39 protein-coding genes, 4 tRNA genes and 1 pseudogene (1 of these 44 running past the window's edge) are annotated in these 57,671 nt (G+C 49.8%); 16 read left to right on the forward strand and 28 right to left on the reverse strand.

The features are described 5' to 3' along the window. Positions 1–120: 120 nt before the first annotated feature. Both J3L11_RS08090 and J3L11_RS08095 read left to right on the forward strand, forming a co-directional pair. Positions 121–555 (forward strand): annotated as a pseudogene (locus J3L11_RS08090) (transglutaminase-like cysteine peptidase); the annotation flags it as partial. A gap of 8 nt (positions 556–563) precedes the next feature. Continuing rightward, on the forward strand, positions 564–2,480 hold the full coding sequence (locus J3L11_RS08095) for an EAL domain-containing protein (RefSeq protein ID WP_207570688.1): 1,917 nt from the start codon (positions 564–566) through the stop codon (positions 2,478–2,480). 53 nt (positions 2,481–2,533) lie between these two features. On the opposite strand, the gene J3L11_RS08100 is transcribed toward J3L11_RS08095, so the two are convergent. From J3L11_RS08100 to J3L11_RS08115, 4 genes are all read right to left on the reverse strand, one after another. Continuing rightward, positions 2,534–2,610: transfer RNA gene (locus tag J3L11_RS08100), tRNA-Pro, on the reverse strand. 50 nt (positions 2,611–2,660) lie between these two features. Beyond that, positions 2,661–2,737, reverse strand: a tRNA-Pro gene (locus J3L11_RS08105). A gap of 96 nt (positions 2,738–2,833) precedes the next feature. Further along, positions 2,834–2,909 (reverse strand) — tRNA-His (locus tag J3L11_RS08110). 36 nt (positions 2,910–2,945) lie between these two features. Beyond that, positions 2,946–3,022, reverse strand: a tRNA-Arg gene (locus tag J3L11_RS08115). Positions 3,023–3,250: 228 nt separating this feature from the next. On the opposite strand from J3L11_RS08115, the gene J3L11_RS08120 reads away from it, so the two are divergent. Next, the gene (locus tag J3L11_RS08120) at positions 3,251–5,848 is read left to right on the forward strand and encodes a diguanylate cyclase (protein WP_207570689.1); all 2,598 of its coding nucleotides are present in this window, start codon (positions 3,251–3,253) and stop codon (positions 5,846–5,848) included. Positions 5,849–5,852: 4 nt separating this feature from the next. On the opposite strand, the gene rep is transcribed toward J3L11_RS08120, so the two are convergent. Then, the gene (gene rep / locus J3L11_RS08125) at positions 5,853–7,865 is read right to left on the reverse strand and encodes a DNA helicase Rep (protein ID WP_207570690.1); all 2,013 of its coding nucleotides are present in this window, start codon (positions 7,863–7,865) and stop codon (positions 5,853–5,855) included. Between the two features lie 229 nt (positions 7,866–8,094). Between rep and J3L11_RS08130 the strand changes: the two genes are divergently transcribed. Then, positions 8,095–8,349, forward strand: coding sequence for an accessory factor UbiK family protein (locus tag J3L11_RS08130; RefSeq protein WP_189618441.1), 255 nt, complete (start codon positions 8,095–8,097; stop codon positions 8,347–8,349). Between the two features lie 66 nt (positions 8,350–8,415). Then, positions 8,416–9,135, forward strand: coding sequence for a phosphatase PAP2 family protein (locus tag J3L11_RS08135; RefSeq protein ID WP_207570691.1), 720 nt, complete (start codon positions 8,416–8,418; stop codon positions 9,133–9,135). A 47-nt stretch (positions 9,136–9,182) separates the two neighbouring features. Here the strand turns inward: J3L11_RS08135 and J3L11_RS08140 are convergent, their stop codons facing one another. The 6 genes from J3L11_RS08140 to ilvC all read right to left on the reverse strand — a co-directional run bounded on the left by J3L11_RS08140 (position 9,183) and on the right by ilvC (position 17,671). After that, on the reverse strand, positions 9,183–10,313 hold the full coding sequence (locus J3L11_RS08140; RefSeq protein ID WP_207570692.1) for an alanine--glyoxylate aminotransferase family protein: 1,131 nt from the start codon (positions 10,311–10,313) through the stop codon (positions 9,183–9,185). 85 nt (positions 10,314–10,398) lie between these two features. Next, positions 10,399–11,958: a threonine ammonia-lyase, biosynthetic gene (ilvA, locus tag J3L11_RS08145; RefSeq protein ID WP_207570693.1), complete on the reverse strand. Its 1,560-nt coding sequence runs from the start codon at positions 11,956–11,958 to the stop codon at positions 10,399–10,401. A gap of 1 nt (position 11,959) precedes the next feature. After that, positions 11,960–13,816 (reverse strand): dihydroxy-acid dehydratase, encoded by a 1,857-nt coding sequence (ilvD, locus tag J3L11_RS08150; protein WP_207570694.1) that lies wholly within the window; start codon positions 13,814–13,816, stop codon positions 11,960–11,962. 47 nt (positions 13,817–13,863) lie between these two features. Continuing rightward, a complete protein-coding gene (gene ilvM, locus J3L11_RS08155) occupies positions 13,864–14,121 on the reverse strand; it encodes an acetolactate synthase 2 small subunit (RefSeq protein ID WP_207570695.1) in 258 nt (85 codons plus the stop codon). Then, positions 14,118–15,791 carry an acetolactate synthase 2 catalytic subunit gene (ilvG, locus tag J3L11_RS08160; RefSeq protein ID WP_207570696.1) on the reverse strand — a complete coding sequence of 558 codons (1,674 nt, stop codon included), beginning with the start codon at positions 15,789–15,791 and terminating at the stop codon, positions 14,118–14,120. Before ilvG ends, ilvM begins: the two co-directional genes overlap by 4 nt. A 398-nt stretch (positions 15,792–16,189) precedes the next feature. Beyond that, entirely contained in the window at positions 16,190–17,671 is a 1,482-nt protein-coding gene (ilvC, locus tag J3L11_RS08165; protein WP_207570697.1) for a ketol-acid reductoisomerase, read from the reverse strand. A 165-nt stretch (positions 17,672–17,836) separates the two neighbouring features. Between ilvC and ilvY the strand changes: the two genes are divergently transcribed. Next, positions 17,837–18,709 carry an HTH-type transcriptional activator IlvY gene (gene ilvY / locus J3L11_RS08170; RefSeq protein ID WP_207570698.1) on the forward strand — a complete coding sequence of 291 codons (873 nt, stop codon included), beginning with the start codon at positions 17,837–17,839 and terminating at the stop codon, positions 18,707–18,709. Here the strand turns inward: ilvY and J3L11_RS08175 are convergent. Then, positions 18,706–20,040 (reverse strand): hemolysin family protein, encoded by a 1,335-nt coding sequence (locus J3L11_RS08175; RefSeq protein WP_189618424.1) that lies wholly within the window; start codon positions 20,038–20,040, stop codon positions 18,706–18,708. The two genes, ilvY and J3L11_RS08175, sit on opposite strands and share 4 nt — an antisense overlap. A 298-nt stretch (positions 20,041–20,338) precedes the next feature. Then, positions 20,339–20,578: a hypothetical protein gene (locus tag J3L11_RS08180; RefSeq protein WP_133037480.1), complete on the reverse strand. Its 240-nt coding sequence runs from the start codon at positions 20,576–20,578 to the stop codon at positions 20,339–20,341. Positions 20,579–20,806: 228 nt separating this feature from the next. Here J3L11_RS08180 and J3L11_RS08185 point away from each other — a divergent pair, with 228 nt between their 5' ends. Further along, positions 20,807–22,327: a YifB family Mg chelatase-like AAA ATPase gene (locus J3L11_RS08185; RefSeq protein WP_133037481.1), complete on the forward strand. Its 1,521-nt coding sequence runs from the start codon at positions 20,807–20,809 to the stop codon at positions 22,325–22,327. Positions 22,328–22,347: 20 nt separating this feature from the next. Here the strand turns inward: J3L11_RS08185 and udp are convergent, their stop codons facing one another. Beyond that, entirely contained in the window at positions 22,348–23,106 is a 759-nt protein-coding gene (udp, locus tag J3L11_RS08190) for a uridine phosphorylase (RefSeq protein WP_189618421.1), read from the reverse strand. A 251-nt stretch (positions 23,107–23,357) separates the two neighbouring features. On the opposite strand from udp, the gene J3L11_RS08195 reads away from it, so the two are divergent. Beyond that, a complete protein-coding gene (locus tag J3L11_RS08195; protein WP_133037483.1) occupies positions 23,358–23,582 on the forward strand; it encodes a DUF465 domain-containing protein in 225 nt (74 codons plus the stop codon). Between the two features lie 59 nt (positions 23,583–23,641). Here J3L11_RS08195 and J3L11_RS08200 read toward each other — a convergent pair whose 3' ends face one another. Then, the gene (locus J3L11_RS08200; RefSeq protein ID WP_133037484.1) at positions 23,642–24,817 is read right to left on the reverse strand and encodes a type III PLP-dependent enzyme; all 1,176 of its coding nucleotides are present in this window, start codon (positions 24,815–24,817) and stop codon (positions 23,642–23,644) included. 358 nt (positions 24,818–25,175) lie between these two features. Between J3L11_RS08200 and ygiD the strand changes: the two genes are divergently transcribed. Continuing rightward, positions 25,176–25,970 carry a 4,5-DOPA dioxygenase extradiol gene (gene ygiD / locus J3L11_RS08205; protein ID WP_207570699.1) on the forward strand — a complete coding sequence of 265 codons (795 nt, stop codon included), beginning with the start codon at positions 25,176–25,178 and terminating at the stop codon, positions 25,968–25,970. Here ygiD and J3L11_RS08210 read toward each other — a convergent pair whose 3' ends face one another. After that, the gene (locus J3L11_RS08210) at positions 25,971–26,474 is read right to left on the reverse strand and encodes a hypothetical protein (protein ID WP_242695154.1); all 504 of its coding nucleotides are present in this window, start codon (positions 26,472–26,474) and stop codon (positions 25,971–25,973) included. It lies immediately after the preceding gene. 135 nt (positions 26,475–26,609) lie between these two features. Between J3L11_RS08210 and J3L11_RS08215 the strand changes: the two genes are divergently transcribed. Both J3L11_RS08215 and J3L11_RS08220 read left to right on the forward strand, forming a co-directional pair. Beyond that, entirely contained in the window at positions 26,610–27,455 is an 846-nt protein-coding gene (locus J3L11_RS08215; RefSeq protein ID WP_207570700.1) for a mechanosensitive ion channel family protein, read from the forward strand. A gap of 165 nt (positions 27,456–27,620) precedes the next feature. After that, the gene (locus tag J3L11_RS08220; RefSeq protein ID WP_133037488.1) at positions 27,621–27,869 is read left to right on the forward strand and encodes a hypothetical protein; all 249 of its coding nucleotides are present in this window, start codon (positions 27,621–27,623) and stop codon (positions 27,867–27,869) included. 56 nt (positions 27,870–27,925) lie between these two features. Here J3L11_RS08220 and J3L11_RS08225 read toward each other — a convergent pair whose 3' ends face one another. Further along, a complete protein-coding gene (locus J3L11_RS08225) occupies positions 27,926–28,375 on the reverse strand; it encodes a GNAT family N-acetyltransferase (RefSeq protein WP_207570701.1) in 450 nt (149 codons plus the stop codon). Positions 28,376–29,031: 656 nt separating this feature from the next. Here J3L11_RS08225 and J3L11_RS19525 point away from each other — a divergent pair. Beyond that, on the forward strand, positions 29,032–29,154 hold the full coding sequence (locus J3L11_RS19525; protein WP_268244776.1) for a hypothetical protein: 123 nt from the start codon (positions 29,032–29,034) through the stop codon (positions 29,152–29,154). Between the two features lie 99 nt (positions 29,155–29,253). On the opposite strand, the gene J3L11_RS08230 is transcribed toward J3L11_RS19525, so the two are convergent. Both J3L11_RS08230 and zntR read right to left on the reverse strand, forming a co-directional pair. Beyond that, positions 29,254–30,501 (reverse strand): SO_0444 family Cu/Zn efflux transporter, encoded by a 1,248-nt coding sequence (locus tag J3L11_RS08230; RefSeq protein WP_207570702.1) that lies wholly within the window; start codon positions 30,499–30,501, stop codon positions 29,254–29,256. Then, on the reverse strand, positions 30,495–30,977 hold the full coding sequence (gene zntR, locus J3L11_RS08235; RefSeq protein WP_189618417.1) for a Zn(2+)-responsive transcriptional regulator: 483 nt from the start codon (positions 30,975–30,977) through the stop codon (positions 30,495–30,497). Before zntR ends, J3L11_RS08230 begins: the two co-directional genes overlap by 7 nt. A 303-nt stretch (positions 30,978–31,280) precedes the next feature. Here zntR and purH point away from each other — a divergent pair, with 303 nt between their 5' ends. Beyond that, the gene (gene purH, locus J3L11_RS08240) at positions 31,281–32,870 is read left to right on the forward strand and encodes a bifunctional phosphoribosylaminoimidazolecarboxamide formyltransferase/IMP cyclohydrolase (protein ID WP_207570703.1); all 1,590 of its coding nucleotides are present in this window, start codon (positions 31,281–31,283) and stop codon (positions 32,868–32,870) included. A gap of 51 nt (positions 32,871–32,921) precedes the next feature. After that, a complete protein-coding gene (purD, locus tag J3L11_RS08245; RefSeq protein ID WP_207570704.1) occupies positions 32,922–34,220 on the forward strand; it encodes a phosphoribosylamine--glycine ligase in 1,299 nt (432 codons plus the stop codon). A 63-nt stretch (positions 34,221–34,283) separates the two neighbouring features. Here purD and J3L11_RS08250 read toward each other — a convergent pair whose 3' ends face one another. Then, the gene (locus J3L11_RS08250) at positions 34,284–36,869 is read right to left on the reverse strand and encodes an EAL domain-containing protein (RefSeq protein WP_207570705.1); all 2,586 of its coding nucleotides are present in this window, start codon (positions 36,867–36,869) and stop codon (positions 34,284–34,286) included. 214 nt (positions 36,870–37,083) lie between these two features. Further along, complete coding sequence (hemE, locus tag J3L11_RS08255) at positions 37,084–38,148, reverse strand: uroporphyrinogen decarboxylase (protein ID WP_207570706.1); 1,065 nt, start codon at positions 38,146–38,148, stop codon at positions 37,084–37,086. A 467-nt stretch (positions 38,149–38,615) separates the two neighbouring features. Here hemE and rsd point away from each other — a divergent pair, with 467 nt between their 5' ends. Continuing rightward, positions 38,616–39,098, forward strand: coding sequence for a sigma D regulator (rsd, locus tag J3L11_RS08260; RefSeq protein ID WP_133037494.1), 483 nt, complete (start codon positions 38,616–38,618; stop codon positions 39,096–39,098). A 60-nt stretch (positions 39,099–39,158) separates the two neighbouring features. On the opposite strand, the gene acnB is transcribed toward rsd, so the two are convergent. Further along, entirely contained in the window at positions 39,159–41,756 is a 2,598-nt protein-coding gene (gene acnB / locus J3L11_RS08265) for a bifunctional aconitate hydratase 2/2-methylisocitrate dehydratase (protein ID WP_207570707.1), read from the reverse strand. A gap of 341 nt (positions 41,757–42,097) precedes the next feature. On the opposite strand from acnB, the gene hxpB reads away from it, so the two are divergent. Continuing rightward, positions 42,098–42,787, forward strand: a complete 690-nt coding sequence (gene hxpB, locus J3L11_RS08270; RefSeq protein ID WP_189618407.1) for a hexitol phosphatase HxpB — start codon at positions 42,098–42,100, stop codon at positions 42,785–42,787. Between the two features lie 84 nt (positions 42,788–42,871). On the opposite strand, the gene J3L11_RS08275 is transcribed toward hxpB, so the two are convergent. From J3L11_RS08275 to aceE, 6 genes are all read right to left on the reverse strand, one after another. After that, positions 42,872–44,935 (reverse strand): M13-type metalloendopeptidase, encoded by a 2,064-nt coding sequence (locus J3L11_RS08275; protein ID WP_207570708.1) that lies wholly within the window; start codon positions 44,933–44,935, stop codon positions 42,872–42,874. Between the two features lie 109 nt (positions 44,936–45,044). Beyond that, positions 45,045–47,264 (reverse strand): patatin-like phospholipase family protein, encoded by a 2,220-nt coding sequence (locus J3L11_RS08280; protein ID WP_189618462.1) that lies wholly within the window; start codon positions 47,262–47,264, stop codon positions 45,045–45,047. Positions 47,265–47,343: 79 nt separating this feature from the next. Beyond that, positions 47,344–51,780: an EAL domain-containing protein gene (locus J3L11_RS08285; RefSeq protein ID WP_207570709.1), complete on the reverse strand. Its 4,437-nt coding sequence runs from the start codon at positions 51,778–51,780 to the stop codon at positions 47,344–47,346. A gap of 170 nt (positions 51,781–51,950) precedes the next feature. Beyond that, on the reverse strand, positions 51,951–53,381 hold the full coding sequence (gene lpdA, locus J3L11_RS08290; RefSeq protein WP_189618402.1) for a dihydrolipoyl dehydrogenase: 1,431 nt from the start codon (positions 53,379–53,381) through the stop codon (positions 51,951–51,953). Positions 53,382–53,535: 154 nt separating this feature from the next. Further along, entirely contained in the window at positions 53,536–55,521 is a 1,986-nt protein-coding gene (gene aceF, locus J3L11_RS08295) for a dihydrolipoyllysine-residue acetyltransferase (protein ID WP_207570710.1), read from the reverse strand. Positions 55,522–55,533: 12 nt separating this feature from the next. After that, positions 55,534–57,671, reverse strand: the 3' portion of a protein-coding gene (aceE, locus tag J3L11_RS08300; protein WP_133037502.1) for a pyruvate dehydrogenase (acetyl-transferring), homodimeric type. 529 nt of this gene lie beyond the right edge of the window; 2,138 of the gene's 2,667 nt are visible here — the last part of the coding sequence; its start codon lies beyond the right edge, outside the window; it ends in the stop codon at positions 55,534–55,536.

The following is a 57,671-nucleotide window of genomic DNA, read 5'->3' on the forward strand; positions in this document are numbered from 1 at the left end:
ACGTTAGAGATTAACGGCCATCGGTTCATCACTGGACTTCAAGAGCACCAAACACAACTACTCAAATTACTCGGTAGACTCTATGAGGTAGTTTATTCCTAAATTAGCTGCGGAATGTCGGATATAAAGCTGTGGGGTGTCAGTAATTACTGGGCAACTCCGTTAGAGTTTATCGGTGCCAATGGTGGTGACTGCGAAGACTTTTCCATCGCTAAGTATTTTACTTTGCTACAACTAGGGATTCCGGACGACAAGATGCGCATCACAATGGTTAAAGCGACCAGCGTCAATCAATACCACATGGTACTGGCGTACTATGAAACGCCAGGGGCAATTCCGTTAATCCTTGACAACCTTGACCCTATTATCAAACCTGCCACCCAGCGAACAGACCTAATTCCAGTCTACAGCTTTAACGGTAAACAGTTATGGCTCAATAAGGAAAAAGGACGAGGGGTATTGGCCGGTTCGGCGACACGTCTGGAAAAGTGGAACGATTTAAGACATAGATTAGGGGCAGACCATATGCGTAAGCCTAAATTGGTGATGGAGTAACCGCGGCAATGACCTTGTTTAGACAGATTTATTCATTACTGTTTGGGCTGTTCCTTTTGGTAGTAGCCAGCCTCGGATACGTACAGTTTAATGAAACTCGAAATTTTCTTGCATCCCAAATGGAGTCTGATCTGAACAATGTCAGCCACTCACTTGGGTTGATGCTAGTGCCCGCGCTGGAAGCGGGTGATATGGCCACGGTAGAAACCATGGTAAACGTGATTTTTGAAGGCGGATATTACCGCAAAGTCACACTTACCTGGCTGATCGATGGCAAACAACAAAGCTGGAATAACGATATTCATATTGATGACGTACCTCAGTGGTTTATCAATTTGAACTTATTTCCCTCGATTGAGAAGGAAACCACAATTACCAGTGGTTGGATCCAGCTAGCCAAACTGAAAATCACAGCTCACCCTGGGTTCGGTTACCATGAACTTTGGCGCATCATGAGTAACACCATCATAGTGTTCTCAATTCTGTTTTTGGTCGCCATTTTCTCGGCTCGACTAGGGCTCACATGGATCCTCAAACCACTGCACGCTATTGCTGAACACGCCAAGAGCATCGCTAAACGTGAATTTGGGCCAGATATGCCCTTGCCCAAGACACAGGAACTACGCGATGTTGTCACTGCGTTCAACAGCATGTCGGCACAGCTAAAACAGATCTTCAGTTCACTTGACGAAGAAGTCACGGCGCTGCGTAAGAAGAATCTGGTGGATCAGGTGTCGGAGCTACCTAATCGACAGTACATGACCGCACGTCTCAATAGTTGGCTCAGCGAGCCCGGCAGTGGCGCCATTATGCTGGTAAGGCTTGATTGGCTGGAGCAGGTGCATAGCAAATATGGCTATCAAGTACGAGATGCCACAATAAAATTATTAGCCTCGAAATTGCAGGAATCACTGGCGGATTTTGATTCGGTGATAGCCAGAATTGCCGCCTATGAATTTGCGTTTTTGGTTACCCATGCTGAACGTGAACAACTGAGCAAATACTTACAAACGCTGGTACGTACCATTAACCAAGAGATGATCAAGGCGGATTGCAAGCCCAATGAGGATTATGCCATAGGTATCGCAGAGCGTCTGGGACAGTGTACAACATCCGACATACTGACCCAGGCAGACAACGCCCTGCAAAAAGCGCTGCAAACGGGTAAGGTCTATCACTGGTTTGAGTCCAGCGAGCAACAACTGTTTACCCGCGAGCAATGGCGCGAAAAACTGTCTCATGCCATTAGTCAGAAACAGTTTCTGTTCCGCTGGCAGCCGGTACAGAATTATGGTCGCGATGGCATCATTCATCATGAATTGTTCTGCCAGTTACAGGTAGGCGACCAATTAGTCCATGCCGGTCAGTTCATGCCATATGTGGAACTGTTATCGCTCGGAAGTTTGCTTGATCGTTGTCTCATCGAAAAAGTGATGGAGCAGAAGTTACTGGAAAAGAGCCCGCAAATCATTGCTGTTAATCTGACGCATCAAAGTGTCGGCGACCACAACTTCCATGAGTGGCTTAACCAGTACCTTAGAGAAACTGAACATCATGGACGTTTGGCATTCGAAATCCAAGAAGCCAGTATCTACAGTGACGCCAAGGCCAGCGAAGCACTGTGTAATGTGATTAGGGATAATGGTGCAACTTTTGGTATTGACCATTTTGGTCGGCAGTTTGGTTCAATGACTTACCTGCAGACGCTGCGACCCAGTTATGTCAAGCTCGATCAGTCATTTGCGCAATTTGAAGATAACCAGCACAACGCTGAACTATGCCGAGCACTGATCAATGTTGCCAGAGGCTTGGATATTGACGTTATTGCAACTGGGATCCAGCAAGAAACACAACTGCAGCGGTTCGAAATGCTCAAAATCCAAGGATATCAAGGGTATATCGCACCACCACAAAATATTGATTAGGATAGAAGATGTTATAAACGAAAAGCCCCTGCAGATGCAGGGGCTTTCTGTATTGGTCGGTGATAGAGGATTCGAACCTCTGACCCTCTGGTCCCAAACCAGATGCGCTACCGGACTGCGCTAATCACCGTAAAACAGCACCGCTTTCATTCATAAAGTACAAAAGCGATTTATATAAATTGGTCGGTGATAGAGGATTCGAACCTCTGACCCTCTGGTCCCAAACCAGATGCGCTACCGGACTGCGCTAATCACCGAAAATATCTACTTCAATTCCTACCCTAAGGGGAAATCTGCTTCAGACAACTGCTGAAACCCTGATTTCATCCGGGAAACTCAACACAGGAAGGAAATGGGGTGGCTGATGGGGCTCGAACCCACGACAACCGGAATCACAATCCGGGACTCTACCAACTGAGCTACAGCCACCACTGTTTTTACTCTATACCGATGTGCTCATTAAGCTGGTGCGCCCAGAAGGATTTGAACCCTCGGCCTCACCCTCCGGAGGGGTGCGCTCTATCCAGCTGAGCTATGGGCGCCCATCGTGTCAGCGCCGCATATAGTAGGGGTTATTAGGGAATGAGTCCACCATTGTTTTGCTTTTTTCTTCTGAGTGTTCAACTTTTAGCTTTATAAACCATCACTATATCCCCACGTCCTCTGACGCATGCCAAAAAATTGACTTGGCGACATAGTCAATTCGTGTTATTTATAGGCAGTTAACAATAAGATTAAACAATACGTTTACATTTCCTCCCGGTAAAATCATGTTGAAGGACACTCGACGTTTTATGACTCCTGATGTGTCATCTCTTGAAAAACGCGTATCCAGGCTAAGACGTCTGGCGACCAAATTTAAACGGGCGGAATCAGCGCAAAATGCCCTGTTGGAAATTTCCAACATTGCCAATGAAGCTGGCAGCATGGAAGATTTCTATCAAGGGATCCACCTGCACCTCAAAAAACTTATCCCGGCAGATAATTTCTATATTTCGCTAAAAAATCAGGATCAGTTAGAGCTCCCCTTTTTCCTTGATGAAAAAGATGCTCATCCCACCGAGTTATACCCGAATAGTAATCTGTCAGACATGCTAAAACGGGGCCTCACAGGTTATGTATTGCGTACTCAGAAACCACTGCTGTGCGACGAAGCAACTGCCGAGCGCCTAGCAGCAGAAGGTGAAATCGAAAATCTCGGTTCGCCCTGCCATCAATGGCTCGGCGTGCCAATTATACGCAACGGCTTGGCTATTGGTGCATTAGTGGTTCAGAGCTATAAATCTGAAGTGTCTTACGGTGAAACCGAAGTGGAGTTGATGGTATTTATCTGTCATCACATTGCCGGGGTATTGGAACGCCTGCGCCACCACGAACAGCTGGAGCAAGCCATTCAACAACGGACTCAGGAACTGAGCCAAGCTTACGATAAACTGAAACAGGAAGTCTATGAGAGGCGCCGTGCTGAACGGCTGCAACGCTCGCTATTTGAAATAGCTGATCTCGCGACCTCAAATCTGGATATGCATGATTTTTATGTGGAACTGCATCAGATCATTAGTCATCTATTACCTGCAAATAACTGCTACATCGCGTTACTGGATCACACATCGACCATATTGGAATTTCCGTTCTATGTGTCGCAACTCAGTTCAATGCCGCCAGCGCCACGGCCATTAAAAGATGGGCTGGTGGAGTATTTATTGCGTAACTGTAAGCCGGTGTTGCTGGCGCAAAAGGATATTCGTCATCTGATAAAGCAGGGTGAGATTTACAGCAAAGCACCGGACTTGAACCATACCCAGACCATGCAGCAATGGATTGGTGTACCACTCAGGATCCAAGGGGAAGTCGTCGGGGCACTGGCGATTTACAGTTTTAGTATGGATCAGAAGTATCAGTTCAAGGACTTGGAACTACTGACCTTTGTATCACAACATATTGCCACCGCCATTGAGCGCAAACTGGCCACAGAAACACTCAAACGCTCGAACGAAGAGCTTGAAGATATGGTGCAGGAACGCACTGCAGAGTTAGCACAAACCAATCACGAGTTACAAAAAGAGATTTCACAACGCCGCACTATTGAGCAAAAACTGATCCACGACGCCAAACATGACAGTCTGACAGGTTTACCCAACCGCCAGATGTTCATGGAACGACTAACAGAAACCTTTGAAAGCCGCCATTTCTACAAATTTGCGTTACTGTTTATCGATCTGGACCGCTTCAAAATGATCAACGATACCCTAGGTCATCTTGAAGGCGATCATTTCCTTATTGAAACCGCTAAACGACTGAATACCTGTATTCGAGATCAAGATCTGCTGGCGCGACTCGGTGGCGATGAATTTGTCATACTGCTGGACAACTTATATAACACTGGAGATGCCAAAGAAGTCGCCGAGCGGATACTTTATGAATTGTCGCGGCCATTCGAGCTATCAGGACAACTTTTCAACTCAGGCGCCAGTATTGGGATCTCACTCTGTGAGGATCCCAGACAGACCAGCAGCGAAACACTGTTGCGGGATGCCGATACCGCCATGTATATGGCAAAAACCCGTGGCAAGGGTTGTTATGTCGTTTTTGATGAAAAATCCCATCAGCAAATGATGCATGACCTGACATTGGAAAATGAGCTCCGTCAGGCGTTCGAGAGCCATCAGCTGCAATTGCAATATGTGCCGGTACAAGACCTCAATAGCAATAAGCTAGTGGCGCTTGACGCCAAACCCTACTGGCAACATCCGCAACATGGTGTGCTGAATTATCGACAGTTAACACAACTTGCAGAGCAAGCCAATCTACAACTTGAGCTTGATCGCTACGTAATTGAACTGCTCAATGACGAATTTGCCTCCTTGCCGTTGGAGCAAGATGCCTTTGTCCACATCTGTTTGTCCAGTCAGCATCTCACCTATAAACATGCGCTGCGTAACCTGCAGAATTGCTTAGGTAGCTGTCGTTTTGCTTTGGACAGATTGTGTATCTTCTTTAACGAAATATCGCTAGCGCGGGATCACGATAACCACGCAATTGGCTTTGAAACGCTAAAAGAACTTGGCGTTAGCCTAGGCATTGCCGATTATGGCAGCGGTTATAGTTCTATACTGACGCTGTCATTTTTACCCATTAGCTGTCTTAAGCTGGAAGCCGAGCTTGCCAATGGCATTCAAGGCGCAAGGCATCGACGATTATTGGCGGCGATCCGTCGCAGCGCCGAATCGCTACAACTACAACTGATTGCCGATGGTGTGAATTCGGCTGAACAGCAGCAAACGTTACAGCAATTAGGAATTTATAAGGTACAGTGCGCGGCTGAAACCCTATTGCCACACGCTCAGAGCAGCTCTATTTGTGCCTGATGACTCACTTGTTGAGCATTGCCCGTAATCCGGCGATGTTACTTTTTCCGGTCTGCATCCGTTGTTCTTCACTTTGTAGCGGTTTACGGTTTTCCCACTGCACGTCATCTTCCGGTAATTCTTTGAGAAACCGGCTGGGTTCACTACGAATCGTTTCGCCAAACTGACGTCGTTCACGACACATCACAAACCATAGTTCCCGTTGCGCACGGGTAATCCCCACGTACGCCAGCCGCCGCTCCTCTTCAATATTGTCTTCATCAATGCTGGTCTGATGCGGTAACAAGCCCTCTTCCATTCCCACCATAAACACATAGGGAAATTCCAACCCCTTAGAGGCATGGAGAGTCATCAGTTGCACTTGGTCGCCCTCTTCATCTTCATTGTTACGCTCCATCATATCGCGCAAGGTCAGCCGCGTGACAACTTCGGGCAGCGTCATCGGCGCATCCAGTTCATCCCCCGCAAGCATCTCGGTCACCCAGCGATATAGTTCTGAGATATTTTTCATACGCATCTCAGCCGCTTTGGCGCTGGGGCTGGTTTCGTACAGATAGTCTTCATAATGAATGCTATGGATCAACTGCTTAATGGCATCAACGCCCTCACCCCGCTGCGCAATTTCGCCAGTATCCACAATAAAGCGGCCGAATTGGATCAGACTCTCAATCGCCGCATGTCCGAGATGATGCTGCAGCTCTGCCTCAAAAATAGCCGTAAACAGCGAGATATGTTTGCTGTTGGCGAAATTGCCAAGTTTTTCCAGCGTTGCCGGGCCAATTCCCCGCTTGGGCAGATTGATAATGCGTAGCAAGGCATTGTCATCATCGGGATTCACCACCAGTCGCAGGTAGGCCATGATGTCTTTAATCTCGGCTCTGGCAAAAAATGATGTACCGCCACTGAGCCGATAAGGGATACGGTTAGTCATCAACGCCCGTTCCAACAACCTCGACTGGTGATTACCTCGGTAGAGTACCGCGTATTCGCCATAGTTAGTGCGGTTCATAAATTTATGACGAATGATCTCCGCCACCACTCGCTCGGCTTCTTGTTCTTCATTGGCCGCCAGCAGCACCCGCAGCGGTTCACCGTGGGGTAATTCGCTGAAAAGTGCTTTGTCATATACGTGAGAGTTGTTGGCAATCAAGATGTTGGCGGCATGCAGAATGCGCTGGCTGGAACGATAATTCTGCTCTAGTTTAATCAGTTTCAGCTCTGGAAAATCCTTGCCCAGTAGCACCAAATTCTGTGGTTTGGCACCCCGCCAAGAATAGATAGACTGATCGTCATCCCCAACGACGGTAAAACGGGCGCGCTCACCCACCAGTAATTTCACCAACTCATACTGGCTAGTATTGGTGTCTTGATATTCATCCACCAACAGGTATTGAATGCGCTTTTGCCAACGACGCCGTACATCTTCGTTATGTCGTAGTAACAGTGTTGGCAGCAGAATAAGGTCGTCAAAATCCAGTGCGTTATAGGCTTTCATATGTTGGGCGTAGCGTTGATATAACAACGCAAACAACTGTTCACGCTCATTTTTTGCCATTTTTCTGGCATGATCGGGGATCACCAATCCGCCTTTCCAATTAGAAATAGCAGATGCCAGTAACCGCAGCAGATCCTTATCTTCCTGTAGTTCGTGCTCTGTTAGTTCTTTCAATAGTGCCAACGTATCCTGATCATCAAACAGTGAAAATCCCGCTTTCAGTCCCAGCGCTTTATGCTCACGCTTGATGATTTCCAGCCCTAACGTATGAAATGTAGAAATCCATAAACCGCGGGTTTCTTTACGACCGATGGAATGAGCAATACGCTCCTTCATTTCACGCGCGGCCTTATTGGTAAACGTCACTGCGGCGATATGTCGTGGTTGATAACCACATTCCTGCACCAGATAAGCAATCTTATTGACGATTACGCGGGTTTTACCACTGCCAGCACCAGCCAAAACCAGGCAAGGGCCGGAAATATAGCGAACGGCGTCATTTTGGGCAGGATTGAGTTTCATTTTGCTCCAATCAACAAAACAGCAGATGCGTCAAATAATAGCAGATGCCGACAGCAAGGTGTGACTGCCGTCTAACGTTACAGTCCTGAGTCCAGTTATTAAATGAATTTCAATCAACCTGTCTTTCAAGACCAGCAAGCTTATAACACGGTGAATAGACGTTACCTTGGGGAATAACGCTGACTGGGTTACAATTCGCTCATCAGCGTTTTTTAAGTGAGAAACCAACATGATCAATGCTAAAAAAATCGAAGATCTGGCGCGGCAGTTGAGTGACAATCTACCTGCTGGCGTCAAACAATTTGCTGGGGAATTTGAAGAACGGAGTAAGCACATTCTGCAACAACAGTTGCTGAAACTGGATATGGTTTCCCGCGAAGAGTTTGAAGTTCAGCAGCATGTGTTACTGAAAACCAGAGAAAAACTGGAAGCCTTGCAGGCACAGGTGGAAGCACTGGAAGCTAAATTGCGCGACCAAGCTTAAGCGAATCAATCGCCAAACAAGACCGCTGCAGCGGTGTTATTCTTAAACCGCTAAGGAAATCTGCAGATGCTGTCTCCCTCCGCCAGAGTGTTTCTCGGTTATTGGTTAGCGTTACTGCTGCCACCATTGATTATCTGGTTAAGTTCAGCATCGCTCTTCCCTTTGATTGAGCTTAACGGCGTGGTGGCCCAGCTTGCCTTTGCGATCACCATGACCGGTACTCGCCCTTGGGGATTACTCACTACTGTGGTGGTACTGACACTTGCTTGGTGTCTGTTACCTGCCACCAAACGCGGTAAGTTGCTATCTTGTGTGCTTATCGCCGTCGCCCTTAATGTTGTGCTTAGCCATCTGCTGAAAGCCCTCTTTGCAGAGCCACGCCCTTATGTCGAATACCTAGCACAAGCGGGGTTGCTGGACTTAACACAATTCTATGCGTTTGATCGTCAAGGCCGTTTAGCCATACTGCAGCAGTTACAACCCGCAGTGCTACCGTTACAGTTGGCACCAGACATTCTGCGTCACTGGCAAGCAGAAACGGGTTACGCATTTCCCTCTGGGCACACACTATTTTCCTGTACATTAAGCTTGAGCTGTAGCCTCTGTTTGCTGCCTCATAATAGGTGGCTACCGCTGTTGCTATTACTCTGGGCCTGGCTGGTAGGGTTAAGCCGATTATTATTGGGGATGCACTGGTCACAGGATGTATTGGCATCGGCAGTGCTTGCCGGCGTGTTAGTCATGGTGAGTTATATCGTGACGGATCGATGGCTCGGTAAAGAATGACAAAGGCCGCTCAAGCGCGGCCTTTGTCATATGTCAGAACAGATACACTATCTCAAAACTTCCTCTAACGCCCGCAAGCATAACGCGACATTTTCGCGACGGGCGCCATAACCCATCAAGCCGATGCGCCAGGCTTTGCCTGCCAAGGCGCCGAGTCCGGCACCGATTTCCAGATTATAGTTTTGCAGCAACTGGCTGCGCACCGCGGCATCGTCCACACCTGCAGGAATATACACGGCGTTCAACTGTGGCAAACGTGACGCTTCTGCCACCACAAAGTTGATGTCGAGCTTTTCTAATCCGGCTTTGAGTAACAAGTGCATTTCATGATGGCGCTGCCAAGCGTGCTCCAATCCTTCGTTTGCCAGCTTGCGCAAGGATTCGTGCAGTGCATACAGAGCGTTGACCGGCGCAGTGTGGTGATAACTGCGCTTGTTGCCGCCGCTCCAGTAACCCATTACGAGCGATTGATCGAGGAACCAGCTCTGTACCGCAGTTTTACGTGCTTTCAGCTTTTCAACTGCGGCGGCAGAGAACGACACTGGCGACAAGCCGGGCACACAAGAGAGGCATTTCTGACTGCCAGAATAGATGGCATCAATACCCCATTCATCCACTTTTAGCTCAACGCCACCCAGTGACGTCACCGCATCAACGATAGAAAGACAACCATATTCTTTGGCTAACGCACACAGGGTTTTGGCGTCTGACAGCGCACCAGTCGAGGTTTCGGCATGCACAAACGCTAAGAATTTCGCATCTGGGTTGGCATGCAAAGCCGCTCTTACTGCATCAGTGTCTACCGGTTCGCCCCACGGACTGTCAACCATGACCGTTACACCACCAATGCGTTCCACATTTTGCCGCATCCGGTCACCAAACACACCATTACGACAAACGATGACTTTCTCGCCCGGCTCTAACAGGTTCACAAAGCAGGTTTCCATGCCAGCACTGCCTGGTGCCGAGACGGCAATAGTCATCTGGTTTTCAGTCTGGAAAGCATATTGGATCAGGCTTTTCAGCTCATCCATCATCGCAATAAATAACGGGTCCAGATGGCCTACGGTCGGGCGCGACTGCGCTGCCAGCACTTCAGGATATACGTCCGAAGGGCCTGGTCCCATCAGAATGCGGCGAGGCGGATTAAAGGCGCTGACAACAGGTGCACTTAACATAGATGTCTCCTTACAACGGAATTGAGGTGGAACTCAGTGGCATGACCTTACCACAAATTTCAAGCCTTCTCCGTCCTGCTTTCGGCTAATCATGGGACTTACGGGCCAAAAATAAACGATACGCCGGACTCGCCGTTTCTTCCTGCCAGACAAAACCCAACTCATCCAGAAAATGTGCAAAAGCGTCATTATCTTCAGGCGGCACTTCAAAGCCTGCGAGAACCTGTCCGAACGCGGCCCCATGGTTGCGGTAGTGGAACAGACTGATATTCCATTTACTTTTGAGTGTTGTCAGAAATTGCAATAGTGCCCCCGGATATTCTGGAAACTCAAAGCTGAAAAGCCTTTCCTGCAAGGGTTGTGGTGGCATGCCGCCGACCATATAACGCACATGTAACTTGGCGGTTTCATCTGCGGACAGATCCTGCACCACAAATCCGACGGCTTGTAGCGCCGAGGTAATTTCCGCTAACTCTTCCTGTCCCCGATTGATGCGAATACCCGCAAATACCACTGCTTGCTCGCGGCCACTGAAACGGTAATTGAACTCCGTCATCACGCGACCGGCTAATACTTCACAGAAATGCAGGAATGCACCAGGCTTTTCAGGAATGGTAACCGCTAGCACCGCTTCTTTATGCTCGCCCAGCTCACAACGCTCTGATACATAACGTAAGCTGTGAAAATTCACGTTAGCACCGCTGAGAATTGCCGCCACCTTGCTATCTTCCCCAGGATGTTTAGCCACGTACTTTTTCAGCCCGGCCAACGATAATGCGCCAGCGGGTTCGGCAATCGCCCGAGTATCTTCAAAAATATCTTTTACTGCGGCACAGATTTCGTCAGACGTCACCGTCACCACTTCATCAACAAAATCTTTTGCCAGACGGAACGGTTCATTACCGATACGCCGCACCGCGACCCCATCGGCAAATAAACCGACCTGTGCCAGCGTGACGGGTTCGCCAGCCTCCATGGCGGCTTTCAGACAGGCGGCATCTTCTGGCTCAACCCCGATAATCCTCACTTCTGGGAAAACGGCCTTGTAATACGCCGCAATACCCGCAATCAAACCACCGCCACCGACCGGCACGAATATCACTTCCAGATCGCGCTGCTGTTGCAGCATCTCCTGGGCAATAGTGCCTTGCCCGGCGATGACAGCTTCATCATCAAACGGGGGAATAAATACCCGCCCCTGATTGCGTGCCAACGACATGGCATACTCATTGGCTTGATCAAACGACTGCCCATACAACACCACATTACCACCAAGGCGGCGCACAGCGTCAACCTTGATATCTGGGGTGGTACCGGGCATGACGATAATGGCATCAATACCCCGAGTTGATGCTGAGAGCGCTACCCCTTGGGCATGATTACCTGCTGAGGCACACACCACACCACATTGGGCTTCTTCAGCATTCAGTTCAGCGATACGGTTATAGGCACCGCGTAACTTAAATGAATGAACAGGTTGCAGATCCTCCCGTTTGAGATACACCTGACAACCTAATCTAGCTGAGAGTTTTTTTAGCAGCGGCAGCGGTGTCACTTTGGCGACGTCATAAACACTGGAAAGTAATATCCGTTGTAGATAGTAGTTCGCCAGCGACAGCTGGGATTGGGACGCGAGCGCTAACATCTCAATCCTCCAACATCGCGCGGTTACGCACCGCACCTTGGTCGGCACTGGTGGCCATCAACGCGTAGGCTTTCAGTGCCATAGACACTGGCCGAACCCGTGCTAATGGTTTCCAAGCTAAAGGCCCTTTGGCCTCCATCGTCGCTCGGCGAGCTGCCAGTACCTCATCGCTTACCTGCAATGAAATAGCACGCGAAGGAATATCAATGGCGATAGTGTCACCATCTTCGATTAATGCGATATTGCCACCTGCGGCAGCTTCTGGAGAAACATGACCGATTGACAGACCAGAGGTACCACCGGAGAAACGGCCATCGGTGATCAACGCGCACTTGGTGCCTAGTCCCATCGATTTCAGATAGCTAGTGGGATACAGCATCTCCTGCATACCCGGACCACCTTTGGGGCCTTCGTAACGGATCACTACCACATCCCCGGCAACCACCGCGCCGCCAAGAATACCATCCACAGCGGCTTCCTGACTTTCAAATACGCGCGCTTTGCCGCTAAACGTCAGATTAGATGCATCTACCCCCGCGGTTTTTACAATACAGCCATTTTTCGCAAGATTACCAAACAGTACCGCTAGTCCGCCTTCCTGACTAAACGCATGCTCACGATCACGAATACAACCGGATTGCCGGTTAGTATCCAGTTCTGACCAGCGACAGTCCTGACTAAAAGCGATGGTAGTTGGGATACCGGCAGGACCGGCACGGTAGAATTCCTTAACCTGTTCGCTGGCAGTGACCATGACGTCATACTGTGCCAACACTGATGCCAATTTACCGTCATCTGCCGCTACATGGTGTACGTCAGTATGTAACAGCCCAGCCCGAGCCAGCTCGCCAAGTATCCCCATTACCCCACCTGCACGGTGCACATCTTCCATATGATACAGGGGTGTGGAAGGGGCAACTTTGCATAAGTGCGGCACTTTGCGACTCAGGCGATCAATATCTGCCACGGTAAAGTCCACCCCAGCTTCCTGCGCCGCTGCCAACAAGTGCAGCACAGTATTAGAAGAGCCGCCCATGGCGATATCTAGAGTCATGGCGTTTTCAAAAGCGTTAAAGGACGCGATGTTGCGCGGCAGCACACTGTCGTCGTTGTCGTAGTAATAACGTTTTGCCAACGCCATCACCCGCCGCCCCGCTTCCAGAAACAGTTCGCGGCGATCAGCATGGGTTGCCACCAGTGAGCCATTGCCAGGCAGTGACAGTCCTAAGGCTTCGGTCAGACAGTTCATCGAGTTAGCCGTAAACATGCCGGAGCAGGAGCCACAAGTCGGGCAAGCACTGCGTTCTATCTGTTCACTGTCGGCGTCCGATACGCGTTTATCTGCGGCCGCGACCATGGCATCGACTAAATCCAGCTTGATGATTTTGTCTGACAATTTGGTTTTGCCGGCCTCCATTGGCCCACCAGAAACAAACACGACCGGAATGTTCAAGCGTAGCGCCGCCATCAGCATCCCGGGAGTGATTTTGTCGCAGTTGGAGATGCACACCAAGGCATCGGCGCAGTGGGCATTCACCATATATTCCACACTGTCGGCAATCAGTTCACGAGACGGCAAGGAATACAACATGCCACCATGCCCCATGGCAATACCATCATCGACCGCAATGGTATTGAATTCTTTAGCGATCCCGCCAGCAGCTTCCACTGCGGAAGCCACCAGCGCCCCCATATCTTTCAGATGCACATGGCCCGGCACAAACTGGGTAAAGGAGTTAGCAATCGCAATAATTGGCTTGCCGAAATCCCCCTCTTTCACGCCGGTAGCGCGCCACAATGCGCGGGCTCCAGCCATATTACGGCCTTCAGTACTGGTGGCGGATCTTAGTTTTGGCATTGCTCAATTCCTTTCTTAAATTCTGCAAAGATTGCGATTGTTCTATATTAGCCGTTGATAGTGCGCGCTATTGGTTGGTAACCTTGCACCACACAAGTCGTAACATCTATCAGCTTATCGAGCTGACGGCTGAGTAATTCAATGGCTTTGTCGCTGTCTACAGCCATATCCAGCAGCAGACATTGGTCCTCTTGCTGCGACATCCGCATATCACACACACGGAAACCGCGATGCCGCGTTACCCGCAGCACCCGCTCTAACACTTCTGGACGCTGCTCCAGGGTCAATACCAGATGATGGATCATTGCTGTATCTCCACTTCGTCAATCATGTCACTATTGGAGGCACCCGGCGGTACCAGCGGCCAAACATTAAATCGGTCATCTATCTGCACATGCAGCAGAAATGGCCCAGGACTGGTGAGCATGTCGCTCAGAGCATCGGCAACCTCTGATGCTTTACTGATACTGCGCCCCGGAATGTTGAAAGCGGCAGCTAAGGTAAGAAAATCGGGATTATCGGACAGGTCAGTTTCGCTGTAACGCTCTTCAAAAAACAGCTGTTGCCATTGTTTCACCATCCCCAACTTTTGATTATCCAGCAACAGAATTTTCAATGGCAGCCGGCGGCGTTTAATGGTGGTCAGTTCTTGCACATTCATCATAAAAGAACCATCACCGCTGACAGCTACCACAGTCGCCCCCGGCCGTGCTACCTGTGCGCCCACCGCCGCCGGCACACCGAACCCCATAGTGCCAAAGCCAGCACTGGACAGATGATCTTCCGGGCGGCGAAACCACATGTGCTGCGCCACCCACATCTGATGTTGTCCAACGTCACAACTAACGACACTGTCTTCCGGCAAGCTATCCGCCAACGCTTTTAACAGCGCTGGCGCATAAATTTGCGTACTAGGACGGTCATAACGCCAGGCATATTGTTGTTTCAGCTGTGCAATATGATGCTGCCACGGGCCAATATCCTGCGACAGCGACAATGCTGGCAATACCATACGTAAGTCATCATTGATGGCAACGTCGGGTTGGCGTAATTTCCCTTGCTCTGCTGCATCAATATCCAGATGGATCACCTTGGCGTGAGGGGCAAAAGTATCGAGTTTGCCGGTCACCCGGTCATCAAAACGGGCGCCAGCCACCAGCAGTAAGTCGGCTTGCTGCACAGCATGATTGGCCGCCTGATTACCGTGCATTCCTAACATGCCAAGGTAGCCGGGAGCATTATGTGCCACCGCACCTAGCCCTTTTAACGTGGCGACTGAAGGAATCCCCGTTCGTTGAATTAATTCCCGCAGTTGTTCTACCGCTCCCGCCATACCGACACCACCCCCGACGTACAACATTGGCCGTTCAGCCTGCGCCAGCAGGGTATTCGCCGCTGCAATTGCAGCAAGATCCAGCGAAGGTTCATCCGGCACCGCTTGCAACGGAGTTTTATACTCCAACTGGGCTAACTGAATATCTTTCGGGATATCCACCAACACCGGCCCTGGACGACCAGCAGCGGCAATTTCGAAGGCTTGATATAAAGTTGCCACCAGTTCGTCAGAAGATGTCACCATAAAACTATGTTTGGTACAGGACAGACTCATACCCAGAACGTCCATCTCCTGAAACGCATCAGTACCGATAACCGGGGTTGCCACTTGTCCGGTAATGGCCACCAGCGGAATAGAATCCATCATGGCATCGGCTAAGGCGGTGATGAGGTTAGTGGCGCCAGGACCAGAGGTCGCAAAACAAACGCCGGTTTTACCACTGGAACGGGCATAGCCGACAGCGGCAAAACCGGCACCTTGCTCATGGCGACACAGCAAGTGCTCTACCTGACTACCATATAGCGCGTCGTATATTGGCATAATGGCCCCCCCTGGGTAGCCAAATACCGTGGTGACGCCATGGGCAGCCAGCACCTTAATAACCGCCTGACTACCGCTGATTGTTTGCCCTTGTTCCATCGCTGTTGTTACCTGCTGTTGCTTGAACACGCCCTAAAACGAAAAAACCCCCGGTCCTTACGGAGCGGGGGTTCGACTGCGACCAGTTGGTCTAACTTCGCGCCGAGCGCCACCCCCGCTGTGATCCAATAATAATCACTACGGTAATAATCACGAGGAGGAGCTTAGCGCTGACGTTAATCATCTTTGGTAACAGTTTCCTGTTGCTATTAAATTCGGTCGTTCGTCGCGGTTTAACATTTATTTGACAGGCGGCGAACAGTTATTAAGCAATACCACAAAGACTTTGTGAAACACAACAAATAATTTTGAGATTGTCGATTTATTGTGGTTGCCAACGCTACTCCAACTGTCAATGAAAAAGGGTTTCCGTAAACGGAAACCCTTTGACCTACGCGTCAAGATTCTAAGTTAACCCGTTTCATTTCAGTCATATAGCCACGCAACTCTTCACCAATATACTCCACATCGGTATTGCGGATGGCGGAGTTCACTTCAATTAGGCGCATATTGTCAACAGCATTGTCATCCGCTTTCAAACCGCCACCAACCCACTGCGGATCGAGACTGTTTACGTAACGACGCAGTAACGGCAATGCAGCATGGTTGAACAGGTAGCAACCATATTCGGCGGTATCGGAGATGACCACATTCATCTCGTACAAACGCTTACGTGCAATCGTGTTAGCAATCAATGGCGTTTCATGCAGCGACTCATAGTAGGCAGATTCCTCGATGATGCCAGCGGACACCATGGTATCGAAGGCCAACTCAACCCCGGCTTTAATCATTGCGATCAGGAAGATCCCCTTGTCAAAGTAGGTTTGCTCTTCAATGAACTCGTCACATTCTGGTGCCTGTTCAAAGCCTGTCGAATTGGTTTCTTCACGCCATTTCAGCAAGTTAGCATCGCCATTGGCCCAATCTTCCATCATCACCCGCGAGAATTCACCGCTGATGATGTCATCCATATGTTTCTGGAACAGCGGAGTGAGCATGGTTTTCAGTTCTTCGGAGATCTCATAAGCTTTGATCTTCGCCGGATTTGACAGACGATCCATCATATTGGTGATACCACCGTGCTTCAGTGCTTCGGTGATCACTTCATAACCTTTCTGGATCAGTTTGGCGGCGTATCCTGGTTCAATGCCTTCATCAAGCATTTTCTCATAGCCCAGAATAGCTCCAGTCTGCAACATACCGCATAGAATGGTCTGTTCGCCCATCAGGTCAGATTTCACTTCGGCGATGAAAGAAGACTGCAACACTCCGGCACGGTCACCGCCGGTAGCGCTCGCATAGGCCTTCGCAATTTCCAAACCATCGCCGTTAGGATCATTTTCAGGATGCACAGCAATCAGGGTGGGAACCCCAAAACCCCGTTTGTACTCTTCGCGGACTTCAGTGCCAGGACACTTAGGCGCCACCATGATGACAGTAATATCCGGGCGAACTTTCATGCCTTCTTCCACGATGTTGAAACCGTGAGAATAAGACAACACCGCACCTTGCTTCATCAACGGCATAATGGCATTCACCACTTTGCTATGCTGTTTATCTGGGGTCAGGTTCAGCACCATATCCGCATCAGGAATAAGTTCTTCAAAGGTACCGACCTTGAACCCATTTTCACTGGCACGCTTGAATGACGCACGTTTTTCAGCAATGGCTTCTGGACGCAGGGCGTAGGCGATCTTCAGGCCTGAATCACGCATGTTGAGCCCTTGGTTGAGCCCCTGTGCGCCACAACCAAGAATGACGATATTCCAGTCCTTAATATATTCACAGCCGTTAACAAATTCACTGCGATCCATAAAACGACACTGACCCAATTGCGCCAACTGCTCACGCAGACTCAGTGTATTGAAATAATTTGCCATCTTGGTCACCTGTATTCACGAATATCCCGACACGTTGCATCCCCCAAGGAAGCAACAATGTTGTTCACTATAGCGCAGGATAATGATTGCTTGAAATGATATATTCGGCATACTACGTTGCATATTTTGCAATATTATGCATAAAAAAACATCAGAGGTTGAGCCTTGGATATTCGGGTTTTAAAAGTCTACCTTGATTTGTGTGACACCTTACATTTTGGTCGCACCGCCGCCAATACACACATCAGTCCATCCGCCCTCAGCCGTATGTTACAGCGACTAGAACAAGACGTTGGCACTAGATTATTTGAGCGGGATAATCGCAGCGTCAACCTGACACACGCAGGCAAAGCATTTCGTCGTTTCGCCGAAGAAACACTGGGGCAGTGGCAAACGCTGAGGCGAGAGCTAGACACTGAACAGCATCTGTTGCGAGGCACCCTGCATCTCTATTGTTCGGTCACCGCCGCCTATAGCCACCTGCCAGCGTTATTGGATCGTTTCCGGCGAGTACAGCCGCTGGTGGATATTAGCCTGACCACGGGTGATGCGGCGGATGCCATGAAAAAAGTCCAGAGTCAGCAAACCGATATTGCCATTGCGGCACTGCAAGATGATTTCACCGACAAATTACACTTTGCGCCCATCGGCAAAGTAACACTCGCGGTCATTGCCCCAGCCGTCCACTGTCAGGTTCATGCTTTGGTTAACCAGACGCCTATTCCTTGGGACAAGCTGCCTTATATTGTGCCGGACCATGGCCCCGGCCGCTTGCGGATGGAACGTTGGTTTAACGCCATGAATATTCGCGCCAATATCTATGCTCAGGTACGCGGACACGAGGCGATAGTGCCGATGGTGGCATTGGGATGTGGTGTCAGTATTACGCCCAATGTGGTGGTCAATAACAGCCCAATGATGGACCGTATTCAAGTATTGCAGTCACCACAGCCCATTTCTCCATTCGAACTGGGCTGTTGCTGTTTGCACAAACGTATGGAAGACCCATTGATTAATGCGTTTCTGTCCGTTATTTAGTGGGGCAGTTCGAGCTTATCTCTTGGTGGTTGTTCCGCTTCTATTGGGACTAACCGAGTGACTAGAAGTTGATCCACTTTGTAGGAATCAATATCGACCACTTCAAATTTGTAACCGGCAAAATTGACGGAATCGGTGCGTTTGGGGATCTTGCGCAGCATATACATCATAAAGCCAGCCACCGTTTCGTAGTTCTGGCTCTGAGGAAATTCCTCAATTTCAAACGCACGCATAATATCGGTAATCGGTGTGACACCATCCACCAACCAGGAGTTAGCGTCGCGGGCCACGATCTGCTCTTCACTTTCGTGCAGCGACCAAGCGCCCATCACCGCACTTTGCAGATCGTTTGTCGTTACCATCCCCACCACTAAGGCATACTCATTCATCACCACGGCAAAATCGGCCCGCTGCTGCCGGAAATACTCCATGGCCTCAGACAAGCTCAAGGTGTCTGGCACAATCACACATGTACGCACCAACGAGGCATCCAGCAAGTCGATTTTCCTGCCGCTGATCACCCGAACCAGCAACTCTTTGGCATCAACATAACCTTTGATATTATCGAGCTGTCCATCACATACCAGAAATTTACTGTAAGGATGGCTACCGATTTTGGCCTTGATTTCATCCTCAGTATCTTGCAGCAGGAAGTACACCAAGCCTTCGCGCGCGGTCATTGCTGACGTGACACTCACCGACTGCAATTCGAACACATTTTCAATCATTTGTTGTTCGTCTTTATCGAGCACACCAGCCTCTGCCCCCGCATCCATAATCGCGTAAATGTCATCGGAAGTGATTTCATCATTACGCGCGGTAGGAATGCGCAATCCACGAAAAACAAAATTAGCCAATCCATTGAACAACCACACCAGTGGTCTTAGTAGTTTAATACACACTACCATTGGTCCTACTATAACCACCGCCACTTTCTCTGGCACTGCCATCGCCACGCGTTTTGGCATCAGATCCGCCAATAAAATAAAGAGGCTAGTCACCATTACGAATGACAGTACAAAACTTACTTTACCGAGCCAGGGTTCTGTTAATAAAGACGCCAGCAGCGAGGTAAAGTAAGGGGTAAAAGCAGATTCACCGACAATACCGCCCATAATCGCCACGGCGTTCAACCCTATCTGTACCACTGTAAAAAAGCTGCCAGGGGTGGTTTGCAGTGTCAGCACTTTTTCAGCACGCAGATCCCCTTCTTCGATCATCTGTCGCAGGCGGATTTTACGGGATGCAGCCAAGGCAATTTCTGACATAGAGAAGAAACAGCTAATAGCAATCAGGCACAACACGATAACCGTATTTTCAAATACACTCATAACGCACTCACACCACTGCACCATTCACTGCCAACAGTGCAATCAATTACAGGAAAAAGCTGGAATGCTGCCACAGCAGCGCCGATGATGTATTTGCCATCGCTCGGTTATGGGACACTCCGGGAAGATAACCGCCTATATTATAACCGCTTTTCGGCTATTTGGGCAGACACCTATCACGACAGATCTAAGGTATCTGCGTTTGATGAAGCAGATATGAAACTATTGGTACAAGGAAGAGACACTAAAGCGGCTCGCCACCCACGCTTAAACTCAAACAGTGATGAGCCGCAGCAATCTATTGGTATTTTTGCAAGGATTCAATCCGTTGATAGCCCATCTCATTGAGCTGGTCATTGACACAATCCAGCAGATAGTCGGCAAGTTCAGCTTTGCTGACCTCATCTTCAGTGGCCATTTGTCGGCACACCTGAATCAATTCCTTAATATCTGCTACTGATGCCTGAGGCAACGGCTCATCTTCTGCCATCACCGAAAAACTCACTAACATTGCCGCCAGCAGCGCCAACGCTTTCATTTTCTACTCTCCTTGCATGGTTATGACCGTACCAGTAGTACTGGCACCTTAAAATCGCGCACAATCTAGCACTAACCTAAGTGCTTTGATAACAAATTATTTTTGCCGTTGTCGTGACCGAAATTATCCAATTCATTACATTATATTCACCGGGTGACTGCAGTTGATTTACTGCTAAACTCAAAAGCTGACTGGATATTCTTACGACCAGAGACAAAAGGATTTGCTATGGCCATCGCCAGAGTCGCAACACGCGCTGCAATGGGCGTTAATGCTCCGCAAGTATGGGTTGAAGCCCATCTCTCGAATGGATTACCAGCTTTTAATCTAGTGGGTCTTCCAGAAGCCTCCGTAAAAGAAGCGCGCGAGCGAGTACGCAGTGCCCTGATCAATGCAGGATTTGAGTTTCCACAACGGCGTATTACCATCAATCTGGCACCGGCAGATCTGCCTAAACAGGGAGGACGCTATGACCTCCCCATCGCCATCGGCATTCTCGCCGCATCGGGGCAACTGCCATTGCCACCATTAGCACAACATGAATTTGTCGGCGAATTGGCGCTCTCAGGAGAAATTAGGGAATGCGCCGGACTGCTGCCGGTGATTGTGGCCGCCCGCAAGCTTGGCATGCAACTGGTAATGCCCCAAGGCAACCGCAGCGAAGCTGAATTGGTGGGCTATGATGGCGTCAAATTAGCACAACATCTTCAGCATGTAGCGGCTTATTTGCATGGGCAAGAAACCTTACCGGGGATCGATGGCACCACCCAATGGCAACAGCCACAACCGCTGATTGAACATGCTTGTCTCAGCGACGTGATTGGACAATATCAAGCCAAGCAAGCATTAGAGATAGCGGCGGCTGGCGGCCACAACTTACTGATGTTAGGCCCGCCAGGCACAGGTAAAACGATGCTTGCAAGCCGTATCATCTCGTTGCTGCCGCCACTTAATTATGAGGAAGCACTGGAAGTCGCCGCTATCCACTCAGTGGCAGGCATGGCGATAGAGCCTACCCAATTCCACCGCAGGCCATTTCGCACGCCACATCACACCAGTTCAGCTATCTCCTTAGTCGGCGGTGGCAGCGTGCCCCGACCAGGAGAGATTTCGCTAGCGCACCTAGGGGTGCTATTTCTTGATGAGGTGGCTGAATTTCCGCGGCGAGTGTTGGACTGCTTACGAGAACCCATGGAAACAGGAGAAGTTGTCATTTCACGTGCTGCCGCCAAACTTACCTTTGCCGCCCGCTTCCAACTGATCGCCGCAATGAATCCCAGTCCCTGTGGCGACGTTGGTAGTGACAGCCGTGCTACTCCCGATCAAATTCGCCGCTATCTGTCACGCCTTTCCGGGCCATTCATCGACCGTTTTGATCTGACCATTGAAGTCCCCAAACTGCCGCCTGGCACATTAACGGCGCAGACGGGGAGCAGCGAAACCAGTGCTAGTATCGCTGCCAGAGTATGGGCTGCCCGCGAACGGCAACTCAGCCGAGCAGGGATGTTGAATAGCCAGTTAGGCAGTAAAGCATTAAAGCAGGCTGGTTTTCAGGACGCAGATTTGGTGTTTCTAGAGCAAAGTGTCACCAAACTTGGCTTATCGGTACGCAGCTTTCACCGGCTACAACGGGTTGCGCGCACCATCGCCGATTTGCAACACGCCGAGCGTGTAGAGCGGCGCCATATTGCGCAGGCGTTAGGATATCGCGCAATGGATCGGCTACTGGCGGGATTACGGGCACAGTGAACGCTGTGCCCTGACATTAGTTAGCTTAAAAGTTTACGGGCAGCATTCACGACGATAGAGATGGCCTGCTGTTCAGTACCTTTCATCACCGCTTCATCGGGAATTTCCTGCTGTGTCCGGTTGACAATAACCCCGGCGACACAAGCCGCACGCCAGCCTTGGCTAGCACACATGGTGAATAAGGTTGCCGACTCCATCTCATAATTGAGCACACCTAGTTCCTGCCAGTGCTTAAGCGAGCCCACAAAGCGCTGGGTGACACGGCCGGACACCGTATCGTATCGCTCCTGTCCGGGATAAAAGGTATCAGAAGAAGCGGTGATGCCCACATGGGGTTCTACGCCCGCATCACGACAGGCGTCCACCATCGCAGCCGTACAGGCAAAGTCAGCAACGGCAGGATACTCCATCGGCGCAAAATGCAGACTAGCACCATCTAGGCGTACCGATGCTTGCGATACAATAATATCGCCAACTTGCACGTGTGGCTGAATCGCCCCGGTAGTTCCAATACGCAAAAAAGTACGGACCCCCAACTGAGCTAACTCTTCGACAGCAATGGACGTTGATGGACCGCCAATACCGGTGGAACAGATGACAATTGGCTTGCCATCAATATTGGCGACATATGAAGTAAACTCACGGTGACTGGCAAGAAACTCAGCATCATCCAGTAATGCCGCGATACGTTTTACCCGCTCGGGATCGCCTGGCACTATCGCCAGTGTTGCCCCACGCAACATAGATTTACTCAATCCTAAATGGAAAACATCGGCCATATCTACCTCTATTTTTGTTAAGCCAATGGTCCCGGAATGTCACTTCCGGAGGAAGCCGCTAAGATTAACCTGAAGCGGACAAATCACGCAACGCCATCTGCCGATGAGTGGTTCATTATCCTGACGTTCTAACTGAAAAACACTGCAATTAGCGCTACTATTAAAGCTTGTCGACATGACAAGACCATGAGGGTTAACTGTTATGTTTTGGCAAATATCTCTTTTCAGTCAAAATGTTAAGGAGTAAGCCTATGTTTACGGAATACGGTGCGCTGGTAACAGAACTCAAGAATTCTAATATTCAATTCCAAAAACTCTTCGAAGAACATGACCAACTTGATAAAGAGATTAGAAAAATTGAGCGCTACCCCTCCAGCGAATTCACTCAGGAAGTGAAAGTGCTGAAAAAACGCAAACTGGAGTTGAAAGAGCAATTGTTTGATATTCTCAAATGCCACCCCGGCTTCCAACACTGACCTCAGAAACAAACAGGGCGCCCTCTGGCGCCCTTGTTGACTGAAGATAACACCCAAAACTACAGATAGTAGGCCTGTAACGGAGGGAAACCGTTAAAACACACGGCGGAATACGTTGTGGTGTAAGCGCCAGTGGTTAACCAGTACATACGGTCACCAATGGCCAAATCCCCCGGTAAGCCATAAGCATACTGCTCATACATAATGTCGGCACTATCACAGGTAGGCCCAGCAATCACGCAACGTTCCAGCGGCCCTTTAGCTTCTGTATAAATAGGAAACTTGATGGCCTCATCCATGGTTTCAATTAACCCGGAGAATTTACCTACATCGGTGAAAACCCAACGCTCCAGCGCAGTATGCGATTTACGACTGATCAACACTACTTCTGAGACCAAAATACCGGCGTTAGAGATCAACGAACGACCAGGTTCCAGAATAATGCGCGGGAAGTTGTCACCAAAGTCCTCTTTGAGGAAGTAAGTGATCTGCTCCGCGTACATCCCCAACGTGTTGGTCTTATCGATGTAATTCGCCGGGAATCCACCGCCCATATTGACCATCTGCAGCTCAATACCGTGATCTTCCTTCAAGCGTTGAAACAGTACACTCACTTTGCCGATGGCAGCATCCCAAGCGCCAATATCACGCTGCTGGGAACCGACATGAAATGAGATACCGTAGGGTTGCAGTCCCAAATCACGCGCCAGTACCAGTAATTCATAAGCCATTTCATTCTGGCAGCCAAACTTACGGGACAACGGCCAGTCTGCAGTTTCAGTCCCTTCCGTCAGGATCCGCACATAGACTCGAGAACCTGGCGCTTCTTCAGCAATCATGCGTAAATCCGGTTCAGAATCTGAAGCGAACATACGCACGCCACGCTGATAAAATTCGCGGACGTCCTGACGCTTCTTAATAGTGTTGCCATAACTGATGCGATCCGGTGTCACACCGAGTTCCATCACCATGTTCAGCTCATAGATTGAGGCAATGTCAAAGTTGGCGCCTTTATCACGCAGTAGAGACAGGATCTCCTTCGCCGGATTGGCTTTAACTGCATAAAACACATCGGCGTAGGGGAAACTTTCCACCATGTCGTTGTATTGTTTGGCAATGATATTGGTATCAATCACCACAAATGGCGTCGGCTTGGTGTCCGCAAATGCTTTTATCTTGCTAAAGGTTTCAGTGTCGTAGTAATCAGCAACGTTAATAGCATGGAACTGGCTCATTGGCCCCGGGTCTCCTAGTCAGACTGTCGGCAACATTGCCGATACAGGTTGAAAAACGTGCGAAGTAGACGATATTTTCTAGTCTGATGCAACGAATTTTTATGCCCTAGAAGCAATTTTTTATTCTTTTTTGTTTTCATCCTGTTAAATGCCATTTAATCCTTTTAAATTCAAAATCTTAAGTTGGTCTTTTAACAGGGGTTTCTCAGGTTTTCTTTGTTCTATTTATTAGGAAAAAACCATCCTTTTTCTGCGATTATTTTCGATAAAAATAAAGTGTAGGCTTTATTACAGTCGATGAGGAACGCAAGTGGTTGTTACAACTGCGATATCCCATGAAAACCATTTTGGAGTCACTATGTTAGAACGTCTGAACAATGCCAGTTCGCGGATGCCTGCAATCTTTGTTGGTCATGGTAGCCCTATGAACGCGATTGAAGAAACCACTTACACCCGCCAGTGGCAACAATGGGGCCAACGGCTACCAGCGCCGAAAGCGATTCTGGTGGTATCTGCCCATTGGTTAACTTATGGCACAGCCATCACTGGTGCCGCCATGCCTGAAACCATTCACGATTTTGGCGGTTTTCCTGCCAAACTGTACGCACAACAGTATAAGGTGCCAGGTAATCCAGAACTGGCGCAACAAATTGCCGCAGCACTAGAGCAACAGGTTATCGTAGATGAACAACGCGGCTTAGATCATGGCGCATGGTCAGTATTGATGCATATGTATCCTGACGCAGACATCCCGGTGCTGCAACTGAGTATCGATCCACGATTGACACCGCAACAACAGTACGCGTTAGGTCGCCAACTACGACCACTGCGAGAACAGGGGATCTTGATTGTGGCTTCAGGCAACGTAGTCCACAATTTGAGGGTCATGCGCTTTGATGGCCCCGCCTATCCGTGGGCTCAGGAATTTACCGAGGCGATCACCCAAAAACTGCAGGAGGGTGATGACGCGGCAATCTTAAATTATCAACACTTAGTTTCACCACAAGTGGCACAGATGTGCCACCCAACCGATGACCATCTGCAACCCCTGTTTTATCTGCTCGGGGCCGGTTATGACGATGAATCTCGACAACTGTTCAATAACAGCATCGACCTGCGAGCCATCGCCATGCTCAGCCTGCAGATGGGCTAATCACTTGGTGGCAGGTAAATCGAGTCCGCTGTTTTGCAGTGCCTGTTTTAGCGAATCGGCGCTATCAAAATAGCGGATTTGGGTGATCTTTAGTTGTTCGAGATTGATCAATGCGGCAGTATCCTCGGCCACAGGAAACAATTTGGTAGGTTGACCGTCTCGATCTAATGCCACTGGGAAGCTGAAATCTTTCATCTTTGGAATGGCCACCAACCGGGCAATCAGTGACGGCATACCGCTGATATCCGCGATATAGATCAGTCCGTTGTTTCGCATAGCCTCACCGCTGACGCCTTCCAATGCTTCTCTGGCAATCTTGCCACCCGCCATAGAACGGGTAAAAATCAGTAACTTGTTACTACTATCCAGTGCCAATTCAGCTTCAAACTGATCCTGTAATGTTAATGGCTGCAGGGTGTCACCAACGGCATACTCTGATGCTAAAGCTGGCGTCAAAGAAAACAGCGCCAGACACATCACCAACAGGATTGCGGGAATTTTCATGTTCGTCCTTTTTTGATTCATTGTATAGTTGGCGGAAACCGCTGACGGTAGCCGCAACGTCAGTTATTCAACGACAGGTCAGCGCTTACAATACCACAACTGCGCGCCATGACATGATGATTTAAGGAGCAACCGATGGCCGAAAACACCTTAGGGACAGAGCTGGCTCAGGTACAACAGATCTATGACGTTGTTACTGAATTTATGGTGAATTACAGTTTCCAGATCCTCGGGGCACTGATTATTTTCCTGCTGGGTCTATGGCTCGCTGGGAAAGCCTCCTCGCTGGTGGAGAAGCAACTGCAGAAACACGGTATCGATATCACCCTCAGCACCTTTGTCACCCATCTGGTGCGGCTGCTGGTGATCATCATGATAAGCATCATTGCGCTTGGCAAATTAGGGATTAGTGTCACCCCTATGGTAGCGGCAATTGGTGCCGCATCACTCGGCGCAGGTTTAGCAGTGCAAGGCATGCTGTCTAATTACGCTGCAGGAATTACCATTATCGTGACCCGACCCTTTGTTGTCGGTAATACCATCAGTATTAACAATATCACGGGTCAGGTGAAAGATATTAAGCTTGGAATGACCTACTTGACCAACGAGGAAGGTGAACTGATCAGTATCCCCAATAAGCACATCCTTGGTGAAGTACTGCACAACTCATTTGCTAACAAGTTGGTAGAGTTGCACTTTAATATTGATTATCAAACAGACCCAACCACAGTTATCAATCTCATCAATGATATTTTGGCGCAGCACTCGCAGGTAGATAAAAGTTGCCCACTGCAGGTTGGTATTAACGGCTTCAACAGTACCGGACTGGATATCGGCGTTCGCTACTGGATCCCAACCAACAGTTACTTTCAGGGCAAGTATCAAATCAACTTACAACTTTGGCAGGCGTTGACCAATGCCGGGATTAAGATCCCGAATCCCATCAGACAACTATATATGCACAATTCAAATATTGACTAACACCGTATATTGATGTGATCTGTCGCAAACTGTTGCTCAACAAATGGCTAGAAGTGGCAAAAATTTGTCTTATGTCAAAAATTTAACCATTCATAGTGATTATCTTTTCACCTGTCTGTGCCACGGTAGTAGAGTGGTGAAACTAACGGCCTAAGAATCAAAATCATGATCCTAACTCACGAACAGTATCAAGAACGGCGACGCGAAGCTATTTCACGCGAAACTTTTTGGGATGCCATGACGCCAGAACAAAAAATGGCCTACTACCGACTCCAAGGGTATGGCTATCGCTTACTGTTTGTTAGGCAGATGTACTCAGGGCCTTTAGCCGTTGTGGCACAACACGCACAATTAGCAACGATCAACTGGCAGGGAGATGTTGACCTGCAACCGGATGTTAAACTGCGTGCTTAGGATGTTTTCCTAAGAAAAGGAGTGCCGGTCACTCCTTTTTTATTGCATGTCATTAGTCATAACGATGGTAACAACATCTCCAAATGCGGAATGTCATCTTCTAGATACACATCAGACACGGCGATAAACCCGAGCGCCACATAAAACTGCCGCAGATAGTCCTGAGCACCAATACGAATAGGGTGACTTGGCCATAATTCATGACAATGCGCGATTGCACGTTGCATTAATTCCCACGCAACTCCATGGCCCCTGGCTTCTTTAGCAACCAACACTCGGCCAATACTGCATTCAGCATAACTACAGCCGGGGGGCAGCAGCCGCGCATAGGCCTGTAACTTACCCGCGTCATCGAATCCCAACAGATGTTTGGCGCTCGTATCCTTGCCATCCAATTCGGGATAGGGGCAGTGCTGCTCTACAACAAACACATCCACCCGTAACCTGAGCAACTCATAAAGAGTAGCACTATCTAACTGTGCAAAAGAGTACAGCGACCATTGCATGGTATAGCGTCCTAAGCTGAAAAAAACGATTACACCACAGATATCGGTCCCCCCAAAGTGAGCGACAAAGAAAATAAGTTGGTTCCGGAAGCCGATGCAGTGACCGATAGTACCTATATAGGTGGCCGGGAAGCGCATCGAACAAACCTGCACCGGCAAACAACCAGCACTGATGCTGACTGTTATTCCGGAACCAAAACGGGTCGCGGCAATCGTTAAAAACCGCGTTAGCCATCAGCACCATGTCACGGCGACTGCGGCTGACTCAGGGATTTATTTATAAATAACGGAGATAGAACGGTGGCTATTCTACATTTGTTACACAAAATTGATTAGACAGTCGATTACTTACTCACTGTTACGCCAATGCAACAATCATTGAAATATTCAGCAAAACCGTCAATTTTTAAGTCTTTTCACTTATCAAGAAAATACTGTTTATTAGAAATTATTCTATTGCGGTAACGCGCCAGTTTCTGGGAGGCGGCGTAGAATGAAACTTATCGACAGAAGGCTGTCGATGCAACTGGTTTCATTAGTGCCGTAAAGCAAGCGGTACCACCAGCTGTCAGGTGAGTCTTGAAATCGTCGGGAAATGGCATCTCGGCCAGTAATATTCCCCCGGTTTCTCCTAAAGTAGATACGGAAGGAAAACCATGAGTAAAGAACACAACAGCAGCAAAGAACAGAAGAAAAAGCCCCAGATGAGTATGAAGGAAAAAAGGGCAGCCAAAGAAGCAAAACGGCAGGCCAGAAATAATCCGATAGATAACAGCTGATACCTCTGTCAATGAAACTAATAATTTTGCAGCCGCTAATCGGCGACAGGATCACGAAAGGCACTCAATGAGTGCCTTTCTTTTTAACCAGATAAGCATTTACGAGCAACAATCACGCCGTAACCAACGGCGAGGCACCTTGTCGTATACCGCTTTAGCCATTAGCACCGCCAGCAATAACGCTGAATAGTTCACTAACGTCTGAGGTAACACTTCGTGTTCCGCGCCAATCTGCGGCATGACTTCAAAGCCAAAGGTCGCCACCAGATAGTTCACAATAATGCCACTGACCAATGCCACCCCAAGCACTCCACCAAGATAGCCATACAGCGCCCTGCGCCCGAGTTCTCTGGTGACGATACCTAATGTGGCAATGTTAGTGGCAGGGCCAGCGAGCATGAACACCAGCACCGCCCCAGGAGAAACACCAGCCAACAACAAGCCAGCGGCAATTGGCGTAGACGCAGTGGCACAGATATACATCGGGATAGACACCAACACCATGACTAGCATGGCAAACACACCATCTCCCCAGCGTGCCAGAAAATCTGCTGGCACATAAGTCGTGACCAGCGCGGCAAAAAACAACCCTACCAGCAGCCATAATGCAGTATCCGCCACCAGATCCGTTGCCGCATATTTAATCCCAAGCCAGAGCTTACTGAAGAATGATAAATTTTCAGTCGGTTGCGTCTCTCCACAACAACTGTTACTGGTGCTGCTACAACCACAATTATCCTGCAACAGCGCTTGATAATTCGATTCATGCTCATTGCAACCGCTCTCGCCGTTTGATGTTGATGCACAGCAACAACTCTCCTGTTGAGGTTTGACTGGCGCACAGCAGGAGGAACTTACAGTATTGCTACAGCAACTTGCCGATGAGAGCGGAGAAAACTTGACTGCGGCGGCAGGTTTAAAAGAAGGCTCCTTATGCTGAACTGCAGCAACCTCTTCGTCCCGACCAACTAATAATCCGGCAACGATGGCACTGCACACCGCCGCAATGGGCCTCACCACCGCCATGAATGGGCCCAACAACACGTACGAAACAGTCACCGAGTCAACGCCCGTTTCTGGCGTAGACACCAGAAATGACGTGGTGGCGGCTTTAGAAGCACCGCTACGTCGTAAACCAACCGCCGCGGGAATAACGCCACAGGAACACAGTGGTAATGGTGCCCCTAACAGCGCCGCTTTAATTGTGCTACCTAGCCCATGCCCCCCCAACTGTTGTTGCATCCAGCTCATTGGCACAAACATTTTCAGTATGCCCGCCAGAAACAAGCCCAATAACAGCCAAGGCGCAGACTCCATAAACAGCGCAATAAAATTATTCATCAACATTTGCAATCACCCTGAACCGGAGCGTGATGATGAGTATGTGTCTCTTTATCCAGCAGTCGTTCACTGCGCGACACATCACAGGACTCCAGCGCTTGTAAAATTGAACAATGTTCTGCACTAGCGGGGCCGCCGCAACAGGTGTCAGAGAGAATTTGTAATGAACGCCGAAAACGTTCAAGCTCTGCAATCCGCTGTTTCACCTGGAGTAGTTTGTCATCGACCATCGTTTTGACATCACTGCAAGCCCAGTTAGCCTTATCCAATTCAATAGAAAGCAGATCGGCAATCTCACTCAAACTAAAACCCACCGCTTTTGCTCTTAGGATAAACTGCAGCCGTGCCGCATCATCTGCGCTATAAACCCGGTAACCTGATACTGTGCGCTTTGACGGCGCTAGCAAACCATGTTTTTCGTAAAATCGCAGCGTATCGGTATTTATGCCACAGGTTTTCGCCAGTTCGCCAATCCGGTACATAACCCCTCCTGTCAGAACCCGCTCAGTATAAACCTTGGAGTTTAATCCAAGGTCAAGTGATTTTAACTGAAAATCACTCTCATTTACCAGTTAAGATTATACAATGTCGTTCGCCAGAGACGCATGTGTTGTTCGGCATAAAAAACAACGCCAAGGGGGGATTTGCGTTAGAATACCGCCTCTGGCGTTCTCCCCTAGCGCTTTGCGTAGGAAGGGCTTTGGCAAAGTTATAATCTTAACAAGATGATTTTTATAATTTTGCTAAAGTTCTTTGCAATATCTTAATGTGGAAACTGTACCCAAATGACTACTGCCAGACCTATTCGTCGCGCGCTGCTCAGCGTCTCAGATAAAACCGGAATCCTCGAATTTGCCCAAGCCTTGCATACGCAAGGGGTAGAATTACTTTCTACCGGTGGCACCGCTCGCCTACTGGCCGACCATCACGTGCCGGTTATTGAAGTCTCCGATTATACCGGCCATCCAGAAATTATGGATGGCCGTGTGAAAACCCTGCATCCGAAAGTTCATGGCGGTATTCTCGGCCGTCGCGGTGTAGATGAACAGGTGATGCTTGATAACCACATCAGCCCTATCGATTTGGTAGTGGTCAACCTCTACCCTTTTGCTGCCACAGTTGCCAAGGCCGGTTGTACGCTGGAAGATGCCGTGGAAAACATCGATATTGGTGGCCCGACAATGGTGCGCGCTGCCGCGAAAAACCATAAAGATGTCACCATAGTGGTAAATGCTGCCGATTACGGACGTGTGCTGGCAGAGATGGCAGCCAATAACGGTGCCACGACACTGGCAACTCGCTTTGATTTAGCCATTGCTGCGTTTGAGCACACTGCCGCCTACGATGGCATGATTGCCAACTATTTTGGCACTATGGTGCCAGCGCACAGCAAAGATCATTGTGAAGCTGACTCCAAGTTCCCTCGTACCTTCAATACACAACTGGTGAAAAAGCAAGATTTGCGTTACGGCGAAAACAGCCACCAAAGTGCGGCCTTCTACACCGATCTCAACATTGACGAAGCCTCAGTGGCAACCGCCGTACAACTGCAAGGTAAAGCGTTATCGTATAACAATATTGCCGATACTGATGCAGCACTCGAATGCGTTAAAGCGTTTGAAGAACCTGCTTGTGTTATCGTAAAACATGCCAATCCTTGTGGCGTAGCGCTGGGCAATAATCTGCTGGAAGCTTATAACCGCGCGTTTCAAACCGACCCCACTTCTGCCTTTGGCGGCATCATCGCTTTCAATCGTGAATTGGATGGTGACACTGCCTCGGCTATCGTTGAACGTCAGTTCGTGGAAGTGATTATTGCCCCGGCAGTGAGCCAGGCCGCCCGCGATATCGTGGCCAAGAAAGCCAATGTGCGCTTGTTGGAATGTGGTCAATGGCAGCACGCAACCACAGGTTATGATTACAAACGGGTCAATGGTGGTTTGCTGATCCAAGATCGCGATCAGGGCAAAACAACCGAAGCTGACCTGAAAGTGGTCAGCAAACGCCAACCAACAGCGGCGGAGTTGCAAGATCTGTTGTTCTGCTGGAAAGTCGCTAAATTCGTTAAATCCAATGCTATTGTATACGCCAAGGCAGGCATGACTATCGGTGTGGGCGCCGGACAAATGAGCCGGGTTTACAGTGCCAAAATTGCCGGGATTAAAGCCGCTGACGAAGGTTTAGTGGTTGAAGGCTCAGTGATGGCATCGGACGCCTTCTTCCCGTTCCGTGATGGTATTGATGCCGCCGCAGCGGCAGGGATCAGCTGTATCATCCAGCCCGGGGGCTCCATCCGTGATGAAGAAGTGATTGCGGCAGCTGACGAACACGGTATGGCAATGGTATTTACTGGCATGCGCCATTTCCGCCATTGATGATTTGCCAGGGGAGCTAGCTCCCCACTGACAACATTAAGGATGTAACAGATGAAAGTACTTGTGATTGGCAATGGTGGCCGTGAGCATGCATTGGCCTGGAAAGCCGCGCAGTCTGCAGAAGTAGCAAAAGTATTTGTAGCACCAGGAAATGCCGGTACCGCCCTGGAACCTAAGCTGGAAAACGTTGCCATAGCGGCTACCGATGTTGCGCAATTGCTGGCTTTCGCCAAAGCCGAACAAATAGCACTGACCATAGTTGGCCCGGAAGCACCGCTGGTCATCGGTGTGGTTGATGCATTTCGTGCGGCAGGTCTGACTATCTTTGGCCCAACCCAAGCCGCCGCACAACTGGAAGGGTCTAAGGCTTTCACTAAGGATTTTCTGGCTCGGCACCATATTCCTACCGCCGCTTATCAGAACTTTACTGACATTGCTCCGGCAAAAATCTTTGCCGCTGAGCTGGCAGCCCAGACAGGATTTCCTGTTGTTATCAAAGCTGATGGTCTGGCCGCCGGGAAAGGCGTCATCATCGCGCAGGATCAGGCTGAAGCCGATGCTGCTATTGATGATATGCTGGCGGGGAATAAATTCGGGGAAGCGGGCTCCCGAGTGGTCATCGAAGAGTTTCTTAAAGGTGAAGAAGCCAGTTTTATCGTGATGGTGGATGGCGAACATATCCTGCCTATGGCGACCAGTCAGGATCATAAAGCCCGCGATAATGCCGATCATGGCCCTAATACCGGTGGCATGGGAGCTTATTCGCCAGCGCCAGTGGTTACGCCAGAAATCCACGACTGGGTCATGGCGAATGTCATCCGCCCGACTGTTGATGGCATGGCCGCGGAAGGTAACGTATATACTGGTTTCCTGTACGCCGGGCTAATGATTGCTGCTGATGGCACCGCCAAAGTGCTGGAATACAACTGCCGTTTCGGCGATCCAGAAACCCAGCCCATTATGATGCGGTTGCAATCTGATCTGGTGTCTTTGTGCTTAGCGGCCTGTCGTGGTGAGTTAGATCAGGTAACGGCTGAGTACGATGCCCGTGCGGCAGTTGGCGTGGTTTTGGCTGCTGGTGGCTATCCAGACAACTATCGCAAAGGTGATGTGATTGAGGGATTGAGCCTCGGCAATGCGACCGCGAAAGTGTTCCACGCCGGGACAAAAATGCAAGACGGCCATGTGGTAACCAACGGTGGTCGGGTGCTATGTGCTACCGCGCTGGGAGACACAGTCACCACAGCGCAGAAAGCCGCTTATGCGCTGGTGGAGGAAATTCACTGGGATGATGTGTATTTCCGTACCGATATCGGTTATCGGGCTATTGCCCGCGAAAAACAGCAGTAATCGCAACAGCCCCCGATAACACTGTCACCGAAAAAACCGAAGGGCTCGCTTCGGTTTTTTTCGCTAGACACTGGTGGCGGCCTCGATATCTGTTGTAGCTGTGTTAGCCTTCACCAACCGCAATCCTGTGCCTAGCAAGCTAAACTGTTGTAAGGGTTTAGGATAGCCGATGGCATAGCCCTGCGCATAATCAATGCCTATCTCATTGAGTTTATCGATAATCGCCTGAGATTCGACAAACTCCGCAACCGTCTCAATTCCCATGGTACGACACACATCATGGATCGATTTCACAATGGCATAATCGCGGTCATTCCCCGCTAATTGACGTACAAAACAACCATCAATTTTCACATAATCCACCGGCAACTCACGCAGATAACCGTATGAAGCAAAGCCACTGCCAAAATCATCTAGCGCCAGCGAAAATCCCAATTTACGCATGGCCTTGAGCATTTCCATCGCCCGTTGCCGATTCTGGATGGCGCTGGTTTCAGTGATTTCGAAACAGATACAGTGGCTGGGAATTGCGTACAACTCCTGCTGCTCGGCGATGTATTCCAGCATCCCGTCGGCCCCCAGACTGTTAGCGGACAGGTTGATAGACATGGAAATTTCTTGGCTCAACGACCGATGCATCGCCAGCCAATCAAAAGCCATACGGATCACTTCTCGATCTACTTCAGGCATCAGCTTGAAACGCTCGGCCGCGGCAATAAATTGTGCGGGTGGTAAAATTCGACCATTATCCCCTTTAATACGCAACAAAATCTCCAACCGTTGCCGCTGGCTACGGCCGTTCAGATTACGAATGGGTTGGAAGTACAGCAATAACTCATGCGCTTCAATAGCGCGGGTAATACGTAACGCCCACTGGGGAGCGTTGCGCTCGTAAGCTAATTCCTGATTATGACAATCAAAGATGTGGATCTGGTTGCACCCCTTACGTTTGGCGGCAATGCAGGCGATATCAGCATCTTTAAGCAATTCATCCACACAGCGGGAGTCATTCTGGCAAAACGCCACACCAATGCTCACACCAACCCGATAATGGATCCCTTGATGATGCACGGTCTGTAAGTGTACCTGCTGTGTTATCCGCTTCAGCAGCCGAGTAACATCAACAGGCGTGCGGTCGCGAATGACCAAGCCAAATTCATCCCCTCCCAGACGCGCTAGCAGTTCCTGACCTGTCACTTCAGCCGCAATGGTTTTTGCCACCAGCCCCAGCATCCTATCGCCCGCATCATGGCCGCAGTTATCGTTAATCAGCTTAAACTGCTCCAGATCCAGATAACACACGGCTAACGAGCGCGCATGTGCCACAAACTGTGGGAGTTGTTCTTCGAAAGCGCCGCGATTCAGTAAACCGGTAGTGGTGTCATAAGCGGCTTTGCGCTGTAACTGTTGTTTCAGTTGTTCCTCTTCAGTAATGTCACGTAACACAATGACAGAACCGATAATTTCACCATCTGCATCGCATAGATTACTCAAAGCGCGATCGAGGATTTGCGGCTTTGACAATACCAACTTCATCTTGCGGTGCTCGGCCTGTCGGCTTCCGGTCGACATAAACTGTTTGATTTCAGCGTCCAAACTATTGGCACTGTCGAACAGTTCTCCGAGTGTCGCCTTTAATGCCTGTCGTCGGCCGATACCGAGTAATTTTTCAGCCTGGGGGTTGAGATAAATGATGCGAGCGTGACGATCGGTAAGCAACACCGCTTCAGCAATAGATTCCAAGGTGATACGAGAGCGCTCTTTGTGACGACTGTTACGCAGCAATAACTCATTGATCCGATCCGCTAACACTGCAAATTCGGCACCGCCCTCACCACTTAACCGCTTGGGATTACGCGCACTCGGGTCTATCTGCTCCAGTTCCGCCATCAGCCGTGAAAATGGCGCTAGCAATTTAAAGCGCAACCACCCATAGCCTAGTAACACCAGCAAAGCCGCTCCCAGCAGGATGATCAAAACTGGCAGGTTATGCCATTGCATCAATGATGTCGGTTGTGACGGCATGCGAACTTCCAGCATGACCAAGTCACGGCCTAACGAAGGTAAAGATAATTGCTGACTAAAGGTGGTCGGATGCGATTGTGGCAGAGCACTAAAGGGTTGTAGTTGTCTTAGCTCGACAATGTTCTCACCTTCTAAAGCCTGCAGATAATTTGGATTCAACCAATGAGTGGCCAACAACAACTGTCCATCCGACAGATGCAAATACCCCAGCATTACGGGTTGTTGGTCAATAAACAAAATACCGCCACCTTGCGATTCCAGCCAGGTGGGATGCTGTAACTGACTTGACAGTTGTCTTGCCGTCGGAAACTGGCCGCCCAGAACCTGTTGCAACTGCTGGCGGAAGATAAACAAATTGATACCATGCCCGCCCAGCAACGGTTCCCAGGCACGCTTCACCTCTGACTGTTCCGCCATGGGTGCGTACAACATCAACAATTGCTGCAGCCGCAACAGATCTGCGTTGATACGTTGCTGGATGCGAGTGACATCCTGCAGCAACATCTGCTGCTGATGTAACTGCATACCATGCTGAAACCATAGATGCAGACAATAGGTTGCTGCTAGCAACGCTGGGATGCAGAATGCACCAATAAAAAGCCGAATCCGATTGCCGATATACATGGTGCTAAATAACCAGTGGCAAGGCCGTGAGCTAAGCTGATGCAAGCAACACTGGCCGACAAAAAACCAGCGCATCATGCCTGATTGAGGAAGGATTTTTTTTGATTTAGCGCATTGGAATCAACAGCGTTTTTGCAGAAATCGAAAAAGTGTGAACTCTAATATAATTAAACAATAAAGGCCCGCGAACGGGCCTTTAATTTATAATGTCCAATTATTTATGGTACTTGCGTGACATCTCGTGTACCGCATTCACAAACGCCTCGGCATGGGCGGGATCTGCATGCTGTGAAATGCCGTGGCCTAAGTTGAATACATGGCCTGAACCTTCACCAAATCCGGCGAGAATACTGGCAACTTCTTCTTCAATCCGTGGGATAGGCGCATATAGCATGGAAGGATCCATATTGCCCTGTAATGCCACCTTATCACCCACGCGACGGCGTGCTTCGGCAATATCGATGGTCCAGTCCAGCCCCAGCGCATCACAACCACTCTCCGCCATGGCTTCCAGCCACAAACCGCCGCCTTTGGTAAACAACGTCACCGGTACTCGGCGACCGTCTACCTCGCGGGTCAAACCATCCACAATCTTCTGCATATAACGCAGTGAAAATTCACGATACGCTGTATGGGATAAGGCACCACCCCAAGAATCAAATATCATCACCGCCTGTGCGCCATTGGCGATCTGCGCATTTAAGTACAGGGTAACCGCATCGGCCAACTTATCCAGCAACAAGTGCAATGCTGCAGGCTCAGCGTACATCATCCGTTTGATCTGCTCAAAAGTCTTGCTGGAACCGCCTTCAACCATATAGGTCGCCAAGGTCCAGGGAGAGCCTGAGAATCCGATTAACGGTACTTCACCTTTGAGTTCACGGCGGATGGTGCTGACAGCTTTCATCACATACCCTAATTCCTGCTCAGGATCTGGAACCGCCAATGCCTTGATGGCTGCCATCGAGTCAGCTTTACGTTCGAAACGTGGGCCTTCACCAGCTTCGAAATATAACCCGAGTCCCATTGCATCCGGTACGGTGAGAATATCGGAAAACAGAATTGCAGCGTCCAATTTGAAACGACGCAATGGTTGCAGCGTCACTTCGCACGCCAGATCAGCATCACGGCACAATGCCATAAAATCGCCAGCCTGAGCACGGGTAGCGCGATATTCAGGCAAGTAACGTCCCGCCTGACGCATCATCCATACCGGAGTCACATCAACAGGCTGTTTCAATAAGGCACGCAAATAACGATCGTTCTTCAATTCTGCCATTTGGCTGTTCCTACAGGTTAATTTGGGATTCGCTGGGGCGGTAGTTTAGCATTTGCCACAATAATGTAACCTCCCCAACCGAATTTCTGTGACCCCAAACATGGATATTTCCAGAAAGAAAAGATGTGTCTGATGAGCATAATCTGCCGCAGATCACGGACTCGCGACAAACCAGTGGCAAAAAGAAAAGTAGACCTTTTGTTGGTCTGAAAACAGTTGCACCAGCCCCCCCCCTTTGGTATAAAAAGCCTGCGCTAGCAAGAACAATCAAGAAGCTCGCCACATCGGGCCCGTCAACATTTTCCTCGCCCAGCTGTAGTCTCTACTGCTGGGCTTTTTATTACCCAAAAATTGGTAGCAAGTGCTTGATGAATAGACTTTAGTCGCTTGTCGGATCTGTTTAGGTTGCCAAGCATGACCCGAATCGCCTAAATTTACATTATTCTAGGCGGGGAAGGAGTGTCATTATGCTGACAAAGCTCGAACTGGCAGAACAAAAATGGGGCGGTTCCAGCCGATTGATTGATCGCTGGCTGTACAACCGACGAGAATTGCTGAGCCAGTACTTTAAACTCGCGGGCATTCCTCCCAGCAAACACGATAACAGCCTGCCTAGCGTGTCGCAGGTGCATCTGTTTTGTGAACACCTCGTAGATTACATTTCTGAATGTCACTTCCGTGTTATCAACCAAATCATGCATTCTTTTCCTGAAGGGCAAAAGCTCACGGATCAACTGATGCCTAAGCTGTTGGAAACCACTGACGCTATGCTGGACTTTATTGATAAGTATGCCGAAGTGGAAAATGACGACATGTTGTACGAGCTGGATGATGATCTGGCAGAGCTGGTCAATACACTGGAAACCCGCTTGCAGTTGGAAGACAGATTGTTACAAGTGCTATACGCCTACTGGTTGCAGCGTCACGAACCCGTGCAACCGGCGGTATAACTATCAGCACAAAAAAGCCAGCGTTAACGCTGGCTTTTTATTTGAGATATCGCTTTTAGCTTATACCGCTGCTTGGAAAATCACTTTCCCCGCTTTTTCAGTATAAGAGCCGATCTTGTCAAAGTTCAGATAACGATAAGTATCGGCGGCTGTTGCATCAATTTCCTTAGCATATTCCTGATATTCCTCGGCAGTCGGCAGACGACCGAGCAGTGCAGCAACGGCGGCGAGTTCCGCAGAGGCAAGGAACACATTAGCACCAGTCCCTAAACGGTTCGGGAAGTTACGAGTAGATGTCGAAACAACCGTTGCCCCATCAGCGACACGAGCCTGGTTACCCATACACAAGGAACAGCCGGGGATTTCAATGCGAGCACCTGCACGACCGAAAATGCCGTAGTAACCCTCTTCCGTCAGTTGATCTTTGTCCATCTTGGTGGGTGGCGCAATCCACAACCGTGTTGGCAGTGTCTTGGCAAACTTATCCAGAACTTTACCAGTGGCACGGAAGTGACCGATATTGGTCATACAAGAGCCAACAAACACTTCATCAATCTTGGTGTTGGCGACCTCTGACAACAGACGAGCGTCATCAGGATCGTTAGGGGCACACAGAATCGGTTCTTTGATCTCATTGAGGTCAATGTCGATAACTGCAGCGTACTCAGCATCCGCATCGGCAGACATCAGACTCGGATTTGCCAACCACTCTTCCATACCTTTGATACGGCGTTCCAGCGTACGACGATCGCCATAACCTTCAGCAATCATCCATTTCAGCATGACGATGTTGGAGTTGAGGTATTCGATGATCGGCTCTTTATCAAGCTTGATAGTACAGCCCGCAGCGCTGCGCTCCGCAGAGGCGTCTGACAGTTCGAATGCCTGCTCTACTTTCAGATGTTGCAGACCTTCAATTTCTAGAATTCGGCCAGAGAAAATATTTTTCTTACCTTTCTTCTCTACGGTCAGCAAGCCCATTTCAATCGCTTTATGGGGGATAGCATGTACCAGATCCCGCAGCGTGATCCCTGGCTGCATTTTACCGGAAAAGCGTACCAGCACTGATTCTGGCATATCCAGCGGCATTACCCCAGTCGCCGCCGCAAAGGCCACCAGACCAGAGCCAGCGGGGAATGAGATACCAATCGGGAAACGGGTATGGGAGTCACCACCGGTACCAACAGTGTCAGGCAACAGCATACGGTTCAACCAAGAGTGGATGACTCCGTCACCGGGACGCAGTGATACGCCGCCACGATTCATAATGAAGTCAGGCAGGGTGTGATGGGTATTCACATCCACAGGTTTTGGATAAGCCGCAGTGTGGCAGAAAGACTGCATCACTAAGTCGGCACTAAAGCCCAGACATGCTAAGTCTTTCAGTTCATCGCGGGTCATCGGACCGGTAGTGTCCTGAGAACCGACGGAGGTCATCTTGGGTTCGCAATATTGGCCGGGACGGATACCGGCAACGCCACAGGCTTTACCCACCATCTTCTGCGCCAGGGTGAAACCTTTAGCAGAATCAGCCACCACTGCCGGACGTACAAATACCTCGGAAGCAGCTAATCCCAGAGTTTCCCGGGCTTTATCTGTCAGACCGCGACCAATGATCAGCGGAATACGACCACCTGCACGAACTTCATCCAGCAACACTTCGGTTTTCAGCTCAAAAGTTGAGATCACTTCATCACTGCCGTGACGCTTCACTACACCTTCGTATGGGTATACATCGATAATGTCACCCATCTCCATATTGCTAACATCCAGCTCAACCGGCAATGCACCCGCATCTTCCATGGTGTTGAAGAAAATAGGGGCAATCTTACCACCAAAGCAGAACCCACCAGCACGTTTGTTAGGCACAAATGGGATGTCATCGCCCATCAGCCACAACACTGAGTTAGTGGCCGACTTACGAGAGGAGCCAGTACCAACAACGTCACCCACATAAACCAGAGGGAAACCTTTGGTCTTGAGCTCTGCCACTTTGCTGATAGGGCCAACGGCACCGGGCTGGTCCGGTACAATGCCATCACGGGCATTTTTCAACATCGCCAGCGCATGCAGTGGAATATCCGGCCGTGACCAGGCGTCAGGGGCGGGTGACAAGTCATCGGTATTGGTTTCGCCAGGGACTTTAAATACGGTGAGGGTGATTTTGTCGGCCAGTTTAGGACGACTGAGGAACCATTCGGCGTCAGCCCAAGATTCCACTACCTGTTTGGCATAGCTGTTACCCGCCTGCATTTTTTCCACCACATCGTGGAAAGCATCAAACATCAACAGGGTGTGCGACAGAGCTTTAGCGGCCAATGGTGCAAGTTTGTTGTTATCGAGAAACCGCACCAGCGGTTCGATATTGTAACCACCTTGCATAGTGCCCAGTAGCTCTACCGCGTGTTCAGCACTTAGGATAGGAGAAGTGACCGAGCCATTGGCAACGGCGTCCAGAAAGCCAGCTTTCACATAAGCGGCTTCATCTACACCAGGGGGAATACGATTTTCTAGCAGATCCAGGATAAATTGTTCTTCACCAGCAGGTGGATTTTTTACCAGTTCAACCAGTTCGGCTACCTGGTGGGCATCCAGCGGTTTGGGGACAACACCCTCGGCAGCACGCTCTGCAACGTGTTTACGATATGCTTCTAGCACGGCAACGTTCCTCTTTGTTTGGCGCTCTAACGACTGCCCGCTCAGGCGTGGGCAGTCCCACAGATTCGACCCTTATTTTCCGCGCAGAAGTATACTACAGCTTTGCAAAAGTATGAATCAGATCACACAAGAACCACATCATTCGTGGGGGTAAATTTATGGGCGCAGAATAAACTAAGGTGTGGCATCCAAGAATGATATTAGACAATAGTTTGAAAATTAATCATTTACGTCCAATATAGTGAATTACTGTCACGTCATTCAGTAACAGTAGTGTTTTCGACTCTTCATTGTCTGTCATACACTGCTACCAACAACCAATAGTTCATAGGGAATCCCTCATGGAAATGTCTCCACTACAGGCGGTCATTTTTGATATGGATGGCGTATTAGTTGACTCCGAGCCTGTGTGGCAACAGGCTGAATTTGACGTACTCAGTGGCAAAGGGTTTGCCATCTCCCGTGAAGAAATTGCGCAAACTACCGGTCTGCGCATCGACGAGGTGGCAGAATACTGGTATCGACGCTTCCCAGCCGATGATTTTGATACCGCGGCGATGGCCGACTATATTATCGAACAAGTCATCCACTACATCCGGCGCGATGCGACCGCGATGGCCGGTGTACATGAAGCCCTAAACGCATGCCACCAGTATCACCTGAAGGTGGGTCTGGCCACCTCTTCCTCAACCGATATTATTGATGCGGTGCTGGACACATTACAGATCCGCGAATGTTTCGATGTTATCCAAAGCGCTGAGCAGTTACCCTACGGTAAACCTCATCCTGAAGTGTATCTGCGCTGCGCCGCAGCGCTGGGGGTTGCGCCGAGTTGCTGTCTGGCAGTGGAGGATTCCTTTAACGGCCTGATTGCCGCCCGTGCAGCCAGGATGCAAACGCTGATCGTCCCAGCAGTGTCGCAGCGTCAGGATCCGCGTTGGGCAGCAGCCCACCACCAAGCGACAGATCTGTTGGCACTACCTGCCTTGCTGCAACGCCTGTGTCACCAGAGCAAAAGCACTCCAGGCTAACTGATAACACCCTACTGAAGTAGGTGGACCAGCAAAAAGCCAGACACAAGGTCTGGCTTTGGTACTTATTATCACTGAGTTCCGTTACCAGATTTTCACGCGTTTATCTTCTGGTAAAAACTCTTTGTCAGTTGGCTTCAGATCAAATGCCTTGTAAAAACCTTCCACGTTACGTGGGGTTCCCATCGCCCGGTAATGGCTGGGTGAGTGCGGGTCAGTCAACAAACGGCGCACCAGCTCTTCGTCGCGATATTTACGGCGCCACACCTGAGACCAGCCGATAAAGAAACGCTGATCGCCGGTCAGACCATCCATCACGGGTGCTTCTTTGCCATTCAAGCTCAGATGATAGGAGCGTAAGGCCACGGTCAAACCGCCGAGGTCTCCGATGTTTTCCCCTAAGGTCAGCTCACCGTTGACATGTTTGCCAGGCAGTGGCTCAAAAGCGTTGTATTGCGCTGCCAGCGCCTGACCACGTTTCTGAAACTCTTCACGGTCTTTATCGGTCCACCAGTTACGCAGGTTCCCATTGCCATCGTATTTGGCGCCTTGGTCGTCAAAACCATGGCTGATCTCATGGCCAATAACAGCGCCAATCCCGCCGTAGTTGACCGCATCATCGGCATCCATATTGAAAAATGGCGGTTGCAGAATAGCTGCGGGGAACACAATCTCGTTACCCACTGGGCTGTAGTAAGCGTTTACCGTCTGCGGTGTCATATGCCATTCGGTGCGGTCCACGGGCTTACCGATTTTGTCCAGCATTTGCTGGGTCTCAAAATGGGCAGCACGTTGGTAGTTGCCTACCAGTTCATCGGCTTTGATCTCCAGCTTGCTATAGTCTTTCCACTTATCTGGATAACCAATTTTGTAGGTGAACTTAGACAGTTTTTCTTGGGCGGCTTTTTTCGTTGCGGGTGTCATCCACTCCAGTTCGTTGATGCTGACTTCAAACCCTTTGATCAGGTTGTGGATCATGCTTTCCATACGGACTTTCGCTTCAGGTTTGAAATTGCGGGCAACATACTCTTTACCCACTAGTTCGCCTATCACGTTATCAGCACCGTCAACGGCCTGTTTCCAACGCGGTTCTTGTTGTTCAATCCCCATCAGCGTCTTGCTGTGAAAGGCAAAGTGCAAATCGGCAAATTTTTTACTCAACAGTTCGGCGTAACTATCAACCAAGTGGAACGCCAAATAATCTTTCCATGCCGATACTGGGAATTTTTCAAACTCGGTCCCAAATTTCTCAAAGTAAGACGGCTGACGCACAATGATGTCGTTGGTCTTACCCGCCAAACCACTGCCTAAGACAAACGCCGCAAAATCAAACTTACCCGTCAGTTTCTGGATCTGCGCCACGGTCATCTTGTTGTAGGCTTTGTTGGCATCGCGTGATTCAACCCGGGTCCACTGGTTTTTGGCAATTGCCAGTTCGATATTGGCAACGTTCGCGGCGGCGTTGTCGGCATGGGCATAACCAGCAGCATGCAGCAAATCACGTACATACTTGCGCATAGCGTCACGGTTAGCACTGAACTTTGCGTCATCTTTCAGGTAGTAATCTCGATCCGGTAGCGTCAGTCCCGCCTGATAGAGATAAACCGCATACTGGCTAGAATTTTTAGCATCGTTGTTCACGTAAAATCCAAACGGAATACTGCTGCCAGAAGTGAGCAACTTGCCCATCACCCCGGCCACATCCGCATAACTGGAAATCGCAGCGACATCGGCTAATTGACCTTTCAATGGTGCGATACCCAGTTGCTCCACCTTGGCGGTATTCATGTAAGCGGTGTAGAAGTCACCGATTTTCTGCTCGGCACTGCCTTTGGCTTTATCTGGTTTAGCCGCGGCTTCTTCAACAATCTGTTTTAACGCGGCCTGACTTTTCTCATAGAGGACACTGAAAGCACCATAGTTGGATTTGTCAGCCGGGATCTTAGTGCGCTGCAGCCACTTACCGTTGACACTGTAATAGAGGTCATCTTGAAAGCGTACTTGTGGATCAAAGTTTTCCGTTTCAATGCCAGAAACTTTCTTCACTTCAACCTGTGTCTGCGCCACCGGTTGCGTTGGTTCACTGGCACAGGATGCCAATCCCAAGCTTAAGGCAATCCCCACTGCCAAAGTGCTTATTTTATTCATTGTGTTCCCGTTCTCCGGTAAAAAGTATAACAAGGATAGCAGCCTGACACCTTAGCATCGCCACTATCCGGTCTGTAGCCGATTTTTGTAAGGATCTATGAAACGGGCATCAGAAATTTTTGCCGATGAATAGATACATGGCCTGCTCCCCATCGTCACTGACACCGATGCCCAAAGCAGCAGGTCCGAGTGGCGTATAGGTGCCCAAATAGAGGCTGCCCGCATACACTAGATCATTCAGCGCCACATGCTCACCAACGCCCCAGACATTGCCCGCTTCGATACTGGCTCCCAGATAGAGGGGATAGTCTTTCATCCCCAAAGCATCACGTCCCAAGTCGTATTGGTAGATAAAGGCGCCAAACAGCTTCTGTGCACCGGCTAACGAGTCTTTGTGATAACCAGAAAGATTAAGGAAACCACCGAGATCAGACACATAAATAGTAAAGTTGTCATCGCCCGCTTTATCGACAGACGCATAGGAGGCTTTGCCAACAAAAGAGTGGCTGCGCACGCTGACAACCCCTTTCCAGTCAGCCTGGATCTGCAAGGAACGCTCCGGTCCAGAAACCAAGGCACCGTTGTATTTTTCATCACGCAAGAAAACATTCAAGGTCACGCGGTTCCCCGAAGTAGGGAAACTGATGTTGTCCAGTGAGTCATAACCCAACTTGAAATAGCCACCGTAAGTGGTGAAATCGATGTCACCCAGCATTACCGGACTAGACAGCCGACCGGACTCCGCCGTTAAGCCCAACTCCAAAATACCCTGAGGTAGATAGTTGTAACCAATCCCCAAATCTGCCCGATGGCTGCTGCGATCCAACTGGTAATACAGCACGTCAGAATTGAACACATCCCAGGTTTTTTCTTCATATTGATAGCGGGCACGGCTATAGGATTTCTGGTTAGCATCTAACGGCTGATAAAACTCTGTTGCCAGCAATTTCTCAAAGCCAAGCTTGAGCTCGTTACGCCATTCACCGCCATTTTCAGTCAAATCTGTCAGCGTCAGTGCCAAATCCAGAGTCACCGCCGAATTGGTTGAGAAATCGTCTTCCCAGTTAAAGCCCAACTGAACGTAATTCGGTCCCCAAGACTTAGCTTTAGTGGTGACGGTCAGGACCCGTCCTTCGTCGGTATCTTCAAATTCCGCACTCACTCGCTCAAATTTGTCCAATGAGTACAGCCGGTTGATAGCATCATCTAACTGCTGCTTATCAACTACATCACCCACTTTAATTCCCAGTACTTCCGTCAGCATTGAGTGACTGACTTTGGCATCATTGTGATACACAATCTGGGTCACTGGCCGTTGCACATTATCCAGCCATTTCCCGGAGATGGCTTTCTTATGTTGTACATAAGCCTGATATTCCGCCGCGGACATTTCCAGATGTTGCAGTTGTGGCAGCAACCGGCTCGCCGCGACTTCACCGGCCTTCAGCGCCTTTGGCATATCGGAAAAATCGGTAGTACTCAACAAATCAATATTCGGCCGGATCAGGACATCACGGTCAGTGAGTAACTGCTTTTGCCGCTCGGTGCTTGCTTGCGTCAGCATAGTGGATAACTGGTTTAGCACAGCTACGGCACCATTGAGCTGATCCTTTTTTACCAGTTCAGAGCCAATATCGACGGCAATGACAATATCGGCGCCCATGGATTTCACCACGTCCACCGGCATGTTGTTGGCAATACCACCGTCAACCAGAATTTTGCCATCAATCACCGCCGGTTGTAGCGCGCCTGGCACCGTGGCCGATGCTTGCATCGCCTGCACCAAACTGCCGCGACTGAGGATAACTGCGCGACTGGTTTCTAGATCGGTGGCGACCGCTCTGAACGGTATAGCTAAGTCGTTAAAACTGCTGTATTCCGGCACTAATCCGGTGGTATTCCGATACAGACGAGACATGCTTTGCCCGAGTAAGACGCCACTTGGAGCCTGCATTTCGCCATCGCGGATGCCGAGGTTAAGCGGAATATTGTACTGATCGCGGTTTTGTTTCTCGCGGTAAGCCAGTTGCTCACGGGGGATCAGATCAGAGTAACCGCTGGACCAGTTTTGCTTCATCATCAAAGCTTCGATCTCGTTGGCACTGTAGCCTAATGCGTACATGCCACCGACATAGGCGCCGATGCTGGTTCCTGCAACGTAATCTATGGGAATATGGTGCGCTTCGAGGACTTTCAGTACCCCGACGTGAGCGGCACCTTTGGCGCCGCCGCCACTCAATACTAGGCCGATTTTAGGACGATCAGCGGCGACAGCGCTAAAAATACAACTCAAAATGCAAAAGGCGATTAGGCGAAAAAGTGATGACATGTCGGCAAGAGTACTGTTCAGCAAATGACCGGCATATCTTAACAGAGATACCTTGCAAAAAAATCCACAAAGCGAGGACTTATGCTAAGTTCACTTGCAGAAATTGTTGCTCCAGCATCACCAGTGGTACCGGTCTGGCAAAGTAATAGCCCTGAATAACATAACAGCCACGACTAAATACTTGCTCCAACTGCGCCTTGGATTCGACGCCTTCGGCGACCACGCTGAGTTTCAAATTTCGAGCCAGCTCGATAATACTGCTGACAATTGCTTGGTCGGCGGTGTTAGAGGCGATATCCGTCAGAAAGGAGCGGTCAATTTTCAAGGCATTTACCTGGAAATTTCGCAGATAGGCCAAAGAGGAATATCCAGTACCGAAGTCATCAATGGCTACCTCAATGTGGTGTTGCCGTAGCTGCTGTAAATGCTGCTGCGCAATTTGCAGCTCCTTCATCAGCACCCCTTCGGTAATTTCCAGCGTCAAGCGCTGTGGCGGCATTCCGGTCTGCCGCAGCGTCTGCAACACAAAATCGATAAAGTCTGGTTGCCGGAAATGTACGGCGCTGACATTGATGGAGATACTGAAATTCTGGTGTTTCAACTGCTGGCACAAACGCGCGCCATCCATACACGCCCGCTGCATTACCCAACGATCAATATCAATAATCAAACCGCAACTTTCCGCCACCTTGATGAAGATATCAGGCGGGATAAAACCATCCTGTGGATGGCACCAACGTAGTAACGCTTCGGCACCAATACACTTATCGCCTTGCAAAACATCAAACTGCCCCTGATACCAGAGTTCAAATTCGTTGTTTTCAATGGCACGGCGTAAATCACCTTCCAAACGCATGTGATATAGCGCTTCGGCGTTACGCTCTCGGGAATAATACTGGAAATTACCACGGCCTTGATCTTTGGCGTGATACATCGCCTGATCAGCGTTTTTGATGAGATTTTCTGGTTGCTCGGTATCATCTGGCCAGATACTGATGCCAATACTGGTGGAGACAAAAAACTCTCGGCCATACAGCCTGAAAGGTCTGGCAATCTGTGATAACAATGCCTCACACAGGCGATTAATCAGGTCAACGTCGCCGGTATTGACCAAGATCACGAATTCATCACCACCGAAACGGCAAAGAATTTGCCCGTCATCCAACACAGATTGCAGACGGTTGGAGGCTTCCACCAGCAAGGCATCGCCCATACTGTGCCCATAGTAGTCATTCACTTGCTTAAAGCGGTCGAGATCGAGAAACAACAGCGCTAATTTGCTGTTATCCTTGCTGGCACGGGCAATGGCCTGCTCTAGGCGATTGGCAAATAGGCTGCGATTGGGTAATCCGGTTAGCACATCATAATTGGCCAGTTTACGCAGCTCGGCCTCTGACTGCTTTCTATCTGTAATATCAGAGAAAACAATAACATAATGTCTAATTTGCTGAAAACTATCCGTCATTGACGAGACATTCAGCCAAACTGGGAAACTATTGCGATTGCGGCTCTTCAACTCGCGCTCGCCAGTCCAGGAGCTACTTTGCTGCAGTAGCGGCGCAACGGTGGCGGGCAGCGAGTCACCAGAGGACATCACCTCGCCAATTTTCTTCCCCGCCATCTCCTGACGGCTGATCCCTACCAGCTTTTCTGCGGCATGGTTTGCCACCTCGATGAACTCATTAGCATCAAGGATCAGCACCCCTTCAGAGGTATTTTCAAACGCTCTTGCCAGCAGGCTGACTTCACTCTCCAGACGTTTTGCCGTTGACACTTCGCTATAAATACCAGCCACTTTCAGCACTGCACCGGTATCCGGTTCCCAACTTATCGGCCGTCCTCTGACTTTAATCCAGCCCCAGCGGCCATTTTGCCGCAGGTAACGATATTCCGCATCAAAGCTATCGGCCTTGCCCTCGAGCAATTGCTGCCACTGCTGTTCCACCCGCGGGCGATCGTCCGGGTGTATAGGAAAACCACCAAAACGGATAGTGAGCTGCTCACTATCCATACCAAGCACATTGCCGTGATTATCGAGGTAAAAGCTGTTATCTTGCCGATGCCACTCCCACAGGTCAGAATCACTGCCACGCAACGACTGCCGCAACCGCTCATCACTCTCTTTAAGTGCTTGGTTTACTTGACGAAAACGTGATACTTGTCGGTGGCGATAGATAATAACGCCACTCAACGCTGCCAGTAATGACAGCAGCCACAACGCCTTGAACCAACGGGTTTCCCACCAATGGATCTGCACCTCAAACGGGAACACGACCGGTGTATCATTCCAAACGCCGTTAATCCGCCCGAGTACTTCCAGCTTGTAGTCACCACCGTCCAAACCAGCCAAATTGATTTGCGACTGGTTTTCCAGCAACACGTAGTTGCCAGGTTGGTGATGGCCCGGTTCACTTAATCGGTACTTGATACTGGTGGCAGCTTCGCCGAGGAAGTTACTGTTGGATAATTGAAAACTGATGAGCTTGGCCCCCGGCGCAATCTGCATGTTTGGATGTGGCACTATGCTCACCTGGGTGCGGTTATCGTAATAAACCGATACTGACTCCATGACCACGCCGACATCCGCTATGCGGTTTTTCATACTGGGCACATCAAGCAACATCACCCCTTCCGGGGTACCGACATACAGACCGCGAGAAGCGTCATAATAGAACGCTCCCTCGTTGAGTTCCTGCGCTATCAAACCATCCGTAGCGCCTATCACCAGCAGTTCTCCACTCTGTTTTTGCTGTCGGATAATTTTTTTCGGGCAACCTACTATGCGGAAATCCTGGGTATCGGTAACGAAATACACCCCATCACAATCCACTTGCCAAGCCTGATCAAGGCTGCGAATTTCTGACGTGTTGAGGTTGAATTCCAACATTCCCTTGCTGCGGGTGCCAATCCAGAAATGCTCATCATCTATCTGCAGGATCTGATTCACCATAGTGGTTTTCAGGACGTCATTATCGTGCCCCTCCACCTGTTGAAAGCCACCGTCTGCATTGAAATAGCCCAGGAATTTATTACCGCCGACCCACAAACGGTGTTGCTTATCGCGGTAGAGGCCAAATACGATGAGGCGCTTCTGCGTAGTGGCAATATCTGGCAGAGGCACCGGTTCCACCTTTCCCCCCTGCACCCAGTGATATAGTCCATGATTAGTGGCAAACCACCACTGCGCGCCTTCATGGAGCACATTAAAAATAGTCTTGTGGTTCAAGGCGCCATCGGGTTGCTCAGGCGTAAACAAACGATGACCTCGTTTGGCTTCTTTATCAAACACAAACAAACCGTTGGTAGTGGACAGCAACCACTGTTCAGGGCTAATAGCATCAATGTGGTAGATGCTGTCGCTGGGTTCGAGCCCTTCAAGCACAAATCTGTCAGCGGCCTTAGTCTGTAGATTGATACGGAATATCCCACCGTTACTGCCAAGCCATAAATACTGTTTATCTGCCGCAACAGACCAAACGGTATCTATGTCCACTGCCGCATTATTAGTGATGCTATCCAGCAAAAAGGCCGGCTTTTCGGCAAGGATTGCTAGAGGGTTACCCGTCCCGGACACCCACAACAATCCGTGGCTATCAATCAGTATTTTGTTGGGGCTGTCGATCCCCGCCCGTTGTTTTAGCTGATCTTTGTAGGAAACGATACGCTGTTCCTGCGGGTAATATTTCAACAAGCCACCACGGATCACCACCCACAGATTGCCATTGCTGTCTTCAGACACCATGCGACACAAAAATGGGATCTGTGGTACTACCGATAGGTGCAGCGAATCCAGATTGAGTCGGTATAAGCCGTCCTGTCCAGAAATCCACACGCGCTGATGACTGTCCTGATACAAACTGTAATAGCTGCCAGAATTGGCGTTCCACAACTCGTCTTGTATGACTTGCCCTTGTTGGTCATAGAGTGCTAAATGGTGAACACTGCCCAACAATAAGCGGCCATCCTTTAGCAACAACAGACGATTCCAGCGACCATCGTCACTGTCAGGTAACATGAATAACGCTTGCAACTGGGACCCATCACGGGACAACCGCCAGAGCTTGCCCTCAGCCGAAAGCAACAACAGATTGCCATCAGGCAGTACAACAGTGGCCGTCAGCGAGCCACCGTCAAACTCAGGAAATAACTGCGGGCTACCAAAGCGATGGAAAGCGTTTTCGCTGATGTCATAAAGGTAGGCATTATGCTCAGTCACTGCTAGCAGATGCTGGTGATCCAGCTTAGTCACCGAGACAAAGAATTCTTCATCCAGACGGGATTGAGTCTCCTCGTTGTCCACCCGTCGAACCACATTGTTACTAACGCGGTACAGTCCTTCCTCAGTTGCCAACCACACAAAACCATAGTCATCGGTGGCCATATCATGGATAGCCGAGTTCCCCAGACCGTCTCTGGCAGTGAACACTCGTTGTACCAACTCACTGGCGGTGGCGAAGGCGCTCAACAGCAACCAACTACACAGGCATACCACTATTGTTAAAGCTTGTTTGTTCATTCCAGACAACTGCGGAAGTACTGATAAAGATCAAGCGAGGATTGCAACGATACCATATAAATACATTTTATTTACAAATGCAGCGGATACTTTTTTGCTAAGTGCCGATAGATAAGAGCCCGGCTTTTTGCCGGGCTCTTAATTTCAAACAGCAGCAACCGCGGTACTCATTACTTCTTCTTTGTCGCCTTAGGATTTGGCAAATCAGTGATAGAACCTTCGTACATTTCTGCCGCCAATCCTACCGATTCATGCAATGTTGGGTGCGCATGGATAGTCAGTGCGATATCTTCCGCGTCACAGCCCATCTCCACCGCCAAACCGATTTCGCCGAGCAGTTCACCCGCATTAACCCCCACCAGCGCGCCACCAATGATACGGTGAGTTTCTTTATCGAAAATCAACTTGGTCATACCGTCGCTGGCTTCGGAGGCAATCGCACGGCCACTGGCGGCCCAAGGGAATACTGCCGTTTCGTAGGCAATCCCTTGCTCTTTCGCCTGTTTTTCAGTCAAACCAACCCAAGCCACTTCTGGATCGGTGTAGGCGATAGATGGGATCACTTTCGGGTCAAAGAAGTGTTTCAGACCAGAGATCACTTCTGCTGCCACGTGCCCTTCATGCACCCCTTTGTGCGCCAACATTGGCTGACCAACGATGTCACCCACAGCGAAGATATGTGGCACATTGGTACGCATCTGCTTGTCGACGTTGATAAAACCACGTTCATCGATCTTCACGCCCGCTTTGTCAGCATCGATCAGCTTACCGTTAGGGGTACGGCCAATCGCCACCAGCACCGCGTCATAACGCACTGGCTCTGCTGGCGCAGATTTACCTTCCATGGTGACGTAAATGCCATCTTTCTTGGCTTCAACGGCTGTCACCTTGGTTTCCAGCATCAGCTTGAACTTCTTACTGATCTGCTTGGTGAAGTTCTTCACAATGTCTTTGTCAGCAGCAGGAATGACCTGATCAAACATTTCCACCACTTCAATATCACTGCCCAGCGCCGAGTACACGGTACCCATTTCCAGACCGATAATCCCACCGCCCATCACCAGCAATTTACCGGGCACTTCTTTCAACGCCAGCGCGTCAGTAGAGTCCCAAATGCGCGGATCTTCATGGGGAATAAAAGGCAATTGGATCGGACGGCTACCGGCAGCAATAATGGCATTATCAAAATTCACGGTAGTCTTACTGCCATCTTCCGCGGTCACTTCGAGGCTGTTAGGGCCGGTAAATTTACCGAACCCATTCACGACCTTTACTTTACGCATTTTCGACATACCGCCCAGACCGCCTGTTAGCTGGCCAATTACTTTGTCTTTGAATGCACGCAGCTTATCAAGGTCGAGCTGTGGTTCACCAAAAGTGACACCGTTAACCGCCATGTGTTTGGCTTCTTCGATCACTTTTGCCACATGCAGCAAGGCTTTAGAAGGGATACAACCCACATTCAGGCACACACCGCCAAGAGTGCTGTAACGTTCAACAATCACTGTTTCCAGACCCAGATCCGCTGCACGGAAAGCGGCTGAATAGCCTGCGGGGCCGGCACCTAATACCACAACCTGTGTTTTGATTTCGTTACTCATTTTTTCCTCTGATTTGTTTCAGTCCGTCGGGACGGCCAGCCCAACCTTGGAGCCTTCAGCCACTATAGCGTCTTGAAAGTGGCTGCATTTTAACCTTTACATGACCGTGATCACAATAAAACATAAGGCTGACCCGAACGGTCAGCCTCAGTGATTACATAATTAAGGTCCGAATGTCAGACAGATAGCTAGACAGCGTCACGCTAAATCGAGCGGCCAATGCACCATCAATCACCCGGTGGTCATAGGACAGTGACAGCGGGCACATCAGTCGTGGCACAAATTCCTTACCGTTCCATTTGGGCTTGAACTCAGACTTAGACACGCCGAGGATTGCCACATCCGGGTAATTAACGATTGGCGTAAATGCCGTACCGCCAATGCCGCCTAAACTGGAGATAGTGAAACAGCTGCCCTGCATATCCGCCGCTTTTAACTTGCCATCACGGGCTTTGGCAGAGATCTCCGCCAGTTCCTGACTCAATTCCACAATGCCTTTTTTGTCCACATCACGGAATACCGGCACCACCAGACCATTAGGCGTATCAACCGCCACCCCTATGTGGTAATACTGTTTCTGGATCAGCGATTCACCATCCGGACTCAAGCTAGAGTTAAAAGTCGGGAAATCCTGCAAGGTTTTTGCCACGGCCTTCATCATAAACACCAGCGGTGTGAACTTGATATTCTGCTTTTTCTTGGCAGCCAGTTCATTTTGCTGTTTACGGAAGTTTTCCAGTTCAGTGATATCCGCTTCGTCAAATTGCGTCACATGCGGAATCGTCACCCAGTTACGATGCAGATTAGGGCCGGAGATTTTTTGAATGCGCGTCAGTGGCACTTCCACCACGTCACCAAACTTGCTGAAATCCACTTTCGGCGCATCAATCACTTGCAAGCCATTACCGCCCACGGCTGTGGCAGCAGAGGCTTTTGGCCGTGACAATTCATAACGCACGTAAGCTTGCACATCTTCTTTCTGGATCCGGCCTTTGCGACCAGAGCCTTTCACCTGCGATAAGTCAACACCGAACTCCCGGGCCAGACGGCGCACGGACGGCGACGCGAACACCACGCCAGTGGTTGGCTGCACACCAGCACTGGGGTGATAAGGCACGGGCGGACGGTTCGGCTGCGCGGCAGCCGCTGGTTCGGCAACGGGAGCTTCGACCTGCGGTGCTGGCGCCGATACTGCGACAGCCGCGCCTTTCACTTCCACCTTGGCAATCACACTGCCTTCAGAGACTTTATCACCAACTTTCACGATAAGTTCAGTGACTTTACCAGCAACCGGTGCCGGTACTTCCATCGTGGCTTTATCGCTTTCCAGGGTAATCAAGCCCTGGTCCACGCTAATTTCATCACCCACATTCACCAACAGTTCAATCACATCGACATCGGTAGAGCCGCCGATATCCGGCACTTTAATCTCCTGCACCGATGCCACGGCCGGTGTGGCTGCGGCAGGGGCTGATGGCGTGGCTGCAACAGTTGTTGCTGCAGCTTGGGTTGCAGCGGCTGTGCCAGCAACTTCCAACAACAGGATCAATGAGCCTTCAGAAACCTTATCACCCACCTTGATTTTGAGCGACTTCACCACGCCAGCCTGGGGCGCAGGCACATCCATAGTGGCTTTGTCAGTTTCCAGTGTGATCAGGCCAGCATCGGCGTCAATATGGTCGCCTTCTTGCACCAGCACTTCAATCACATCCACATCTTTGGCATCACCAATATCAGGTACAGTCACCTCAATCACCTGACTGCCGCTAGCAGCGGCATTGGCAACGGGTGCCGCCGTTGTGGCAGGTTTGGCTGTTGACTCATCGGTTTTAGGCGCTTCGGTTTTAGATGCTGGCGCTTTTGGCGCTTCAGTTTTGGCTGCCTGTGGTGCGGCGGCTTCCCCTTCTGCGGCCAACAACGCAATCAGCGTACCTTCAGACACCTTGTCACCGACTGCCACTTTCAGTTCTTTCAGAACCCCGGCAAATGGTGCCGGGATATCCATAGTGGCCTTATCACTTTCGACCGTAATGATGGCATCTTCAGCCGCGAGGCTATCGCCTACACTGGCGCAGATCTCAATCACCTGCACCTCATCACCGCCGATATCGGGTACCAGTACTTCTTTTAAATCTGCCATTCTGTATCCCTCTTACGCGAACAGTGGATTGATCTTGTCGGCGTCAATACCGTACTCGGCAATGGCTTTCGTCAGCACATCGACTGGTAATTCACCGCGATCTACCAAGGATTTCAGTGCGGCAATCACAATGTAAGTAGCATCGACTTCAAAGTGATGACGCAGGTTGGCGCGGCTATCGCTGCGACCAAAACCATCGGTACCCAGCACCTTGTAATCTGTTGGCACGTAGGCGCGTAACTGTTCGCCATAAAGTTTCATGTAATCGCTGGCGGCAATTGCCGGAGCATCTTTGCCAAGCACGGTAGCAACGTATGGCACTTTCGGTGTTTCAGTTGGATGCAGCATATTCCAGCGTTCGCAATCCTGACCATCACGCGCCAGTTCGTTAAAGCTGGTCACACTGAACACATCCGCACTGACGCCATAATCTTTCGCCAGTGCCTGGGCAGCTTTACGCACCTGTTCCAGAATAGTGCCGCAGCCCATCAGCTGTACTTTGCCTTTGCCAGAGCCGGCGACGCTTTCCAGTTTATAGATACCTTTGACAATCCCATCTTCTACGCCAGCAGGCATTTCTGGCTGTACGTAGTTTTCGTTCATGGTGGTCAAGTAGTAGAAGATATCTTCCTGATTTTCACCGTACATGCGGCGGATACCATCCTGCACGATAACCGCAATTTCATAACCGTATGTCGGGTCATAGCTGATACAGCTTGGAATGGTGTTCGCCAGTATATGGCTGTGACCATCCTGATGCTGCAGGCCTTCACCATTCAACGTGGTGCGGCCAGAAGTCCCGCCCACCAAGAAACCACGGGCCCGCAAATCACCAGCCGCCCATGCCAGATCGCCAATACGCTGGAAACCAAACATGGAGTAGTAAATATAGAACGGGATCATTGGGGTGTCGTTTACGGAGTAGCTAGTTGCCGCAGATACCCAAGATGCCATGGCACCGAGTTCGTTGATCCCTTCCTGCAATACTTGACCGGATTTGTCTTCACGGTAATAGGCCACCTGATCTTTATCCTGTGGCACGTATTTCTGCCCTTCATGAGCATAAATACCGACTTGGCGGAACAGACCTTCCATACCGAAGGTACGGGCTTCGTCGGGAATGATCGGCACAATGCTCTTGCCAATGCCTTTATCTTTCAGCAGTGCGGTCAACACTCGCACAAACGCCATAGTGGTGGAGATTTCACGGCCGTTGGAGCCGCCAAGAACGGCGTCAAAAATCTTCAGGGACGGAATATCCAGCTCTTCACTAAATTTCTGGCGACGAGATGGCAGATAGCCACCCAAAGCCTCACGACGTGCCTTGAGATATTTCACTTCTTCAGAATCTGGCCCTGGATGATAGAAAGGGACTTCATCCAGTTTGTCATCGGGGATTGGGATATTGAAACGGTCGCGGAAGTAACGGATAGACTCTACGTCCATCTTCTTCACATTATGCGCAATGTTTTTACCTTCCCCGGCATCACCTAGCCCGTAACCTTTAACGGTTTTAGCAAGGATCACCGTTGGGCGGCCTTTAGTGTTTTTGGCATGCTGCAATGCCGCGTAGATTTTCACCGGATCGTGACCGCCACGGTTCAAACGCCAGATATCATCGTCTGACATGTTCGCAACCATTTCGGCCGTTTCTGGATATTTGCCGAAGAAATGTTCACGAGTCCAGGCGCCACCTTTGGCTTTACAGTTCTGGTATTCACCATCGACGGTTTCTTCCATCAACTGCAGCAGTTTGCCGCTGGTATCACGGGCTAACAACGGATCCCAGTAGCGCCCCCAGATCACCTTGACCACTTCCCAGCCTGCGCCGCGGAATTCACCTTCCAGTTCCTGGATAATCTTGCCGTTACCACGCACAGGACCGTCCAGACGCTGCAGGTTACAGTTGATAATAAACACCAGATTGTCCAGTTCCTCGCGGGCAGCCAGACCGATAGCCCCCAAGGCTTCCGGCTCGTCCACTTCCCCATCGCCAAGGAAGCAATATACGGTTTGTTCGGAACAATCTTTAATGCCGCGATCGGTTAAATACTTAAGGAACCGCGCCTGATAAATTGCCTGGATCGGCCCCAAGCCCATCGAAACGGTTGGGAACTGCCAGTAGTTAGGCATCAGTTTCGGATGCGGGT

The organism is Shewanella sp. 4t3-1-2LB (genome assembly GCF_017368415.1).
Taxonomy (GTDB): Bacteria; Pseudomonadota; Gammaproteobacteria; order Enterobacterales; family Shewanellaceae; genus Shewanella; species Shewanella fodinae.

Coding starts and splice junctions, on each gene's coding strand:
- ilvM (WP_207570695.1), bottom strand. CDS start 14,121: ATGATCCATCATCTGGTATTGACCCTGGAGCAGCGTCCAGAAGTGTTA.
- ygiD (WP_207570699.1), top strand. CDS start 25,176: ATGTTAGAACGTCTGAACAATGCCAGTTCGCGGATGCCTGCAATCTTT.
- J3L11_RS08175 (WP_189618424.1), bottom strand. CDS start 20,040: ATGAGTGTATTTGAAAATACGGTTATCGTGTTGTGCCTGATTGCTATT.
- J3L11_RS08200 (WP_133037484.1), bottom strand. CDS start 24,817: ATGAGCCAGTTCCATGCTATTAACGTTGCTGATTACTACGACACTGAA.
- J3L11_RS08180 (WP_133037480.1), bottom strand. CDS start 20,578: ATGAAAGCGTTGGCGCTGCTGGCGGCAATGTTAGTGAGTTTTTCGGTG.
- J3L11_RS08135 (WP_207570691.1), top strand. CDS start 8,416: ATGCTGTCTCCCTCCGCCAGAGTGTTTCTCGGTTATTGGTTAGCGTTA.
- J3L11_RS08275 (WP_207570708.1), bottom strand. CDS start 44,935: ATGAATAAAATAAGCACTTTGGCAGTGGGGATTGCCTTAAGCTTGGGA.
- zntR (WP_189618417.1), bottom strand. CDS start 30,977: ATGTACCGGATTGGCGAACTGGCGAAAACCTGTGGCATAAATACCGAT.
- J3L11_RS08285 (WP_207570709.1), bottom strand. CDS start 51,780: ATGAACAAACAAGCTTTAACAATAGTGGTATGCCTGTGTAGTTGGTTG.
- J3L11_RS08095 (WP_207570688.1), top strand. CDS start 564: ATGACCTTGTTTAGACAGATTTATTCATTACTGTTTGGGCTGTTCCTT.
- J3L11_RS08195 (WP_133037483.1), top strand. CDS start 23,358: ATGTTTACGGAATACGGTGCGCTGGTAACAGAACTCAAGAATTCTAAT.
- hemE (WP_207570706.1), bottom strand. CDS start 38,148: ATGGCAGAATTGAAGAACGATCGTTATTTGCGTGCCTTATTGAAACAG.
- aceF (WP_207570710.1), bottom strand. CDS start 55,521: ATGGCAGATTTAAAAGAAGTACTGGTACCCGATATCGGCGGTGATGAG.
- lpdA (WP_189618402.1), bottom strand. CDS start 53,381: ATGAGTAACGAAATCAAAACACAGGTTGTGGTATTAGGTGCCGGCCCC.
- J3L11_RS19525 (WP_268244776.1), top strand. CDS start 29,032: ATGAGTAAAGAACACAACAGCAGCAAAGAACAGAAGAAAAAGCCCCAG.
- J3L11_RS08120 (WP_207570689.1), top strand. CDS start 3,251: ATGTTGAAGGACACTCGACGTTTTATGACTCCTGATGTGTCATCTCTT.
- J3L11_RS08130 (WP_189618441.1), top strand. CDS start 8,095: ATGATCAATGCTAAAAAAATCGAAGATCTGGCGCGGCAGTTGAGTGAC.
- purD (WP_207570704.1), top strand. CDS start 32,922: ATGAAAGTACTTGTGATTGGCAATGGTGGCCGTGAGCATGCATTGGCC.
- J3L11_RS08220 (WP_133037488.1), top strand. CDS start 27,621: ATGATCCTAACTCACGAACAGTATCAAGAACGGCGACGCGAAGCTATT.
- rsd (WP_133037494.1), top strand. CDS start 38,616: ATGCTGACAAAGCTCGAACTGGCAGAACAAAAATGGGGCGGTTCCAGC.
- hxpB (WP_189618407.1), top strand. CDS start 42,098: ATGGAAATGTCTCCACTACAGGCGGTCATTTTTGATATGGATGGCGTA.
- J3L11_RS08225 (WP_207570701.1), bottom strand. CDS start 28,375: ATGCAATGGTCGCTGTACTCTTTTGCACAGTTAGATAGTGCTACTCTT.
- J3L11_RS08250 (WP_207570705.1), bottom strand. CDS start 36,869: ATGTATATCGGCAATCGGATTCGGCTTTTTATTGGTGCATTCTGCATC.
- ilvC (WP_207570697.1), bottom strand. CDS start 17,671: ATGGCAAATTATTTCAATACACTGAGTCTGCGTGAGCAGTTGGCGCAA.
- J3L11_RS08185 (WP_133037481.1), top strand. CDS start 20,807: ATGGCCATCGCCAGAGTCGCAACACGCGCTGCAATGGGCGTTAATGCT.
- purH (WP_207570703.1), top strand. CDS start 31,281: ATGACTACTGCCAGACCTATTCGTCGCGCGCTGCTCAGCGTCTCAGAT.
- ilvA (WP_207570693.1), bottom strand. CDS start 11,958: ATGTTAGCGCTCGCGTCCCAATCCCAGCTGTCGCTGGCGAACTACTAT.
- rep (WP_207570690.1), bottom strand. CDS start 7,865: ATGAAACTCAATCCTGCCCAAAATGACGCCGTTCGCTATATTTCCGGC.
- J3L11_RS08280 (WP_189618462.1), bottom strand. CDS start 47,264: ATGTCATCACTTTTTCGCCTAATCGCCTTTTGCATTTTGAGTTGTATT.
- J3L11_RS08230 (WP_207570702.1), bottom strand. CDS start 30,501: ATGTTGATGAATAATTTTATTGCGCTGTTTATGGAGTCTGCGCCTTGG.
- ilvG (WP_207570696.1), bottom strand. CDS start 15,791: ATGGAACAAGGGCAAACAATCAGCGGTAGTCAGGCGGTTATTAAGGTG.
- J3L11_RS08215 (WP_207570700.1), top strand. CDS start 26,610: ATGGCCGAAAACACCTTAGGGACAGAGCTGGCTCAGGTACAACAGATC.
- J3L11_RS08140 (WP_207570692.1), bottom strand. CDS start 10,313: ATGTTAAGTGCACCTGTTGTCAGCGCCTTTAATCCGCCTCGCCGCATT.
- udp (WP_189618421.1), bottom strand. CDS start 23,106: ATGGCCGATGTTTTCCATTTAGGATTGAGTAAATCTATGTTGCGTGGG.
- J3L11_RS08210 (WP_242695154.1), bottom strand. CDS start 26,474: ATGAAAATTCCCGCAATCCTGTTGGTGATGTGTCTGGCGCTGTTTTCT.
- ilvD (WP_207570694.1), bottom strand. CDS start 13,816: ATGCCAAAACTAAGATCCGCCACCAGTACTGAAGGCCGTAATATGGCT.